Origin of the sequence: Rhodococcus sp. LB1 (genome assembly GCF_001583455.1) — a bacterium.
Classification (GTDB): Bacteria; Actinomycetota; Actinomycetes; order Mycobacteriales; family Mycobacteriaceae; genus Rhodococcus_F; species Rhodococcus_F opacus.
Genome location: NZ_LTCZ01000301.1, coordinates 57,672 through 114,002, shown reverse-complemented (window position 1 = coordinate 114,002; position 56,331 = coordinate 57,672). Strand labels below are relative to the sequence as shown.

53 protein-coding genes and 2 pseudogenes (1 of these 55 cut by a window edge) are annotated in these 56,331 nt (G+C 63.3%); 37 read left to right on the top strand and 18 right to left on the bottom strand.

What is annotated here, in order from left to right; translation table 11 throughout:
* Positions 1 to 38 precede the first annotated feature (38 nt).
* Positions 39 to 167 (top strand): annotated as a pseudogene (locus AZG88_RS55785) (helix-turn-helix domain-containing protein); the annotation flags it as partial.
* Positions 168 to 176: 9 nt separating this feature from the next.
* Entirely contained in the window at positions 177 to 776 is a 600-nt protein-coding gene (locus AZG88_RS31780) for an IclR family transcriptional regulator domain-containing protein (RefSeq protein ID WP_156681958.1), read from the top strand.
* Positions 777 to 1,207: 431 nt separating this feature from the next.
* Here the strand turns inward: AZG88_RS31780 and AZG88_RS31775 are convergent, their stop codons facing one another.
* Positions 1,208 to 2,098 (bottom strand): MaoC/PaaZ C-terminal domain-containing protein, encoded by an 891-nt coding sequence (locus AZG88_RS31775; RefSeq protein WP_061700121.1) that lies wholly within the window; start codon positions 2,096 to 2,098, stop codon positions 1,208 to 1,210.
* A 19-nt stretch (positions 2,099 to 2,117) separates the two neighbouring features.
* Positions 2,118 to 2,921 carry an SDR family NAD(P)-dependent oxidoreductase gene (locus tag AZG88_RS31770; RefSeq protein ID WP_061700120.1) on the bottom strand — a complete coding sequence of 268 codons (804 nt, stop codon included), beginning with the start codon at positions 2,919 to 2,921 and terminating at the stop codon, positions 2,118 to 2,120.
* Between the two features lie 245 nt (positions 2,922 to 3,166).
* Between AZG88_RS31770 and AZG88_RS31765 the strand changes: the two genes are divergently transcribed.
* Genes AZG88_RS31765 through AZG88_RS55780 form a run of 7 tightly spaced genes read left to right on the top strand, consistent with a single transcriptional unit; the run spans position 3,167 to position 9,322 of the window.
* Positions 3,167 to 4,702 (top strand): AMP-binding protein, encoded by a 1,536-nt coding sequence (locus AZG88_RS31765; RefSeq protein ID WP_061700119.1) that lies wholly within the window; start codon positions 3,167 to 3,169, stop codon positions 4,700 to 4,702.
* Positions 4,699 to 5,922, top strand: a complete 1,224-nt coding sequence (locus AZG88_RS31760; RefSeq protein WP_082833530.1) for an acyl-CoA dehydrogenase family protein — start codon at positions 4,699 to 4,701, stop codon at positions 5,920 to 5,922. The genes AZG88_RS31765 and AZG88_RS31760 overlap by 4 nt, the downstream gene beginning before the upstream one ends.
* Positions 5,922 to 6,782 (top strand): enoyl-CoA hydratase/isomerase family protein, encoded by an 861-nt coding sequence (locus tag AZG88_RS31755; protein ID WP_061700118.1) that lies wholly within the window; start codon positions 5,922 to 5,924, stop codon positions 6,780 to 6,782. Before AZG88_RS31760 ends, AZG88_RS31755 begins: the two co-directional genes overlap by 1 nt.
* 3 nt (positions 6,783 to 6,785) lie before the next feature.
* Positions 6,786 to 7,523 (top strand): 3-oxoacyl-ACP reductase FabG, encoded by a 738-nt coding sequence (gene fabG / locus AZG88_RS31750; protein ID WP_061700129.1) that lies wholly within the window; start codon positions 6,786 to 6,788, stop codon positions 7,521 to 7,523.
* Positions 7,520 to 8,707, top strand: a complete 1,188-nt coding sequence (locus AZG88_RS31745; RefSeq protein ID WP_061700117.1) for an acetyl-CoA acetyltransferase — start codon at positions 7,520 to 7,522, stop codon at positions 8,705 to 8,707. Before fabG ends, AZG88_RS31745 begins: the two co-directional genes overlap by 4 nt.
* A 52-nt stretch (positions 8,708 to 8,759) precedes the next feature.
* A complete protein-coding gene (locus AZG88_RS31740) occupies positions 8,760 to 9,158 on the top strand; it encodes a TetR/AcrR family transcriptional regulator (protein ID WP_197487972.1) in 399 nt (132 codons plus the stop codon).
* Positions 9,098 to 9,322: a TetR family transcriptional regulator C-terminal domain-containing protein gene (locus tag AZG88_RS55780; RefSeq protein ID WP_373560040.1), complete on the top strand. Its 225-nt coding sequence runs from the start codon at positions 9,098 to 9,100 to the stop codon at positions 9,320 to 9,322. The genes AZG88_RS31740 and AZG88_RS55780 overlap by 61 nt, the downstream gene beginning before the upstream one ends.
* Positions 9,323 to 9,377: 55 nt before the next feature.
* On the opposite strand, the gene AZG88_RS31735 is transcribed toward AZG88_RS55780, so the two are convergent.
* The gene (locus AZG88_RS31735) at positions 9,378 to 9,797 is read right to left on the bottom strand and encodes a nuclear transport factor 2 family protein (RefSeq protein ID WP_082833529.1); all 420 of its coding nucleotides are present in this window, start codon (positions 9,795 to 9,797) and stop codon (positions 9,378 to 9,380) included.
* 59 nt (positions 9,798 to 9,856) lie between these two features.
* Positions 9,857 to 11,314, bottom strand: coding sequence for an MFS transporter (locus tag AZG88_RS31730; protein WP_061700115.1), 1,458 nt, complete (start codon positions 11,312 to 11,314; stop codon positions 9,857 to 9,859).
* Positions 11,315 to 11,596: 282 nt separating this feature from the next.
* Between AZG88_RS31730 and AZG88_RS31725 the strand changes: the two genes are divergently transcribed.
* Positions 11,597 to 11,971, top strand: a complete 375-nt coding sequence (locus tag AZG88_RS31725; protein WP_061700114.1) for a DUF427 domain-containing protein — start codon at positions 11,597 to 11,599, stop codon at positions 11,969 to 11,971.
* A 15-nt stretch (positions 11,972 to 11,986) separates the two neighbouring features.
* Here the strand turns inward: AZG88_RS31725 and AZG88_RS31720 are convergent, their stop codons facing one another.
* Positions 11,987 to 12,751, bottom strand: coding sequence for an SDR family NAD(P)-dependent oxidoreductase (locus tag AZG88_RS31720; protein ID WP_061700113.1), 765 nt, complete (start codon positions 12,749 to 12,751; stop codon positions 11,987 to 11,989).
* 56 nt (positions 12,752 to 12,807) lie between these two features.
* On the bottom strand, positions 12,808 to 13,938 hold the full coding sequence (locus tag AZG88_RS31715) for an epoxide hydrolase family protein (RefSeq protein ID WP_061700112.1): 1,131 nt from the start codon (positions 13,936 to 13,938) through the stop codon (positions 12,808 to 12,810).
* Between the two features lie 607 nt (positions 13,939 to 14,545).
* Here AZG88_RS31715 and AZG88_RS31710 point away from each other — a divergent pair.
* The 4 genes from AZG88_RS31710 (at position 14,546) to AZG88_RS31695 (ending at position 19,755) form a co-directional block, all read left to right on the top strand.
* Positions 14,546 to 16,312 (top strand): FAD-dependent oxidoreductase, encoded by a 1,767-nt coding sequence (locus tag AZG88_RS31710; RefSeq protein ID WP_082833533.1) that lies wholly within the window; start codon positions 14,546 to 14,548, stop codon positions 16,310 to 16,312.
* Positions 16,313 to 16,692: 380 nt separating this feature from the next.
* Positions 16,693 to 17,091, top strand: a complete 399-nt coding sequence (locus AZG88_RS31705; protein WP_061700110.1) for a nuclear transport factor 2 family protein — start codon at positions 16,693 to 16,695, stop codon at positions 17,089 to 17,091.
* Positions 17,092 to 17,374: 283 nt separating this feature from the next.
* Positions 17,375 to 19,000 (top strand): flavin-containing monooxygenase, encoded by a 1,626-nt coding sequence (locus AZG88_RS31700; RefSeq protein ID WP_061042589.1) that lies wholly within the window; start codon positions 17,375 to 17,377, stop codon positions 18,998 to 19,000.
* A 269-nt stretch (positions 19,001 to 19,269) separates the two neighbouring features.
* Positions 19,270 to 19,755 (top strand): VOC family protein, encoded by a 486-nt coding sequence (locus tag AZG88_RS31695; protein ID WP_061700109.1) that lies wholly within the window; start codon positions 19,270 to 19,272, stop codon positions 19,753 to 19,755.
* A gap of 84 nt (positions 19,756 to 19,839) precedes the next feature.
* Here AZG88_RS31695 and AZG88_RS54415 read toward each other — a convergent pair whose 3' ends face one another.
* Positions 19,840 to 20,019 carry a hypothetical protein gene (locus AZG88_RS54415; RefSeq protein WP_061042587.1) on the bottom strand — a complete coding sequence of 60 codons (180 nt, stop codon included), beginning with the start codon at positions 20,017 to 20,019 and terminating at the stop codon, positions 19,840 to 19,842.
* A 1,119-nt stretch (positions 20,020 to 21,138) separates the two neighbouring features.
* Positions 21,139 to 21,912, bottom strand: a complete 774-nt coding sequence (locus tag AZG88_RS31685) for an enoyl-CoA hydratase-related protein (RefSeq protein ID WP_061042586.1) — start codon at positions 21,910 to 21,912, stop codon at positions 21,139 to 21,141.
* Positions 21,913 to 22,476: 564 nt separating this feature from the next.
* On the opposite strand from AZG88_RS31685, the gene AZG88_RS52115 reads away from it, so the two are divergent.
* The 16 genes and pseudogenes from AZG88_RS52115 (at position 22,477) to AZG88_RS54405 (ending at position 35,792) form a co-directional block, all read left to right on the top strand.
* Positions 22,477 to 22,650 carry a hypothetical protein gene (locus AZG88_RS52115; RefSeq protein ID WP_156517667.1) on the top strand — a complete coding sequence of 58 codons (174 nt, stop codon included), beginning with the start codon at positions 22,477 to 22,479 and terminating at the stop codon, positions 22,648 to 22,650.
* The gene (locus AZG88_RS31680; RefSeq protein WP_061042585.1) at positions 22,647 to 23,519 is read left to right on the top strand and encodes a sugar phosphate isomerase/epimerase family protein; all 873 of its coding nucleotides are present in this window, start codon (positions 22,647 to 22,649) and stop codon (positions 23,517 to 23,519) included. The genes AZG88_RS52115 and AZG88_RS31680 overlap by 4 nt, the downstream gene beginning before the upstream one ends.
* Positions 23,516 to 24,529, top strand: coding sequence for a fumarylacetoacetate hydrolase family protein (locus AZG88_RS31675; protein WP_061700108.1), 1,014 nt, complete (start codon positions 23,516 to 23,518; stop codon positions 24,527 to 24,529). Before AZG88_RS31680 ends, AZG88_RS31675 begins: the two co-directional genes overlap by 4 nt.
* On the top strand, positions 24,519 to 25,334 hold the full coding sequence (locus tag AZG88_RS31670; RefSeq protein WP_063886915.1) for an SDR family NAD(P)-dependent oxidoreductase: 816 nt from the start codon (positions 24,519 to 24,521) through the stop codon (positions 25,332 to 25,334). Before AZG88_RS31675 ends, AZG88_RS31670 begins: the two co-directional genes overlap by 11 nt.
* A gap of 266 nt (positions 25,335 to 25,600) precedes the next feature.
* A complete protein-coding gene (locus tag AZG88_RS31665; RefSeq protein ID WP_061042582.1) occupies positions 25,601 to 26,785 on the top strand; it encodes a hypothetical protein in 1,185 nt (394 codons plus the stop codon).
* Between the two features lie 109 nt (positions 26,786 to 26,894).
* The gene (locus tag AZG88_RS31660) at positions 26,895 to 27,473 is read left to right on the top strand and encodes a TRAP transporter small permease subunit (RefSeq protein WP_061042581.1); all 579 of its coding nucleotides are present in this window, start codon (positions 26,895 to 26,897) and stop codon (positions 27,471 to 27,473) included.
* A 2-nt stretch (positions 27,474 to 27,475) separates the two neighbouring features.
* Complete coding sequence (locus tag AZG88_RS31655; protein WP_061042580.1) at positions 27,476 to 28,990, top strand: TRAP transporter large permease; 1,515 nt, start codon at positions 27,476 to 27,478, stop codon at positions 28,988 to 28,990.
* A gap of 107 nt (positions 28,991 to 29,097) precedes the next feature.
* Positions 29,098 to 30,267, top strand: a complete 1,170-nt coding sequence (locus tag AZG88_RS31650; RefSeq protein ID WP_197487971.1) for a cytochrome P450 — start codon at positions 29,098 to 29,100, stop codon at positions 30,265 to 30,267.
* 39 nt (positions 30,268 to 30,306) lie between these two features.
* A complete protein-coding gene (locus AZG88_RS31645) occupies positions 30,307 to 30,513 on the top strand; it encodes a ferredoxin (RefSeq protein ID WP_061042617.1) in 207 nt (68 codons plus the stop codon).
* The gene (locus AZG88_RS31640; protein ID WP_061700106.1) at positions 30,510 to 31,703 is read left to right on the top strand and encodes an NAD(P)/FAD-dependent oxidoreductase; all 1,194 of its coding nucleotides are present in this window, start codon (positions 30,510 to 30,512) and stop codon (positions 31,701 to 31,703) included. Before AZG88_RS31645 ends, AZG88_RS31640 begins: the two co-directional genes overlap by 4 nt.
* Positions 31,700 to 32,206, top strand: coding sequence for an HtaA domain-containing protein (locus tag AZG88_RS31635; RefSeq protein ID WP_061042577.1), 507 nt, complete (start codon positions 31,700 to 31,702; stop codon positions 32,204 to 32,206). Before AZG88_RS31640 ends, AZG88_RS31635 begins: the two co-directional genes overlap by 4 nt.
* A gap of 219 nt (positions 32,207 to 32,425) precedes the next feature.
* On the top strand, positions 32,426 to 33,688 hold the full coding sequence (locus AZG88_RS31630; protein WP_061700105.1) for an FAD-dependent oxidoreductase: 1,263 nt from the start codon (positions 32,426 to 32,428) through the stop codon (positions 33,686 to 33,688).
* Between the two features lie 90 nt (positions 33,689 to 33,778).
* Positions 33,779 to 34,291, top strand: coding sequence for a carboxymuconolactone decarboxylase family protein (locus tag AZG88_RS31625; RefSeq protein ID WP_061700104.1), 513 nt, complete (start codon positions 33,779 to 33,781; stop codon positions 34,289 to 34,291).
* Positions 34,284 to 34,589: pseudogene (locus tag AZG88_RS55775) on the top strand (nuclear transport factor 2 family protein); the annotation flags it as partial. The gene AZG88_RS31625 and the pseudogene AZG88_RS55775, both read left to right, overlap by 8 nt.
* Before the next feature lie 4 nt (positions 34,590 to 34,593).
* Complete coding sequence (locus AZG88_RS54410; protein WP_061700103.1) at positions 34,594 to 34,842, top strand: hypothetical protein; 249 nt, start codon at positions 34,594 to 34,596, stop codon at positions 34,840 to 34,842.
* 68 nt (positions 34,843 to 34,910) lie between these two features.
* Positions 34,911 to 35,792 (top strand): TIGR03619 family F420-dependent LLM class oxidoreductase, encoded by an 882-nt coding sequence (locus tag AZG88_RS54405; protein WP_061042573.1) that lies wholly within the window; start codon positions 34,911 to 34,913, stop codon positions 35,790 to 35,792.
* Positions 35,793 to 35,851: 59 nt separating this feature from the next.
* Here the strand turns inward: AZG88_RS54405 and AZG88_RS31610 are convergent, their stop codons facing one another.
* From AZG88_RS31610 to AZG88_RS31600, 3 genes are all read right to left on the bottom strand, one after another.
* Positions 35,852 to 36,685, bottom strand: coding sequence for a mycofactocin-coupled SDR family oxidoreductase (locus tag AZG88_RS31610; protein WP_061042572.1), 834 nt, complete (start codon positions 36,683 to 36,685; stop codon positions 35,852 to 35,854).
* 194 nt (positions 36,686 to 36,879) lie between these two features.
* Positions 36,880 to 37,689 (bottom strand): mycofactocin-coupled SDR family oxidoreductase, encoded by an 810-nt coding sequence (locus AZG88_RS31605; RefSeq protein ID WP_061042571.1) that lies wholly within the window; start codon positions 37,687 to 37,689, stop codon positions 36,880 to 36,882.
* Between the two features lie 226 nt (positions 37,690 to 37,915).
* Positions 37,916 to 39,406: an aldehyde dehydrogenase family protein gene (locus AZG88_RS31600; protein ID WP_061042570.1), complete on the bottom strand. Its 1,491-nt coding sequence runs from the start codon at positions 39,404 to 39,406 to the stop codon at positions 37,916 to 37,918.
* A 385-nt stretch (positions 39,407 to 39,791) separates the two neighbouring features.
* Here AZG88_RS31600 and AZG88_RS31595 point away from each other — a divergent pair, with 385 nt between their 5' ends.
* Complete coding sequence (locus AZG88_RS31595; RefSeq protein WP_061700102.1) at positions 39,792 to 40,616, top strand: nitroreductase family protein; 825 nt, start codon at positions 39,792 to 39,794, stop codon at positions 40,614 to 40,616.
* A gap of 35 nt (positions 40,617 to 40,651) precedes the next feature.
* Here AZG88_RS31595 and AZG88_RS31590 read toward each other — a convergent pair whose 3' ends face one another.
* Genes AZG88_RS31590 through AZG88_RS31570 form a run of 5 tightly spaced genes read right to left on the bottom strand, consistent with a single transcriptional unit; the run spans position 40,652 to position 45,676 of the window.
* Entirely contained in the window at positions 40,652 to 41,758 is a 1,107-nt protein-coding gene (locus AZG88_RS31590; protein ID WP_061042568.1) for an acyl-CoA dehydrogenase family protein, read from the bottom strand.
* A 12-nt stretch (positions 41,759 to 41,770) separates the two neighbouring features.
* Positions 41,771 to 42,949, bottom strand: a complete 1,179-nt coding sequence (locus AZG88_RS31585) for an acyl-CoA dehydrogenase family protein (protein ID WP_061042567.1) — start codon at positions 42,947 to 42,949, stop codon at positions 41,771 to 41,773.
* Positions 42,946 to 43,368: a Zn-ribbon domain-containing OB-fold protein gene (locus tag AZG88_RS31580; protein ID WP_061042566.1), complete on the bottom strand. Its 423-nt coding sequence runs from the start codon at positions 43,366 to 43,368 to the stop codon at positions 42,946 to 42,948. Before AZG88_RS31580 ends, AZG88_RS31585 begins: the two co-directional genes overlap by 4 nt.
* The gene (locus AZG88_RS31575) at positions 43,368 to 44,558 is read right to left on the bottom strand and encodes a thiolase C-terminal domain-containing protein (RefSeq protein WP_061042565.1); all 1,191 of its coding nucleotides are present in this window, start codon (positions 44,556 to 44,558) and stop codon (positions 43,368 to 43,370) included. Before AZG88_RS31575 ends, AZG88_RS31580 begins: the two co-directional genes overlap by 1 nt.
* Positions 44,559 to 44,596: 38 nt before the next feature.
* Complete coding sequence (locus tag AZG88_RS31570) at positions 44,597 to 45,676, bottom strand: phosphotransferase family protein (RefSeq protein WP_061700101.1); 1,080 nt, start codon at positions 45,674 to 45,676, stop codon at positions 44,597 to 44,599.
* A 168-nt stretch (positions 45,677 to 45,844) separates the two neighbouring features.
* Here AZG88_RS31570 and AZG88_RS31565 point away from each other — a divergent pair, with 168 nt between their 5' ends.
* The 5 genes from AZG88_RS31565 to AZG88_RS31545 all read left to right on the top strand — a co-directional run bounded on the left by AZG88_RS31565 (position 45,845) and on the right by AZG88_RS31545 (position 50,937).
* A complete protein-coding gene (locus AZG88_RS31565; RefSeq protein WP_061700100.1) occupies positions 45,845 to 46,678 on the top strand; it encodes a mycofactocin-coupled SDR family oxidoreductase in 834 nt (277 codons plus the stop codon).
* A gap of 210 nt (positions 46,679 to 46,888) precedes the next feature.
* On the top strand, positions 46,889 to 48,532 hold the full coding sequence (locus AZG88_RS31560) for a flavin-containing monooxygenase (RefSeq protein ID WP_061042563.1): 1,644 nt from the start codon (positions 46,889 to 46,891) through the stop codon (positions 48,530 to 48,532).
* Entirely contained in the window at positions 48,529 to 49,452 is a 924-nt protein-coding gene (locus AZG88_RS31555; RefSeq protein ID WP_061700099.1) for an alpha/beta hydrolase, read from the top strand. The genes AZG88_RS31560 and AZG88_RS31555 overlap by 4 nt, the downstream gene beginning before the upstream one ends.
* 206 nt (positions 49,453 to 49,658) lie before the next feature.
* On the top strand, positions 49,659 to 49,883 hold the full coding sequence (locus tag AZG88_RS31550) for a hypothetical protein (RefSeq protein WP_061700098.1): 225 nt from the start codon (positions 49,659 to 49,661) through the stop codon (positions 49,881 to 49,883).
* Between the two features lie 232 nt (positions 49,884 to 50,115).
* Positions 50,116 to 50,937: an SDR family NAD(P)-dependent oxidoreductase gene (locus AZG88_RS31545; RefSeq protein WP_061042560.1), complete on the top strand. Its 822-nt coding sequence runs from the start codon at positions 50,116 to 50,118 to the stop codon at positions 50,935 to 50,937.
* A 1,392-nt stretch (positions 50,938 to 52,329) separates the two neighbouring features.
* Here AZG88_RS31545 and AZG88_RS31530 read toward each other — a convergent pair.
* Both AZG88_RS31530 and AZG88_RS31525 read right to left on the bottom strand, forming a co-directional pair.
* Complete coding sequence (locus AZG88_RS31530; protein ID WP_061042557.1) at positions 52,330 to 53,079, bottom strand: ABC transporter ATP-binding protein; 750 nt, start codon at positions 53,077 to 53,079, stop codon at positions 52,330 to 52,332.
* Positions 53,076 to 55,796, bottom strand: coding sequence for a branched-chain amino acid ABC transporter permease/ATP-binding protein (locus tag AZG88_RS31525; protein WP_061042556.1), 2,721 nt, complete (start codon positions 55,794 to 55,796; stop codon positions 53,076 to 53,078). Before AZG88_RS31525 ends, AZG88_RS31530 begins: the two co-directional genes overlap by 4 nt.
* Before the next feature lie 355 nt (positions 55,797 to 56,151).
* Here AZG88_RS31525 and AZG88_RS31520 point away from each other — a divergent pair, with 355 nt between their 5' ends.
* Positions 56,152 to 56,331: the 5' end (the start) of an ABC transporter substrate-binding protein gene (locus tag AZG88_RS31520; protein WP_179443176.1), read on the top strand. The gene runs 1,086 nt beyond the window's last position; only the first 180 of its 1,266 coding nucleotides appear in the window; its start codon is at positions 56,152 to 56,154; its stop codon lies off the right edge, out of view.

Below are 56,331 nucleotides of genomic sequence, written 5' to 3'. Positions count from 1 at the left end.
CGTCGAAGCCCGTAGCGGCGGCGAAGTCCTCATCTGCGATCGAGAAGGCATTCGGCGTCTTGTCGTTGCTCCGTGACTCGCCGGTACCGTTGACGCTGTCGGCCATCGCCGAGGCAACAGGAGTCGCCGCGAGTTCAGCACATGCCACTCTCAACCATCTTCTCAGCCTCGACGCGGTGGTCCTGACCGAGCACAAGCGGTACGCGTTGGGGCCCGTCTTGCACTATCTCGGGGCTGCCTACGCGCGCGGCACTCCGATGTACCGCGCTGCCTGGATCGAGGCGGTCAACGTCGCGAACGAGCTCGGCGTGACCGCGGTCTCGGCGACCGCCTGGGACGGACGCCACCTCATTCTCAACGCGCATCGCGGCCCTGGCTCTGATGTCGCGGTTCCGTTTGGCGGCGGCGTTCCATTAGCAGCTGCGTCATGGGGGAAGACGTACTATGCAACGACGGGGGAACCGCTGCCTGAGAAGCTGGAGGCGTATACGGCACACAGCATCGTTGACCTCGGAGAGTTCCGCGATGCGGTCGAGACGACCAGAACTCGGGGGTATGCGGTCGACGACGAGGAGTACTACCCCGGGGTAAAGGGCGTCAGCGCGTCGGTCACCAGTTCGCACGGCTACGAGGGCCTCATCGCGTTCTTGGGGGCAAAGGTTGTGTTCGAGGAGCTCGGTTTCTCGAGGATCGGCGAACGACTCGCGCGCATCGCCGACCGAGCATCGCACACGCTCGGCGACACAGAGCGCTTGCGATTGTTCGGCCAGGTTTGAGTGCTCGCCTCGTCGTCGGGGCCAGCACCTTCGCCGGCGTGCGCTTGATCTCGTCGGCGAGCACGAAGACTGGCCGAACGACTTCTACGTAAGGCGGATCCGCGTCCGTCGGCTCGCCGACGTCGAACCGCCCGGTCCTTGCGACAGCGCGGTCGGGCAGCGTCATCGGCTCGGACAGGATTCGAACCTCGTTGTCCACCAATCGGTGTCGCCGGCCCGCGTCCTTCCTGCCGCGGCGGCGTCACCGTCACCGACGTTTCGATGCCCTCGCTGCCGGTCAGGTCCTCGCCGCTGCCAAGGGCATCTTCCGGTAGGCGCGAGATGATGTCGCGGAGTCCGAAAACACTCACGGGCCGACGAAGGATGCACTTCGCCCACGTTTGCGGCAGCCACACCTTCCTCGATTCGGCGACACCGACATGCAGTGGTGGTCAGGTCAGCGGGCCGAACGTTGCTGCACCTCGGGACAGGACGGCAACGCCACCGGGACCGAGGGTGTCGAAGGCCACGCTGCGGGAGCCGGCGGTGCCGGGCGGAGCCGCCTCCGGCGCGGCCGTGGACCCGTTTGGGGACCACGTTCGCGTGGTCAGGGCATCGCCGGGATAGCACGAGTTGGCAAACCGTGCCGAAAACCGCTGCAGTTGCATACCGGGAATGTGATTAATGCGGGCGACCGAGAGGACCGCGATCCCGAGGGTGCAGAGGCCATGCAGGATCGGGCGGTCGAAGTTGGCCCTGCGTGCGAAAGCTGGATCGGAGTGCAGTGGATTCCGGTCCGCATTCAAGCGGTAGAGCAGCGCCTGCGTGGGGGCGGTCACGACGGTGGCCTCCCGATCCGCTGGGCCCTCCGGGGGCGGTGGGGTCACAGTTGAGCCACGACCTCCGCCCCATCCCCCCGCCCCGCGGATGAACACGGTCGAGTCGCCCGTCGCGAGCGACGTCCCGTCAGTATCGCGGAGTTCGGTACGGGCGGTGACCACAGCAGCCGTGCCTTTGTCGCTCATCTCTGTGATCGTGGTCGTGATCGATCCTGCCCCGACGGGGGGCATCGGCGCGTGTAGTTCGAGTGACTGAGCCGCGTGAACGAGGCACGACCAGTCGAACTCGCCGAGCCGGTCCCATACATCGGATGACGGCTGGCAGTACACCACGGGCATGGACGGCGTCGCGGTCAGCCGAACGCCGGCGGTGTTCTCGGTCGTGTACTCGAGATCGTCGGTGCCCGCCCCGATGCTCAATGCGTAGAGCATCGTGTCGCGCTCGTCCCAGGAGACGGGGATCGTGGGTGAGATATAGCCGAGGGCTGTCGGATCCAGCGGCACGTTTTCTCCTCTTTAGTGGCTAGAAGCGGGTGTAGGCGCCGTCCACGACGAGCCGGTCGCCCGTGTGGAACCGCAGCGTCGGGTCGGCCAGGAAGACCGCGATCCGGGCGAAGTCGGCAGGCTGACCCCAACGACGCACCGGCGTGCGGCCGATGGTTTGCTTACGAATCAGGGCGTGGTGCTCATCGGCGATGAAGCCGGCACCAGGCTCGAGCAGTGCGGTGTCCGTCCAGCCCGGCAGTAGCGCGTTTGCTCGTATCTGATTCGGGGCGAGTTCCACGGCGAGGGAACGCATGAGCGCCTCGATCCCCGCCTTGCTGACCGCGTACGGCTGTTTTTGAGCGCCGCCATAGAAGGACATGATCGATGACACGCCGACGAGCGATCCGCCCTCGCCGCGTTCGACCATGTGGCGGGCCGCCGCCCGTAGGGAAAGGAATGCGCCTTCCAGGTTGATCGCAAGCGTGCGTCGCCAGTCGTCTAATGAGAGGTCGACGAACGGGGTCATGTCACCGGGTACGCCCGCATTCGCAAAGAGCGAGTCGACACGCCCGAACGCCGCAAGCGTTTCAGCCATGGCGCGGTCGACGTCTGCCTCGTCGCTGACATCGCAGGAGATCGCGTGCGCCTTGCCGGCGGCGTCGTGCAGTTGCTCCAACGCCGAGCCGTTCTTCTCCTCGCTCCGGCCCCAGATGCAGACGTTTGCGCCGGCGTGCGCGAGTCCGCTCGCCAGTCCGAGCCCGATTCCGCCGTTTCCGCCGGTGACAACAGCTGTGAGACCAGTCAGGTCGGTGGTGGGATCTGTAGGAAAGGGTGGTTCCACGGTGAGCTCCTTCGGTGAATTTCAAGTCAGGGTACGCGATGTTTGGAGTTCTTTCCATATTTTGACTTGCGAAATGCAAGATATCGAATACGCTTTCAGTCATGGAAGTCGACTTAGTGAGGACGAGGGTGGGTTCAGAGAAGCAAACGGGGCGAGCACTCCTGACGGATGTGGTTACGGCCGCGGACCGGAGAAACTCCTATCTGTCGAGCGGAGCGTGGGATGAACAGACGCTCGTTGGGGCGTTGAGCCGCTGGGCGTTCGAGCGGGGCGACAGAGTCGCCGTCGTCGACGATGTGGAGTCGGAGGGTCACACCTATGCGCAGCTTGCGGCGCACTCGAATTCCGTCGCCGCGCGGCTGCAGTCGATGGGCATCGGTCGTGGTGACGTGGTGACTGTGCAGATGCCGAATTGGTACGAGACGGTGGTCCTGGACTTGGCCGTGCATCTGCTCGGCGCCGTGCTCAACCCCGTGCTGCCCATCTATCGTGCGCACGAGCTGTCAAACATCGTTCGCACAGCGGGGAGCCGCTTGATCGTCTCTCCCGCGGAGTACCGAAACTTCGACCACCGCGCGATGGTTGCGGAAGTCTGCGCGGCCAATCCCGGCACCGCGCAGTTCGTCGTCGAGCGCGGCGACGCGGACACCGTGTTCGTGCACTGGCCGGCGCTCGACAACCTGCCAGACCCCGATGCCTCCGCCGTGTGCGAGCTGATCTTCTCCTCCGGCACCGAGTCCGCGCCGAAAGCGATCATGCATACGGAGCAGACCCTCTGCGCGGGCACCCGCATGCTGACGTCCGGTATCGGTCTGAGCGAGACCGACGGGGTGTGGATGCCGTCGCCGATCGGGCATTCCACGGGCCTGAACTACGGGGTGCGCGTCGCGCTCCTCAACGGACTCACTCTCACGCTGCAGGATCGATGGGATCCGGCCGACGCGGTCCGGCTGATCGAGCGTGCAAAGCCCTCCTACACAGTGGCGGCGACCACCTTTCTTACGGACCTGTTGGACGCAGGGGAGTCGATGGGTGCAGATCTGACCTCATTGCGAATGTTCTCGTGCGGTGGTGCGCCCGTGCCGAGCGTCGTAGTGGGGCGAGCCGCCGATGCGGGGATCACGGTGCTCCGGATCTACGGATCGACGGAGGTGCTGAGCGCGACGTGGAACCGCCCGGACAGCCCGCTGGAGAAGAGGCTCGAGACCGAGGGACCGCCGCTCGACGGAGTGGAGCTCGAGGTGCGGGACGACGACGGCGCGATTCTCGTCGGAGAGCCGGGTGAGCTCTTCGTGCGTAGCCCGTCGTGCTGTGTCGGCTTCTTCTCTGACGAGGAGAGGACCCGGGCGACGTTCTCGGTCGACGGCTGGGTGAGGTCGGGAGACCTCGGGGTGGTCGATTCGGATGGCTACTTCACGATGGTCGGACGCAAGAAGGAAATCATCATCCGGGGCGGGTTGAACATCACACCGAGGGAGGTCGAGGACCTCATCGTTGGTATGGCGCACGTTCGCGAGGCCGTCGTTGTGGGCATTCCCGATGAGCGGTTGGGCGAGATCGGGTGCGCGTGCGTCGTCGCCGAAGAGGGCCATGAGGTCACGCTCGCCGACGTTGTGTCGTACCTGCGTGAGCTGGGGCTCGCGCCCTTCAAGCTGCCTGAGCGAGTGCTCCTGGTGGACGCCTTGCCGCGGACGGCGACGGGCAAGGTTCAGAAATTTCAGTTGGTCGAACGAGTGCTCGCGAAGGGTCGCGGGCACATGCAGACAGGAGGGCGAGCGTGAGCGCATTCAATCTCGCGATCAGTCCAGAGGCGGACCAGCTTCGCAAGAAGTTGACCCAGTTCATGGACGACCGGATATTGCCTGCCGAGGCGGTGTATCGGCAGCAAATGGCCGACCTGGGCGAGCCGCACGGGCATCCCCAGATCCTGCTGGACCTGAAGCGCGAGGCGCGTGAGCTGGGCCTGTGGAACCTGTTTCTTCCCCACAAGACCAGGTGGACGGAGGGAATGACCAACCTGGACTACGCGTACATCGCCGAGATTCTCGGCCGTTCGCCTATCGCATCCGAGGTCTGTAACTGTTCCGCGCCCGATACCGGAAACATGGAGATCCTCACCATGTTCGGCACGCCGGAACAGCAAGAGCAGTGGTTGGCACCGCTGCTGGAGGGGGAGATCCGGTCCGCGTTCGCGATGACCGAACCGGCGGTGGCGTCGTCTGATGCATCCAACGTCGAGTGCAGCATCGTCGAGGACGGCGACGACTACGTCATCAACGGGCGTAAGTGGTGGATCTCAGGTTCAGCTGACCCGCGCTGCAAGATCCTCATCGTCATGGGTAAGACCGACCCCCGCGCGGCGCGACACCAGCAGCAATCCATGGTGCTGGTGCCGGTTGATACGCCCGGCGTGACCATCGTCCGGAACCTCCGCGTCTACGGCTACGTGGACCGGGAAGGGCACTGCGAGATCACCTTCGAGGACGTGAGAGTGCCCAAAGCCAACATCCTGGGCGGCCCGGGGCAGGGCTTCGCGATCGCCCAGGCACGCCTGGGACCGGGCAGGATCCACCACTGCATGCGCACGATCGGCGTCGCCGAGCGCGCACTGGAGATGATGTGCCGGCGCGCCGAGGAGCGCGTGACTTTTGGTGAGTCCCTCGCGTCACGCAGCTCCGTCCAAGACTGGATCGCCGACGCCAGGATCCGCATCGACCAAGCCCGGCTCTACACCCTCTTCACCGCCTCTTTGATGGATAAGGAGGGCAACCGCGCAGCGGCTGTGCAGATCGCCGGGATCAAGGTGGGCATCCCGGAAATGGCGCTCGAGATCCTGGACAACGCCGTGCAGCTGCACGGCGGTGGCGGCGTCGGAGACGACTTCGGCCTCGCCGAAATGTGGGCGCACACACGCATACTCAGCATCGCCGACGGCCCCGACGCGGTCCACCGGCGCACGATCGCCCGGCACGAGCTCAAACGCCACCGGAAGGAGCACTGATGACCATTCACACTTCCACACTGGGTGCGGTCGCCGGGAGGCCGACGGCGTACCCCGACGAGCACAGCAGCCTGCTCACGCTGGAATGGCTCGATGAGGACGGCGCAGACGTGGTGATCATCACGTTCAACCGTCCTGAGCAGCGTAACCCGATCGACAAGCACACGATCCGCGCGCTGCGAGAGCTACTCGGAGACTTCGCAGCGAACGGCTCCCCACGCGCGATCGTCCTTACCGGCGCCGGGCAAGCATTCTCGGCGGGAGGAGACCTGAGAGGCTACCAGCAGCTGTACCGGGACCCCGTGGAATTCCGGCAGTTCATGGACGACTTCGACGCCGTGTGCGACGCGCTCGAGGCCTCGTCGTCGGTAGTCATCGCAATGATAAACGGAGTCTGCGTGGCAGGTGGACTGGAGATCGCACTCGCCTGTGACATCATCACCATCGCGGATGAGGCGCGGATCGGTGACGGCCACCTAGGGTTCGCCCAGCTACCGGGCGCGGGCGGGAGCCAACGCCTGATCCGCGCCATCGGCGTGCAGCATGCGCGGCGCTGGCTCCTCACCGGTGACCTCTTCGAGGCGTCGGTTGCTGTGAAGGTCGGTCTCGCCGCCTTCCAGGCGCCTCTGGTGAGCTTGCGCGAGGAGACGGTTGCGCTGGCACGCAGGATGGCCACCCGGACGCCGCTGGGGCAGCGGAAGATGAAGGAACTCATCCGAATCGGCCAGCGGACGCACCTGGACGAGGGGCTCCGGCAGGAGACCGACCTCGTGCACGAATATGCGACGCAGTCATATGACGCAACGGAGGGACTGCTCGCTTTCGCGGATCGACGCCCACCGGCCTACGAAGGCAGGTAAATGATGGGAAATCTGAGTTTCGACTACACCGGCAGGGTCGTCGCAGTAACGGGCGCGGCCGCCGGAATCGGACGTGAACTGGCGCAGGCGTTCCATGCCGCCGGGGCGAGGGTGGCGGTAATCGACCGTGACCAGACCGCACTCGAGGCCGCATGGACCGGGCAGGAGCGCACCCGCACCTTCGCAGGTGATGTGGCGGATGAGGCGCTCTCCGAATCGGTGTTGGCCGGTGTTGCGGAGTGGGGCGGCCTCGATATCCTCGTGAACAACGCGGGAATCACGCGTGACAGCGTGATCTGGAAGATGTCGACAGAGAACTGGCGTCAAGTTCTCGACGTGCACCTCACGGGAGCATTTCTGCTCACCCGGGCGGCGATCCCGGGTATGCGCGAGCGGGGCTTCGGCCGGATCGTCAACGTGACGTCGTACAGCGGTCTACACGGAAACGTGGGGCAGGCGAATTACGCCGCAGCCAAGGCAGGGATAGTCGGGTTTACGAAGACGGTCGCCAAAGAGGTTGCCCGCTTCGGCATCACAGTCAACGCGATCTCGCCGAACGCAGCGACTGCGATGGTGGCGGCGATACCCGAGGACAAGTTGCGCGCCCTGACCGATATGGTCCCGCAGGGGCGCTTCGCGGAACCGTCCGAGATGGCCGCCGCTGTGTGCTTCCTCGCCTCCGACGAGGCGGCCTACATCACGGGGACCGTGCTCGCGGTTGACGGCGGTGTTTCGATGTGACCGTGCTCTCCCAGTTTGGTCAGGACGTGCGCATCACGGGGTGGGGCCACACGGTCTTCGGCAAGCTCACCGACCGCGACTTGGAATCACTCATAGTCGAGGCGGCCACGGAGGCCATCCTCAGCGCGGGAATCGAGCCTGGTGACGTAGACGAGATCTATCTCGGCCAGTTCAACTCGAGCCTGTTGCCCTTGGCGTTCTCTTCTTCGTTGGTCCTACAGGTTGACGAGGCGCTGCGGAACGTGCCGGCCACACGCGTCGAAAATGCGTGCGCATCGGGATCCGGCGCGGTCCACGCCGGCATCCGCTCCCTGCTCGCCGGTACTGCGCGGAACGTGCTTGTGATTGGTGCGGAAAAGATGACGCACGCGACGCCCGAGCATGTGGGCTCGGCGTTGCTCGGAGCCGACTATGAGTCAGCAGGGAACCCCTCGTCCGTTGGATTCACCGGGTTGTTCGCGACGGTGGCGCAGCGGTATGCCGAGAGATACGGCGACATCGGAGATCTGCTCGGCGCGATCGCAGCGAAGAACCACCGCAACGGCGTCGCCAACCCGTACGCACACTTGCGGAAGGATCTCGGCGAGGAGTTCTGCCGTACGGTCTCGGATCGCAATCCGATCGTCGCCGCACCGCTGCGCCGCACCGACTGCTCGCCGGTTTCGGACGGAGCCGCGGCTCTGGTGCTGTCCATATCGCCGAGCGCGGCCGCGAAGAATCAGCCGGTTCGGGTGACCGGATTCGGCCAGGCGAACGACTTCCACCCGGCCGCCCGCCGCGACCCCACCGCCTTCGAGGCCACGCGCGCATCGGTGGAACGCGCATATGCGATGGCCGGCATCGGTGTCAACGAGTTGTCGCTCGCCGAGGTGCATGATTGCTTCACGATCGCGGAGCTGATCATGTACGAGGTCATCGGCCTGGCCGAGCCGGGCAAGGGCGGTGAAGCCCTGACCTCCGGTGCGGTCCATCGAGACGGGCGCCTCCCGGTGAATCTGTCCGGCGGCTTGAAGGCCAAGGGGCATCCGGTGGGGGCCACCGGAGTGTCCCAACATGTGGTTTCGGCTATGCAGCTCTCTGGTGCTGCAGGGGCGATGCAGTTCGACGGCGCCGATCGCGTGCTGGTGCAAAATATGGGTGGGGTTGGTGTGGCGAATTACGCTACGATCCTCGAAGCCGTCTAACGCCGAGCGGCGGTTCGGGAACTCAGACATCGAGAACTGTAGGGGTGTGTCGATGGGAAGGTCCAAGCAGTTCGATCCAGTTGTCGCCGTCGAGCAGGCCATGCAGGTGTTCTGGCAGCAGGGATTCCGCGCCACCAGCCCGCAGAATCTGGTCGATGCGCTCGGCATCGGCAGGGGCAGTCTTTACAACACCTTCGGGAGCAAACACGGTCTCTTCGAGCTGGCGCTGAGTCGCTATGTCGACGCCCGGCTTCGTTTGCTGACGGCGCTGACGGAGCACCCCGACTCGGTCAAAGAGCGCCTCTGCGGGACGTTGAAGTTCATGGCCGACGAGGGCACCCGCGGTTGCATGATTGCCAACGCGGAGGCAGATCTCGCGGGAACCGACGGGTGGCGGTTTTCGAGGCCCGTCGATACTTCGAGTTCGCCGCGGGCGTCTTCCGGGCGCTGATCGAGGAAGGGCAGCGGTCGGGAGAGATAGCTCCCGACCGCGATCCGGCCGCGATGGGGAGCCTGCTCCTGAACACAATGATGGGGATGCAGCTCCTGGCACGGGTGGAAGAAGGCCCGGACCGCCTTCACCGCGTGATCGACGCAGCGATTGATTCTCTCTGACCAATCCTTGACAGTGGCAAGATCCGCACGCCGTCACCGGGGTTGGTCAGGTACTTCAGAGCACCAATTTTTCAGGGTCACGACCAACACCTAAATCGCCTGTGTCATAAAGATAAACGCGGAAGTTAATGACCTTGCCATTCTCGAAAATGCTGCGTTCGGCGAACGAAACTAGGTCGTCGCCTCCCAATATCGGAACCCGACCGAACGCGCAGACGTAATCCCCGTCCACTACAAGACGGTCCACCGTCATGCCGGCGAGGTCGAATTTGGACGCGAGTGTTGCGAACAACTCCTGAAATCCAGCGAAGCCCTGATACTTGCCCCCATAGCTCAAGAACTCCGGTTCCTCCACCACTACCTCGGGTGAAACGAAGGCGAGAAACCGTTCTGTATCGCCTCCTAAGACTGCCTGGTACATGCCTTGTGCGAGGGCGCGATTGGTTTCAGTCTCCGTGGGGCCATTACTTGTCATTTCGAACTTCTTTCCGCTCGTCTTTGTGGGCTGTCTTTGTGCCTTGGCCTCAGTGGGATCTACCGCCCGCCCGCAGTTCTTCCGGCAGCCGGTGCGAGCGGCAGGTCTTCCGACTTCTCGCGATCGATCGTTCTATCTCGTCTGATTGCAGGTATGAACAATGCCGCGACGGCGCCGAGGCCGACTGCGACCGCCAGCATGACGAAGCCATGGGTGTAGCCGGCTTCCGTGGGCAACCCCGACGCGGACTCGCTGGCTGTGACAGTGCTTGCCATGAAGGCGGCGCCGAGCGACCCGCCGATCGTGCGAATGTTTGTGTTCATACCGTTGGCAGCACCGGTCTGCTCCGCGGCAACTGCGGCCACAACAACGTTCGACACGGCAGAGAACGCCATGCCGAAACCGATTCCCACCACGGCCATCGCCAGGTAGATGACGGCCTCGGCCGAGTGGAGGAAGGCCACCATGAAGTAACCGATCGCGGTCAAGACAGATCCGACCACAAGCAGATTCTTCGACTCGAAACGAAGTGAGAGTCGGCCCGCAGCAAGTCCCGCGAGGAACATCCCGATCGTGTTCGGCAACATCATCAAACCCGATTGGGTGACCGAGGCGCCGAAACCGTAGCCGGCCTCGGGCGGTGTCTGCAGGAACTGCGGTATGAATCCGAGTGCGGCGTACATACCGATTCCCATAAGCAGCGCCACCAAATTTGCCGCCCAAATCGTGCGGACCCGCATCATCTTCATGTCAATGAGCGGGTTCGACGAACGTGACTCGGCAAGGATCCACGCTGCTGCAACAACCGCCGCCAGGACGAGCATGCTGATTACCTTGAACGAACCCCAGCCCCACGTCGGACTTTGGCTGACGGCGAGCAGGAGCGCCACGAGCCAGCCGGACAGCAGAAACGCCGTGAACCAGTTGATTTTTCCTGCGGTGCGTACTGGTGATTCGGGAATCAGGAGATGTGCGGCCAGACCTGCGACGCTAATCATCATCAGCGGAATCCAGAACAACCAGTGGTAACTAAATGCGTCGACGATGGGGCCCGCGAGAACGATACCGAGGCCGGCGCCCACAGAGGCGAGTGCCGCGACCATGCCTACCGCCCCGGGCACCTTCTCCTTCGGGAACTCGTCCCGGATGATTCCGAATGTGAGGGGCAATACTCCGCCACCCACGCCCTGGATCACCCTAGCGATCACCATAACCACCAATGAACTGGCGAGGGCGGCGAGCAGCGAGCCGATCGCGAGCGCGGCCAGTGCAACGACGAACAAGCGCTTCTTGCCGTAGATGTCACCGAGGCGACCGACGACCGGAGTAAATACCGATGCCGATAACAGGTAGGCCGTCAGCACCCAGGTGACATTGGTCTGAGACGTGCCGAGAGCCTTCTCGATTGTCGGCAGAACGGGAGTGACCAAAGACTGCAGCAAGGCATAGGCTGCTACGCCGACGGTAAGGACAGCGAACGTGAGTCGGTAGTCCCCTCTCTGGGCCGTGAGGTTCAATGAGTGCCGTCCTGCGCTGCGATCGGATGGAACTGGGAATTATTGGAATTGAGATTCCGAATTATGCCATCATGTTTCTAGGAACTTACCACCGGAATTGGGACTTGTGATCCAGATGGAGGCTGGGATCACACTGAACCTGCCGAGCAGACCCTTCACGTGCGGGCTCCGGCCCGGATCTGTTGCTCAATCGGTATTGAGTGCGTATGCGTATGCGTATGCGGATCGGCGCGGCTTCGCTCGGGTTGGAATGTGCAGTCGCACAAAGAAGTTGAGAGAACCATGACGGACAAACCGGTTCTCGTTCCGGGACTCGACCACCCGATTGCGATCGCGAAGGCCAGGGGCCGCGTCGTGGCCACCGTGGGTGGCCGCACGATTGCTGACTCCGCTCACGCGCTCACAATGGAGGAGAAGGACTATCCGGTTGTTCACTACATCCCACGCGCAGACGTGAACCTGTCCGCCCTCGAGGGCACCGACCACGAGACGTACTGTCCTTACGAGGGGGTGGCCCGGTACTTCAGCATCCGCACCGACGGCATTGTTCTCGACAACGTTGTGTGGACCTACGAGGATCCCCACCCGGCCGTCGCCCAAATCAAGGACCACGTCGCCTTCTACACCACTGTATCGGCTGTATCGGCCGCTGACTGATCACTTGGGGGCTGATCACTTGGGGGCCATCCTGATGGCACCGTCCAGGCGGATCGTTTCGCCATTGATGTAGTCATTGTCGATGATGTGGCCGACGAGCGACGCGTACTCGTCGGCCCTGCCCAGACGGGCGGGATATGGCACCTGCTCGGCGAGCGATTTCTGCGCTGCCAGTGGCAGACCGGCCACCATCGGTGTCTCCATCAGTCCAGGCGCGATCGTCAGCATTCGGATCGAGTGCCTGGCCAACTCTCGCGCGATGGGAATGGTCATCGCGTGCACTCCGCCCTTGGAAGCCGAGTAAGCGGGCTGGCCGATCTGCCCCTCGAACGCTGCCACGGACGCGGTGTTCACGATCACCCCGCGTGCTCCCGAGGAGGGATCCGGGTCGTTTCGAGCCATTCTCGCTGCAGCTTGGCTCAGTACGTTGTACGTGCCGACCAGATTTACGCGCACCACCTGCTCGAACTGCGCCAGTGGTACGGGGTTTGCCGATCTGTCGAGCACCTTGTTCGGCGTGGCGATCCCAGCGCAGTTCACCACCACACGGAGTGGCGCCATGCGCTCGGCGAGAGTGATCGCCGCCCGAACTTCCTCGACGTTGATTACGTCCGCTGGAGCGAAGGTCCAGTCGGCCTCATCGGCGATTGCGCGTCCGGCCGAACCCGCCAAGTCGGCGATGACGACGCGCGCCCCCTTGCGGGCAAGCATTTTCGCGGTCGCCAATCCCAGGCCGCTTGCGCCCCCAGTGATCAGCGCACTCGCACCCGTCACGTCCATTACCACTCCTAACGATTGATCGAATGTGCAGGCCCGGCAGCTACGAGTCCACGCAGTCAGCGAAGTGATCGGAAGAACGTCCGCACGTCGTCGAGCAGCAGCTGGGGCTCTTCGAGTGCTGCGAAATGCCCGCCGCTGGGCATCGTGGTCCAGCGGGCGATGTCGTATTGAGTGTCGACCCAGGTCCGCGGCGGGACGAAGTTCTCGTGAGGGAATTCTGCGTAGGCGACCGGAAGCTCGACACGAGCCTTGAGGTACCAGTCCTCGGCTCGGCTGGTCTCGTAGTAAAGCCGAGCCGCGCTCGCGGCACTGTTCGAGGCCCAGTAGAACATCAGGTTGGTGAGCAGCAGGTCCTTGTCGAACGAGCTCTCGATGTCTCCGCCACAGTCGCTCCAACTGCGGAACTTCTCGATGATCCATGAGGCGAGTCCCGCTGGCGAGTCACTCTGCGCGATCATCAAGGAGTCAGGAGTGGTGTTCTGCACCTGCAAGTAACCCAGGGCCCTTTCGCTGAACCGGCTGTAGCGCTCGAGATGTTCGAGATCCTCCGGTCCAGGCTCCGCGGGGGGCGTCCCCATGATCAAGTTCAGGTGGATGCCGAGCACCGACTCGGAGTGGTAGGCGCCCATCCGCGAGGCGATCAGACCTCCGAAGTCGCCGCCCTGGACCGCATAGCGGTCGTATCCCAGCTGGTCGACCATCAGCGAATTGAACACGGAAGCGATGTGCGACAAGCTCCATCCCGCGGTGCGCGGAGCGCCGCTGAAGCCGAAGCCCGGCAGTTCGGGCACGACGACATCGAACGAGTCAGCGGGATCCCCACCGTGTGCCGCGGGATCAGTCAACGGGCCGATCAGCTCCAGGAACTCGACGATCGAGCCGGGCCAGCCGTGCAAGAGCAGTAGCGGCGTCGGGTTCGGTCCGGTACCGCGCACATGCCAGAAGTGCAGGTCGACGCCGTCGACCTCGCAAACGTAGCCCGGGATGCTGTTCAGGCGTCGTTCCCAGTCCCGCCAGTCGTAGCGGTGCGCCCAGTGGTCGCATAGCTCGCGAAGGTACGCAACGTCGGTGCCGTAATCCCAGCCAGCGCCTTCGATCTTTTCCGGCCAGCGCGTGCGTGCGAGCCGCTCTTTGAGATCGACGAGGACCTCTTCGGGGACGGCGATTGTGTATGGGCGTACAGCCACAGTGAACTCCTTAAGGGCCTGAGCTATCACGAGTCTTGCGAGGGCTCATCGCCGTGCCGGGCTTCGGGAAAGCTGTAGAAAAGTGGGGGTGATGTTCTGCGGAAAGAGTAGTCGACATGGTCAAATTTCGAAACAGCTTCCCGATTTTTATGGTTCTGCCCATCAAAACTAGAGACTTCGGCTGTGTATAGCGGCGCGCATCGACTGGCTGACCGAGGTTTCGAGCTCCAGTGGCGAGGTTGGGGTCGAGCTATTTGCGCACCAGTGTGACCCTGCCGCTCCTTGCGTCCGCACGAGTCGGAGCTCCTTGTCGAGGGTCGACGTACCCATGCTGACTCTCACACGCCTTGTCACGTTCGCTCTGCTTGGGCGCTACGTGATCACCGCAGCTTTTCCAGGCTCTCGCCGCCTCGCGCGTAGTCGGTGGCCGGGCGGGGGTTCAGTCGTCGCACGGGAGTGGCCGAGAGTGTGTGGTGCGCGATGGCAATTCAGCAACTTTCGAATGGTTGTTCGAATGGATTGGGTCTAGATAATCGGGATCTACTTCGATATGTTCGATTTTAATTTCGAATACTGTCAGCAGCGTCGCGACTTGATCGGAGTCAGTATGTCTAAAACGGTAGATGCATCCCGTAATAGTGGAACGCCAATCTCGGATGGTGGTGGGACCACGGGCTTCGCAGCGGGCGACTTCTACACGCCACCGCCCGACGACTTCGCGAGGAGGGAAAGCGCTCGGCCGGTACAGGCTGCAGATTTGGGCTCGTTTGCGGCTGAGGTGGATGTGATCGTGGTCGGCGGGGGTGGTAGTGGCTTTGCGACCGCGCTGTTCTCGGCCTGGCGAGGAAACGAGGTGCTCCTGCTGGAGAAGGCTGCGGATGTCGGCGGTACGACGCGCAAGTCCGCGTTTGGATTCTGGGTGGCCAACAACAAGGCGTTGCAGCGCGCGGGGCTCGAGGATCGACGCGACGAATGCTTGCAGTTCATGGCAAAGATGTCGCGTCCCCAGCGGTTCGACCCCAACAGTCCCACCTATGGGCTGAGCGAGTGGGACTTCGATCTAATTCAGGCGATCTATGACAGCGGTGCCGAAGCAGTCGAATTGCTTCATGAAAAGGGAGCGTTGCGACATCGCCCTGCGGAGGGCATGGTCGAGTACTTCACAGAGGTCCCGGAGAACAAACTGCCCGCGGGCCGGGTTCTGTTTCCCGACGTCGATGATTTCGCGCAGGGTGGGGAGGCGGGATTTTCGATGCTGGTGCCCGCGGCCGACGAGGCGGGCGTACAAATCGTTCGCGGCTGTCGCGTGCAGCGGCTCGTGCTCGATGGCGAAGAGGTAGTCGGAGTGCAGGGCACGGGGTCGGATGGATCGGCGCCGACCTACTTCGCGCGTCGTGGTGTCGTGTTTGCCAGCGGCGGCTTCGTGCACGACGACGAGCTGCGCGAGAACAGCCTGCACGTTCCGGCGTTCGCAGGTTGCGGAGTTCACTCGAACGAGGGTGATCTCGTCCGCATCGCTGGTGCCCTCGGAGTGCCGATGCGCAACATGAGCAACGCGTGGATGGCACCGATACCGTTTGAGCCCGTTGCCACGCGCGATCCGCGGGTGATGGCGATGGCCGGGATCCAGGGCGATTCGATGGTGCTCGTCAATCGCGAGGGTCAGCGAGTGGTCAACGAAAAGTTGCCGTACAACGAGCTCTCGCGGGCATTCTTCTACCGAGATCCAATCACGGCAGAGTACCCGAACCTGGTGATGTTCCAGATCTGGGACTCGCGCGCGCAGGAGCACAGCGCGGGCAACTATCTCACCACGATCGTGTCGAACGATGACGGTGTCATCAGGGGTCAGACGCTCGCGGAATTGGGCGGCGCGATCGACGCGCGGCTGGCCCAATACGAGAGCGTTACCGGTTGCCTGCGGTTGGCCGATGGTTTCACCGCAGGGCTGCGCGAAACAATCGAGCGATTCAACCGCGGTGCTTCCGAAGGGGTGGATCCCGATTTCCATCGCGGCGAGACGCCGATCCAGCTGGTGTTCAACGGCAATGTAAAGGACGAGGGCGAGCGGCGTAACCCGACGGTATGGCCGATCTCGGAGACCGGCCCCTATTACGCGGTGATGATCTGCGCCTGCGCGATGGACACCAAGGGTGGTCCGAAGGTCAACGCCGACTCGCAGATGGTCGACGATCTCGATCAGCCGATTCCAGGCTTATACGGCGTCGGCAACTGCGTAGCCTCGGTCTCCGGGAACACGTACTGGGGGCCGGGAGCGACGATTGGGCCGATGATGGCCTTTGCTTATCGCGCGGCCGCAGCGATCGATCGAGAGCCGCGCCGCAGCGGCGCACGGGCCGCGGTCGCCACCTGACATGAAGTGGCGCTTGTGTCTGGACTTCTCGCGGGTGTGTCGGTGTCGTCGTCGCGGACGGGACCGGCCGCCGAGCGAAGCGCAGCTCGCCTCGACCATGCTGCCGCCGGCGACAGACTCACTCCCGCGTCGGAGCCCCTCGGCGACGAGCGGCAGCGTCGCTCGCAGTTTGGCGAACGGGAAGGCCAGGGGTCGGCGCGATCACCTCGACATCCAGCTCCTCGAAAACGAGTTGTTCGAGGCGCTTGCAGATACGACTCGAGTCGACGAATTGCGTTCAGAGAAGGCCGCTATCGCGAACAACCGTCGCCTGGTCCGGATAGTCGTGCGAATCGACGACCTCGTCAAACCCAGGAAAATGAATCGAAGGAGAGCCTTGAATGTCCGTAACCGAGACCAACCGCAGAATCGTCACTGAGATGTACGAGGCCGGACAGCGTGGTGAACTCGAGACGTTCTTCGGCCACGTTGCCGATGACGTGGTGCTCACCGAGCCTGCCTATCTGCCTTACGGCGGGACATACCGGGGCGCCGGGGCCGTGAGAGAGGTCTTCGGGGTCATAGCCGGTTACCTCGACATGAACTCCCTGACGATCGATCGCCTCGTCGCCGACGAGGACCACGTCTTTGCAATTCTGAGCTCGAATCAGATCGCGACCGGGGAGCGGATCATGCTGACCGAGCTCTCGATTCTTCGTGAGGGCAAAGTCGCCGAGTTCCGGGTCTTCTTCCACGAGGCCGGCTCGTTGCTCGAACTCGCGTCAACAGATTCGCGATAGGACCCGGCCCAGCCGGCGAATTTCGATCGTTTACGCAGTGTGACCCTGTGGCGCTGTGCCGGAGCGAGTCGGGGCTCCTTGTCGAGCGTGCCATCTGGGATGAGCAGACCATAAATCAGCATTGACATTCGGAATATCAAGCCTATGCTTCGAAGAAGCCGTGATGCGGTTCACTTAATCTGGACCTGTGTGGTCCCAGCCACAGGGCACGAGCACGTCTACCTGAAGTAGCGATCGTCCGATCAGAGAACCGGGCGATACCGAACACGAGGAGCAATAAGAGATGGCCGATGATTTTGATGCGATTGTCGTTGGGGCTGGTATCGCTGGCTTGTACTCGTTACACACACTGCGTGAGCGCGGGTTCTCGGCACAGGTGTTCGAAGCGGGTGAAGGAGTCGGGGGCACCTGGTACTGGAACACGTATCCGGGTTGTCGCGTCGACGTCGAGAGCCTTGAGTACTCGTATGGCTTCTCCGACGAGCTGCAACAGGAGTGGGAATGGACCGAGCGGTGGCCGGGCCAGCCGGAGGTCGAGCGGTACCTCAACCACGTCGCCGACCGGTTTGACATGCGCCGGGATATCAAGTTCTCGACCCGCGTTGTGGCAGCGCACTTCGATGAAGAGCGGGCACGCTGGAACGTAACGACGGACGACGGGCAGGTACACACCGCCCAGCATCTTGTGATGGCGTCGGGCACGATTTCGGCGACGAAGGATCCGCGCCAGGACTTCAAGGGCTTGGACGAGTTCAAAGGCGAGTGGTACATGACCTCCGGTTTCCCGACCGAAGGCGTCGATTTCTCCGGCAAGCGGGTTGCGGTAGTCGGCACCGGCTCGACGGGTGTGCAGCTGATCCCAATCGCGGCCGAGCAGGCCGGGCATCTGACGGTCCTTCAGCGGACGCCGGCGTTTACGCTCCCGGCCAAGAACCGACCGATGGACCCCGAATTCCAGACAGCAATGAAGGCGCGTTATCCGGAGCATCGCGCGTTAGCGAAGACTATGCCGTTCGGCGTACCCATCGAGTTGCCGACCATAAGCCTGCTTGCTGACGAGCCGGAGAACGTCCAGCGTCGGCTGGAAGCGTGCTGGCAGGAAGGCGGGGTCGCACCTCTCATGAACCTGTACACCGACGTCCTCGTCGATGAGAAGGCGAACGAGGTCGTGGCGGAATTCGTGCGCGAGAAGATCCGCTCTATCGTGGACGACCCGCAAGTGGCGGACCTGCTGTGCCCCACCACTTATCCGTTCGGTGCCAAGCGTCCGTGCCTCGGCACGGACTACTACGAGACGTTCAACCGGGACAACGTCTCGCTGGTATCGGTCCGCGAGAATCCGATCGATACTTTCACCGAGAAGGGTGTCCGGCTCCGTGACGGGCAGGAACTCGAGTTCGACATGATCGTCTTCGCCATCGGTTTCGATGCGATCACTGGTGCGCTGAACAACATCGACTTGCGCGGGCGCGCAGGCGTGACGATCAAGGAAGCATGGGCCAATGGCCCGAATGCGTACCTGGGCTTACTCGCGGCCGACTTCCCGAATATGTACATCCTCACTGGTCCCGGCTCCGTTTCGGTGCTTGCGAACATGTACACCTCGATCGAGCAGCACGTCGACTGGGTCGCAGACCTGCTCGTCGACATGCGTGAGCGTGGTCGCGCGACGGTGGAGGCCAGCCACGAAGCGCAGGAGAAGTGGATGGCGCATGTGGCCGAGGTCGGTGACGCGACACTCTTTCCGCGTGCCGACTCATGGTACGTCGGCGCGAATGTCGAAGGTAAACCACGCGGCCTGATGCTGTACGTCGCCGGGCTCGGTGTGTACCGAGGCATCTGCGACGAGGTCGCTGCCAAGGGCTACGAGGGCATCGAGTTCCAAAGCGACCCTGTGGGCGCGGTCTAGGACGGATTCAAGAAATACTTGTTCACTAGAACCGATGCCGATGAATCTCGTTCTCGGCTGGTCGTTAACGAAATGCGGCAGGGTGTGCGCCGACGGCCACGACTTCTCCGGTGTCTGGGACATTAGGTTCATCGAATGAAGTGTCCGACACCCGCTGCCACGCGGCCCCGATCGCCGATCGCCGACGCGCGCGTCGGAGGTCTGGGGCCGCACCCCGGACAAACCGCGGGGGACCAACGACCGCGAACCAACCTCCAGAAGGGGACACCATGGGAAAGCGCACGAACGTTATCGATCACGTCACGTTCATCTACCGGAAAGAGAATCTCGACGCCGCACAGGCGGAGCTCAGCGCGGCGTTGGGGATCACTGATTGGGACGGTCCGACGGAATTCGAGCGCTTCGGCATCATCCAGGTACAGTCTGTCTCGGCTGGTGTCGAATTGCTGGCTCCTACGGGCGACCATGGATTTATCGCTGACTATCTGAAGGAGCACGGTGAAGGATTCTTCGCGCTGATCTACGGCGTCGAGAATCTTGACAAGGCGGTCCGGGAGACGCGAGCCAGAGGGATCGAGCCGGTGCTGGACGGTGACGGGAGCCCCCTCGTCATCGACTCCATGGTCGGCGGTGCGGATGGCGGTCTCGCACACCCGACGTGGGCAGGAAAGGTAACGGTCTACAAAGAGGTCCCGTTGCAACCGGTCGCGGGTCTCAACCTCTACCTGGGCGAGATCGAGGCGGTCGGGAACTGACAGTAAGGCCGGTGCGTCGCTCCGTACGACGGTGCCGTTGATCGCGGCGCCGTCGGTAGATACTCGACCCGCTCCGGGAGCTCACTACTTTCGGCCACCACTTTGATGCCGGCAAGCAGGCGCCGAGCGAAGGTCGCGGCTCGGGACCTTGCCGACGGAACGACGACGGTACTCCGTGATCAAAATGACCGTCGAGCTCTCGAGCTGCTCCACGATCTCTTCCACCGCGGCGACCTCCTCGGGTTTTGCCTGATTCGCCTCCATATCTGGATGGTCGGCGCATAAGCGAACTACCGATAGGGGTAGGCAAAAGCTAACGCCCAGGACACCCGTCGCCGTGCCGCCCGCGGTCACCTGACGTCAGCGCACTTCAGCGCGGTCCTGCCCGCGATCAGCAAGGACGTTGTGCCGAAGATCGGTGCGGCGGTGCGGTCCTGGCGACGGCACACCCGTACCGGTCGCGCCTTCGCACGCGCTACCGTGAACAGCCTCACCGTCGCCTCGGTCCCCGAGGCGGCCTGAACGAAGTCTCCACCTCGTCCAGGATGCTTCTCCATCCGTCAAGTCATGCCGGGGTCCGGGCGTGCAGCGGTCAGTGGTCGGAACATCTGCCGGGTGATACCTCGTCAGGCAACGCACTCCTTGGTCTTCGACCCTCGCAGCGGCGGGCAACATACCCGCGGGTGTCGCGGTGGGGGCGGATCCGGGCGAGGACGAGAGTGGTCAGCGCCGGTTCAACCTTAGACAGTTCCGGTTCGATCGCGTTTACGGCAGAATCGAGTGCCTTCTGTTGTCGATCAACTCGGTATCGAGGGCGCGGACTCGTCTTTGTCCAGTCGTACCGCCACCCGTCGACACATCAATCTGTCTGCGCGTCAGCGCTTTGCGCGCATCGATTCCAAGGTCGGTGATCCGGAGCAGGGCGGCGAGCGCATTACTGCTCGGGTCCGCTCGCCGGCCATTTGTTCTCTGGCCACGACGAGGACGCGAAGCGCGGCGCGGGGTTCCTCGGCGCGCTTCGCCTACCTCAGAACTGGCTGTGGAAAGGTGTGGCACAACCAGTTCGACAGAACCTTCGGCCGCACTCAGCCGATCATCGCGTAACGCCCGCGCCACCTGCCCGGCTCGACGGGGAAAAGCTAGTGGAACCAACCGTCTCGAGAGGTCGGACGATCACCCACGCCCGTCACCTAATCGCTACCGCACAACGAAACTCAGCACACGCACATCAGTTGATCGGTGAAGGACGGCGCCCTGGTGGACGTGGGGCCGGTGCCGCCGGACCGAGCCGCAGCGGGGCCATTCTTTCGGCGAGGGCGATCGCCAGGCCGAACGTCCCGCCATCACTACCATCACCTCGGCCGGACGGCGCCGGTTGTCGGGTCAGGTGAGGTGGGCATACCTTGGTTCCCGCCTCTCGACGACTGCGTTGATCGCTTCTCTCGAATCGGCATGCGCGCAGAACTCCACGGTCAGCCCCTGCTCGTACACGTAGCCCTCCTCGAGAGTCATCGGCTCAATCATGTTGAGCGCCTGCTTGGCGTACCGCAGACTCGAGGCGCTATGGCGTGCCACATGGGTGGCGAGTTTCAACACTTCCTCGAGCAGTCGACTCCGATCGACAACTGTGATGAGGGCCCCGTATGACACCAGACGAGTGACCGGTACCGGGTCGCTCGTGAAGTACATCCACCGCAGCACCGGCTCGGGCACGAGGCGGGACAGATGGCGGGCGCCTCCTAGTACACCTACGTTCAATTCTGGCACGCCGAAGCGCGCATCGTCGGAGGCAATCACAAAGTCGCAGGAGGCTGCAAGCGCGAGTCCGGAGCCGAGCGCGGCACCCTGCACAGCGCCGATGACGGGTAGCGGACAACGCGAGATCGCAAAGAAGGCCTCGCGCACCTCGAGCATCCGCTCAGCGGCGTTGTCCGGTGCAAGCTCTGTGAACTCTTGCAGGTCGTTTCCGGCGCAGAAGTGATCGCCCTGGCTTGACAAGACGACGACGCGGGCACCGGGGGCGACATCATCGATGTGCTGGAACACATGCGCGAGTTCGCGGTACGCGGCTTGGCCAAGTGCGTTGACCGGGGAGCGGCGCAGTTCGACACGAGCGACCGCGCCCGTGACCTCGCAGCTGATGTTGGTGTACTCCATCGTCGATATCTCCTTGCACTCGGCGGACTTGTTCAATCAGGCAGCCGGAATCATCCGGGAAGCATGGGAACATGCTTCGAATGGGTTTCAGTTTTTACGTACGCAGATTCAATGTAGGGCATGGGATCCAGATCCGGCTACGCTGAGTCTCCTAAGGTGACGCGGCCCAGCGGCCCAGTCGTAGACTGCCTCCGGCACGTCCGCCCGGGAAGGTGAGGACTGTCATCGGCCTCGAGGGCTGTCATATCCGTATTTGAGCGCCGACCTGGGCTTGCCCAGCATCGCGATGACATTACCGGCGAAGTCTCAAGTTTGGGCTCGGACGCGACGCGCCGAGATCTACCTGCAGTGCGCGCACAGGCCGATCTGCACCTCGATGCCGGCCTATGAAACGGATGTCATAGGGCAGGCGAGGGAAGTGCGGTATCCAGAGCAATGCGAGTGTCGTCAGGCGCTGCGTGGCGGTCCTTGTCCTTGCTGTAGAAATGCGAAAACCTATTCGTATTTACAGAATCTATATTTCGTAATAGCCTGGCTTCATACGACATGGCGAAGGAGTTTGCGTTGTCCACAACCTTTGTGTTCGTCCGGATCGCCGACCCCGATCTGGAGCATTCACTTGCCTCCTCGACCGAGGCCGTGGTGTCCGAATCGACGAGCGTGTCATTCCCCGACGAGCTGACCGTCGCCGCGAAGCTGCCGAATGCAGATCTGCAGACCGGGGTGCGCCGCCGATGAGCTGCGGTTCCGGAACGTCCGTCCTGTCCTATCTGACGGTTGCTGGCGCATCCCCTTCGGAGTCGATTGCGGCGGCGGCGGAGGCGGGCTTTGAGGCCGTGACGCTGCGAGCGGTGCCGGTGGGGACCCGCCCCGACGCCGTCGGTCGGATCCCGTTGGACATGGGCGGTGCTATCAACTCAGCACGCGTAGGGGTGGCGGACATCGAGTTCGTGGATATCCATCCAGATCTCGAGGTGGCCCGCTTGGAGCCCGTCCTGGAGTTCGGCGCGCGGGTCGGCGCGAGATTCGTCAATACAATGTGCAGCGACCGGGACGAAGAGCGCGCCACCGATCATCTGGCCGCACTCTGTCGGCTGGCTGCACCCCACGGTCTCACCGTCGCCCTGGAGTTCACTTCGTACACTGCCGTGAACTCGCTGCACAAAGCTCACCGAATGGTGGAGCGGCTCCAGGACCCGGCGGCAGTCGTTGTGGTCGACGCGTTGCATCTCGCGCGCACGGGCGGCACGCCGAACGACGTCGCAGAGTTAGTGCGACTGCGCCCCGATCTCTATCCGATCGTGCATCTCTGTGATGCGCCGCGGACTCTCGCCGAACCGACGGCGGAGGCACTGGCATACGAGGCCCGGAGCGCTCGGCTCCTCCCGGGGGAGGGCGGGCTGCCGTTGGTCGATCTGGTGCGAGCCATGCCTGCTGCGACGCAGTACGTCGAAGTGCCCTCACCAGCGTTCGCCGGGATGTCGTACGTCGATCGTGCTCGGGCGGCCGCCGACGCGCTTGCCCGGATCAGGGATCAAGCGGGGCGATCATCGTCTCATGTTGTCGGCCAGAAACAGTCAGCACGATCAGGAGAGGTGAAGGGTTGAGGTTCGCACGATTGCAATCCGGCAAAACCGCCGTAGCGCAGGAGGATCGGTTCATCGACCTCCATGGTGCGGTGACCGCGTTCAGTGCGCACGATCCAAGCGCGTCGAGCATCCTCACAGGGCTGTTGCCTACGGCGGACGCTGACTGGACGTCACTCATCGACGGATGGGACAAGGCGAGGGCGGCAGTCGAGTCTCTGCTCGTGTGGGCGGCGAAGGAAGGTGGCTATGACGTCGTTCTGGACGGTGCGCCCCCGCTCGCCGCGCCATCGATTGCGGTGCTCGCCATCGGCGCGAACTTCGCCACGCATGCGGCGCGATCCGAATTCGCAATCGAGGGAGGCGGCGCGGCGACCGCGGATCGTGTTGCGAAGCTCCTCGAGGCCAGGCGCTCGGGCGTTCCTCCGTGGGGGTTCCAGATTCTGCCGCGCACGGTCGTCGGCGACGGCGGACGGCTCGGTCGGCCATCCGGTTTCTCGTACCTCGACTACGAGGGAGAGGTCGGGGTCGTGCTTCGCGGCGGCGAGACGCCGCGCGTCTGGGGTGTCGTCGCTGTCGACGACGTCAGTGTGCGTGACCCGTACTTCTCATCGGGCGCACCGAGGATCGACGAGGGTCCCCTCACCTGGGTGTTGCAGAAGAACTTCCGAGGCGGAACCGCGTGCGGACCGTGGGTCGTGGTGGACGAGGACCTCGACGAGAACGACCTCGACATCCAGACGCGCGTCAACGGAAAGCTCCGCCAGAGTGGCAGCACGAGCGAAATGGTCTACTCCTTCGCTGATGTCGTCGACCACCTGCACGGGTTCATCCCGTTGCGCGCCGGCGACATCATCGCGTCCGGCACACCAGCGGGCACGGCGTTCGAGGAAGGCGCGGACGGACCATTCCTCGTCGACGGGGACGAAGTCGTCGTCGAGGTCGAGGGTGTCGGAAGCCTACGCAATGTAGTCGGCAAGACGCCGACCGGATCGGGAACAGCAGAGAAGGGAACTGCAGATGATAAATGAGGAATTGACCGAGGGTCGTCGCTTTTCGGGCAAGACCGTCATTGTGACCGGCGGTGCTTCCGGCATCGGTCTCGCCATGACCGAGAGGTTCGCTCGCGAGGGTGCCGCAGTGTTCGTTGCAGACGTCGGCAAGTCCGATGAGTGGTCGGACATGCTCGAGCGTGGCGGTGACATCACGTTCGTCGACACCGATGTGACCAAGCCTGCCGACTGGGCGTCGCTCGTCGGGGCAGCGTCTGAGCGAAACGGCGGAGTCGATGTGTTGCTCAACAACGCCGGCCTCACCCGAGCTGGGCTGCTCCACGAGATGAGCCGGGAAAACTGGGACCTCGTGCTCAACGTCGACCTGAACGCGGTGTTTCACGGGGCGCAGGCGGTGCTTCCCGGGATGGTCGAGCGTGGGAGCGGTACGGTCGTCAACACGGCATCGACGCTGGGCTTCATGGCCAATCACCACCTCGGTGCTTACACCGCTGCGAAGCATGGTGTGGTGGGCCTCACGAAGCAGATAGCCCTCGACTACGGGCCGCTGGGGGTTCGGTGCAACGCAATCGCACCTGGTCCCACCGAGACGCCGAATGTTGTCCGTAGCTACGGCAGCGCCGACGCGATGGCTCCTCGCGGCAAGTACCTGCTCGACAGTGTCCCGATAGGCCGGCTCGGACGACCATCCGAGATCGCCTCAGTAGCGGCATTCCTGGCGTCGGAAGAGGCATCGTTCGTCAATGGTGCGATCCTGCCGGTGGACGGAGGACACTCGGTGCACACGGGGCCGATCTGGAGCGACCGTGAGTATCAGAACTGAGCCGTCTTTACCACTGCGGCGCAGGCAGGACCAGGCGACGTAAAAAACAGAAATGGAATACGAAATACCACCCACCAGAAGCGGCTTAATGCTAAGCTGATTCAGCATTCGCGAATCCATCTCGATGAAAGCCGATTCGGCGACGCTAAGCGAAATCGCGTCCAGTGCTGGCCGGCACCGACTGTTGGGCTGTGGCGCAGTGAGCAGTCGCCCGCCAACGCCCCGCCACGAGGCATACCCTTTCCGCTTCTACGAAGAAGTGAGTTATGAATCGAATTCACACCGGACTTACGGCCTTCACGGCGACGGTCGTCGCGTCGCTCCTCCTCACGGGATGCAGTTCCGGCACTGACACTGGAGGTGCCGATGCCGGGGGGACACTCGAAAGTTTTGACCCGACTGTCATCAGGGCTGCGTTGATCACCCCGCAGGCGGGCACGAACGGGGTGGTCGCGGATTCGCTGTTCGAATACGTGACGGAAGCGACAGCAGGGAAGATCACCTTCGAGCCCTACTGGTCGAACTCCCTTGTCCCCGCTAACGAGGTACTGCCCTCGGTGCAAGCCGACACCGTGGGATTCGGGGGCTTCTCGACCAGCCTCAACCCTGACGAGCTTCCCGTGTCGCAGTGGCTGCGGGACCTCGGTTCCGAGACGTCGTACGACATCGCGACTCCCGAGGGGCACCTGCAGCAGCTCCTGGCGACCTGGGACCTGTTCCAAAGCAGTGACATACTCGACGCCGAGTTCGCAGCTCAGAATGCGAAGGTGCTCACCGGCTTCGCGAGCGCGCCGTACAACCTCGCTTGCGTGGACCCGGTCGAGACCCTGGACGAGGCAGACGGCAAACGGGTGCATGTCGGCGGAGGATCATGGATCCCGGAAGCGGAATCGCTTGGGATGTCGACGCAGTTCATCAACGGACCTGAAATGTATGAGGCGCTTCAACGCGGCGTGATCGACTGCGTGGTGTGGCCGGCAACGATCCAGAACGACTTCTCGATCCAAGACGTCGCGCCGAACTTCACTCCGGCGCAGTTCAGTACCTTCCTCGGGTACGTGCAGGTCCTGAACCTGGACACGTGGGAGTCGTTTCCTCAGGAGGTGAAGCAGATCTTCGAAGAAGCGGCGATTCGATCGACCATCCGGTCGGCAGAGGTCAACCTCGAAGACACGGCCGAATACCTCGCCGACGACCGGGTCACCACGCACGACGCGTCCGAGCTGGACGAAGCGCTCGCAGCGACTCAGAAGGAGGCACTGTCGACGCTCGCGGACCGAGCCCCGTCAGCGGTGACCGACCCGGAAGCGTTCATCGAGGGCTACATGCAGAATCTCGAGTTCTGGAAGGGCGTGATCGACGAGATCAAGGCTCAATCGCCCGATCTCGACGGCTGGCAGGAACGTGTGAGCGAGGTCATGCACGAACGCAGCCGAGCACTCAACCCCTGACCGCCGCTGCCTCGCAGACGCTGGTCGGGCGACTCCGAGGACGCAGGTTCCAGATGTCACGTACCAGATCCGTGCGTTACGGGTCAGACATACCGGATTGGACCTCACCATGACCGAAGCCGAAACCTCAACGGTCCTCGTTTCACCGTCACGTCGCGCCCCGAAGCTCGTGGCAGGGATCGAGTGGGCGGGTAAAACAGCAGCGTGTGTCGGCGGCATCGCGCTCCTCATGCTCATTCTGCAGCTCGCCGTGGACGTACTGGCGCGCAACTTCTTCAACCAGTCGGTGCCGGGCACGACGGATTTTGTGACGTATTGGTGGATGCCCCTCGTGGCGATCCTCCCGTTGGCTTTCGCCGAGATACGGCGTGGACATATCGACGTGACACTGATTACAGATGCACTCTCACCCAAGATGAAGTGGGTGGCCGACCTCGTCGCCATTGTCCTTGCGCTCATCACCTTCTCGGGCCTCGCCTGGTACACGTTCGTGAGCGCGGTGATGAAGATGGAACTGAACGAGGCCGCCCTGAGCGCCCGGTGGCTGGTGATCTGGCCGATTCGCTTCGTCATCGCGGCGGGCCTGATCTTGGCAGTGCTTCAGCTCGGCGTCGAGCTGTACAGGCAACTCTCGGGGCGTCAGGCCCCCGGGTCCGCGGAACCGGTCCTACTCACAGAAGGCGTCTGAGGATGTCGTCACCCACGCGTACTGTCAATGCACCCCGGCACGAGGAGGCACCTCAGAGCCGGCTGCCGCACCGCCGTCTCGTGTTGCGACCCGGCAACATCTCGTATGTCGTCACCGCTGGGCTACTCGGCGTCGGCCTCGTCTCGCTCCTGATGTTCGACCTTCCGCGGGAAGCGGTGGGCTACCTCGTTATCGGTCTCGTGCTCTGCGCATTACTGCTCGGCGTCCATATCGGCGTCTCGATGATACTGATCCCCACATTCGGGCTGTTCGTGCTGGGCAAGCTACCGACGGTGGTCGGCACCTTCGAGGGTGTTGTGTTCAACACGGTCGCGAGCTGGCAACTCAGCGTCATCCCGATGTTTGTGTTGATGGGCATCGCCATGTGGAAGGGGGGCCTCACCAGTAGGGCCTTCGACGTGGCTCTCCTCTGGCTGGGTCGGTCCCCTGGCGGAGTTGCCGTCGGCACCAACCTTGCCGGCGCAGGTTTGTCGGCCGCGAGCGGCAGCTCAATAGCTATCACCGTCGCCCTGGGCCGCATCGCCATCCCGGAGATGCTCAAGTTGAAGTACAGTCCGGCACTCGCGACGGGTACGGTCGCGATGGCGGGCACGTTGGGCCAGGTGATCCCGCCCAGCGTGATGCTCGTCATCTACTCCGGCCTCGTGCAGACGGCGACAGGTCCACAGCTCATCGCGGGCGTTGTTCCGGGAATCATCCTTGCTGTCGCGTTCGGCGGGGTCATCGTCGTCTGGACTCTCATCAAGCCGTCGTCCGCACCGCGCGTCGTCACGCGGGCACCGCTCGGGCAGAAGCTGCGCTCCCTCGTCGGGATCGTCCCGATCGCGGTCGTCGTGCTCGTAGTGATCGGCGGAATGCTTGCGGGCCTTTACACCCCGACCGAGGCCGGCGCCTTCGGCGCGCTCGCTTCCATCGTCGTCAGCGTCCTGTCGTTTCCACGAAAAGAGCGCACGTTCAGGCGGATCCGCTCATTCGTCGGCGAGAGCCTGATGGAGACCGTAGTATCGTCGGCCGCCCTGTTCCTGCTCGTCATCGGGGTCACGGTCATGACCCGGCTGATGGCCCTGAGCGGCGTCGCCCAGTCTGCCACCAACTTCCTGGTCGGGCTGGGTATGCCGACAGTGGTGTTCCTGCTCGTCCTGATCGTGCTGTTCGTCCTGCTGGGGATGTTCCTCGATGAGTTGTCGATGATCCTCCTCACCCTGCCTGTGCTCATCGGGCCGCTCACTGCGCTCGGCGTAGACATGATTTGGTTCGGGATCTTCCTCATGATGCTCGTCCAGATCGGCATGGTCGCGCCGCCGATCGGCATTCTGTCGTTCATCGTGCACGGTCTGACGAAGGATCCTGCGGTGAATCAGGGGTACAGCATCAAGCTCACCGACGTGTTCAAGGGTGTGGCCCCGTTCGTCGTCGTCACGCTCGTGATCCTGGTCGTCTTCGTGTTCTTCCCGAATATCGTGACCTGGCTGCCGTCGATCATGGCGCCGGAATGAGCCGACATGATGCCCTGCCGGACAACACTATTGCGGACGCGCACCGCAGCGCGGAACCGAAGAAACGGAGAACCCTTATGTCCACTGAATTGAGTCCCCTTCTGACCGTGCGGCGGGAGATCGGCCACGGCTTCGCGCCCGATAGCGAACTCGTCAGGGTGCGTGATGCGGGAGAGCTACCGCAGCTAGGCCTCGACCTCCCTCAATACGGACACTTCGACGTGACGGCAATCACACGCTACGACGACGTCCGCGAGCTCCTGGGCAGCGGCGACGTCGTGATGGGACCAAGTTCGGAGGCGCAGACCTCTGGAACGTTGGCGAACATTCCGGGGTACTTCATCTACTACGACGGTCCTGAACACGCGCGGATCCGCCGCATGGTGAGTCGGTGGTTCACCGTGAAGAACATCCAGCGCCTGCGGCCCCGCATCGAAGAGATCGTCAATGAGAGCCTGGACAGCTTCGAGGCGCTCGGGGGGGCGGGAGACTTCTTCTCGCAGTTCGCCTTGCACGTGCCCACTCGGGTCATCTGCGAAATCCTTGGTATCCCCTTCGAAGACAGCGGCGATTTCCAGCAGTGGACTCTCGACATCCTGAGCCTCTCGTCCGCCACCGAGACCGCGATCTCAGCTGTCGCGGCGCTGCGTGCATACCTGCGCGAACGGGTTGTCGTGGCGAAGGCAACAGCCGCTGCCCGCGACGACCTCATCAGTGCCCTGATCACCGAGAACGAGGGCGAGATCACCGACGAGGAGATTGTCGGCATAGCGATGTTTGTGCTCATCGCGGGTCACGAGACGACGGCGAATGCGATCACGGTAGGGACGCTCGCTCTGCTGGAGCACCCAGATCAGGCCGCGGCTGTCAGGGATGACGACTCTGTGGTCCGCACTGCGATCGAGGAGCTGCTCCGCTATCTGTCCTTGGCAGTAGGAGTACATCGCCTCGTTGCTCGCGATACGACGATCGCGGGGCGCGATTTCTCGGTAGGCGAGCGGATCACATTCTCGTTGCTGGCTGCGAACAACGACCCAGCGTTGGTCGGGGACTTGCCGGAGCTGGATATCTCCAGAAAGCCTGTGCCGCACGTCGGCTTCGGCTTCGGCATCCATCAATGCCTCGGACAGCATCTGGCTCGCCTCGAGCTGACGGTCGCGATTCCTGCCGTGCTCCGGCGGTTTCCGAACCTGCGCGTCACGGTCCCGGCAGCCGAGATCGAATTCCGTCGCGACGCGCCCATCTACGGTGTTGCGTCGCTTCCGGTGGCGTGGTGACCCCGTCGCGCCAATAGGAGAGAAGAAATGATGAAAGAAATGCATATCGTCGTCGACGAAGACAAATGTGTCGCAGGTGGCCAGTGCGTCTTCGCGGCACCGGAAGTATTCGACCAGCGTGATGAGGACGGCATCGTGGTGTTGCTCGACGAGCATGTCCCCGTCTCCAGTGAAGAGGACGTGCTCACGGCGATCAGCCTGTGCCCGGCTGCCGCGATTCGGCTTGCGGAGCAAGAGGCACGATGAGAAGCGATGTCCTCATCGTAGGAGCTGCGGCAGCGGGCCTCACGGTTGCTGAGACCCTCCGCCGCAAGGGCTTCGCAGGCAGTATCCGCATGGTCGGTGACGAGCCGCATCCTCCCTACGATCGCCCGCCGCTGTCCAAGCAGGTACTCGCGGGTGAATGGGAGCCGGCTCGCGCAGCCCTTCGCTCGAGCGAGGTCATCGACGCCCTCGACATGCGATTGGATCTCGGAGTCGAGGCGACCGCGCTGAACGTACTCGACCACACCGTGGCCTTCGACGACGGGACCGTGGGTGAATACGGCTCGTTGGTGATCGCGACGGGGCTGCGTCCCCGGCAGTTGCCCGGTTGGCAGGACATTCACGGAGTGCAGAGCCTGCACAGCCTCTCTGACAGCCTCCGGCTGCGAGAGCAGCTCACGGGTGCGCGCGATGTCGTCATCGCCGGTGCCGGCGTATTGGGTTGCGAGATGGCCGCGACCGCACGTAAATTCGGCGCGAAGGTGACGATCGTTGATCCGGTGCCGTCGCCGATGTTACGCGTCGTCGGCGAGGCGCTCGGTGCCCGTATCCGGTCACTGCATGAGGCTCATGGGGTCGAGTTCCGACTCGAGACGATGGTTCGGGACATCGTCGCCGACGGTGGACGAGTCGTCGGCGTGGACGTCGGCGACGAGGTAATCCCCGCCGACATCGTGGTGGTCTCTATCGGCTCGTCGCCGGCGACAGGGTGGCTCGATTCGAGCGGTCTCGAACTTGCTGACGGCGTCGTCTGCGATGCGTATTGCCGCGCAGCTGAGGACGTCTACGCGGCGGGCGATGTCGCGCGCTGGTATGACAAGCGCCGTGACGCCCATGTGCGATTCGAGAACCGGACGAACGCATCCGAGCAGGGCATGCTGGTCGCACGGAACATTCTGGGTGAAGAACTCGAGTACACCCCGATCGCCTATTTTTGGACCGACCAGTATGACGTCAAGATCCAGGTGTACGGCACCGTCCCCGACGGAGCCACCGTCGAGACGATAGAGGATGAGCCGGAACGCAATCGGTTCCTCGTCAGGGCGATCTCCGACGGACGAGTCACCGGCGTGGTGGGCTGGAACAACCCACGGGGCGTGCGAATGGCGCGCCAGCGGATCGTGGATGCCGAGCTCGCCATACAGAAAAGCCTCGAGACCCGCGTTCGATGACGGGCGAGCCGACGCAGCTGCTAGGGCTGCTGTGGGGGGTGAGGAGCAGCTTCCGGGGGTACGTCGCGCGGTCGCCTGGATCTCGAATCGCGGTCGGGAACGGTGCGGGAGTCTCCGCCTCCGACGAGTTCTTCTTCGCGCCCGCTGTCGAGCAGGAGAACGCAGTGCCCTTCGCTCACGGCACGGGCACACTGCGATTCACCGGTTCGGTGCATTTCGTCGCGCACCACGGTTTTCTCTCGGTGCCGATCGTGGATCCTTGGGTGCAGTTCGACGGTGCGGACATCGTGTTGAGCATCGCGGGTACGGGCTCGAGCGACGCGCGGGTGCGGATCGCGCGGGTGGGGCCAGGCGCATCGGTGTCGGACGCGGGGACCTCGTACTGGCCCGAGCTCCCAGCACGGCTTCATGAGGACGGTGTCGAGGTATTTGGCGGGACCTATCCGGCCGACACGCCACTCGATCCCGTGCGAATCCGCGTCAACATGGCCCGTTTGACATAGGGGATTGCCGAAAAACAGTATCGATAGCTATATTTATGGTTAGAATTTCGATAGAATAGAAGTTAGTTTCGCAAATTTGCTCGAACGACAGCGCTCCGCCGATCCTGGCGGCCCCATGATTTCGATGAACAGCGACTTGCACCCGTAATCGGTTGGCACTCGCGCATCGTCGCCACCGGACGTGACTGTCATTGAGCGTGACGCCGAGGAGAGTGCGCAGTGTCCGAACGGGAATTGTTGGAAGTGGACGTGTTGGTGCTTGGTGCCGGGATGGCCGGGCTCACCGCAGCATCGGTCGCAGCCAAGGGAGGGGCCAGCGTCCTTGTCGTCGAGCGTGCTGCAACCAGTGGCGGCACCTCGATGCTTTCGTCAGGTTTCGTTTGGCGATTCGGCTCGATGGAGGAGTATGCGGCCGAGGACCCCAAGGGAAACCGGGAGCTTCAGTCCATCATCTATGACGAGTTCGAGAACCTCATCTCGCATCTCGAGGACGTGAGCGGAGTTACGACGCCTCTCATCCCTGTGCTCGACGGTTGGGGGCACGAGGCCGATCTGGGCACCTACTTCGCGCGCGCTATCCGCGAGGTCGAGAAGGCCGGGGGACAGATCGTCTACGGCGCCGTCACCGACCGGCTGATCGTGGAGTCGGGTCGAGTGGTGGGCGCGGTCATTCTCGACGACTCCCTCGAGGTCGAGGTGCGAGCCTCCGCGACGGTGCTCTCTACCGGTGGATTCGCGCAGTCGCAGAAACACCTCGAGGAGTTCTTCGGCCCGGCCGGTGCGACGCTGCGTGCGCGCGCTGCAGAGACGGTCCGTGGCGACGGACTGGACCTCGCCAGGGCGGCCGGCGCGCGCATTGTGCGGGAGGGTGGCTTCTACGGACACCTCGTGGGCAAGAACGTCGAACTCGCCGAGCACAGCGACGCATGGCACACCTACAGCAACCTACGTAGCTGGGCCTGCTGGCTCTACAACCGCGACGGAGAACGATTCACCGACGAGAAACGCGGCGACCACATCAACTCGCTGGCGCTGCTGAGCCAGCCGGATTCCACCGGCCTGCTCGTCTGGGACGAAGACATCAACACCCGTGTGCCGGCCTCGAAGCCTGTCCAGCCGATCGACTCATTCGAAAAGTCGCTCATGCTCGGAGCGCTCGGGAAGCTGTGCGAGACACCCGAGGCGGTCGCCGAGTTTGCCAAGGAGAACGGTTTCGCGCCTCCGGTCCTGCCTGCCGACCACGGCAGTGCGCCCTTCCGTGCGCTCTTCGTCGAGCCATCCATCACGGTCCCGTACCCAGGCATCGCCATAGATACGAACGCGCAGGTGCTTTCGGAGGTCGGTGAGCCCATCGAAGGGCTCTACGCCACGGGCGCAGACTGCGGTGGCGTCAACTTCGAGGGCTACGGTGGATCACTCTCGCTGGCAGGCACGACGGCCCTGCGCGCCGTCCGGAAAATCCTGGCGGGCGTGAAGGTGTGAGACGTGACGTCAACGCAGAGCTCGCGTTGACGTATGTGGGCGCGCGCCACCGTCGCTGAGGATCACGGTCGCAGTTGAGAAGGAGTAAGTATGTTGAGACTCGATCTGCCGGACACCGACAACCTCGCGGCGGCGGCGGGAGCTCTATCCCCACGGATATGGGATGACCTCGTCGCATTTAACGGGGCTGCACGCACACACGCGCGGCTCTCCGGTCGTGAGTTCGAAGCCGCTCGTTACCGCATCGCGCTGATCAACGACTGCAACTTGTGTCAGTCTCGGCGAGGTGCCCCTGGTGAAGAGGAGGGCGGCGCAGGAATTCCGGAGTCCTTCTACGAGGCAGTCACAACCTGGCGTGAGGATCAGTCTCCGTTCAGCGAACGGGAGTCGCTCGCAATCGAATTCGCTGAACGATTCGCTCTCGACCACATCGCGCTCCATGACGATGAGGTGTTCTGGGACCGGCTGCATGCGAGCTTCTCCGATCCCGAACTCGTCGACCTGGGTCTGGTGATTGCCGGATTCATCGGGGGCGGGCGTTTCCACCGTGTATTCGGGACCGACTCCGTTTGTATGGTCGATCTCTCCGCGCGAAATGCCTGAGGCCGCGGTAGGGGAGCTCGAACATCTTCGCGCCGAGCTCAGCCAACTGCTCGCGCGACAGCAGATCCTCGATTGCATTCACCGCGCAGCGCGGGGCCTCGACCGCCATGATGTGGAACTGCTGGCTAGCGCCTTCCATCCGGACGCCGTCGTTCGATACGGCAAGATTATCGATGGTGTTCCCGGAATTGCGCGCAAGTTGAACGAGGGCCACGCCTCGTCGTCGCGGGCGCACACGCACAACATCACGACACACAATTGCCGCATCGACGGGGACAGTGCCGAGGCGGAGTCCTACGTTCTTGCCGGACTGGCCTCCGGCGACCGGACCACGGTACGGCTACTCGGTGCTCGGTGCTCGGTACCTCGACGTGCTCGACAAGCGCAACGACCGCTGGCTGATCAGCGCACGCGAGGTCGTCATCGAATGGTCGATGAGCGGGGACGCGAGCGCATTCTACTCGGAGACGTTCAATGCACGCGGCTATCCGACCGGAAGCTGGGATGGGTCGGATCCCTCGTATCGCATCGGCGGATTCCCGCGTACCTGACGAGTGGCGCAGGTCGTGTGGTTTCCATGCCGCCGAGGCTCAAATCCAGCAGCAACGAAGGGCATTACATGACTACAACGGCCAAACCACTCAAAGTCGGGCTCAGCCTGCGGCACACGCTGCAGGCGAACCCTCTCGCTCTCGCGGAGCTCGCGCGAGTCTGCGATGCCGTCGGACTCGACTCGCTCTGGTTGCCTCATCACACGATCATTCCCACTGATTACGCCAGCCGATACCCCTATCAGAAGGACAGCAAGCTGCCCTTTCCTGCCGACACGCTGTATTCGGACTCGCTGACCCTCCTGTCCTACGTGGCCGCCGTCACCACTCACGTTCGTCTTGGTACAAATGTCATCCCGCTCATCACGCAGCATCCACTCGCCCTCGCCAAGCAGGCTGCAACGGTGGATCACCTCTCCGGCGGCCGTCTGGAATTGGGTCTGGGCTCTGGCTGGTTGACTGAGGAAGGAACCGTGCTCGGTCAGCCGACGAACAAGCGAGCTCGCCGGCTGAGCGAGACGATCGACATCCTCCGCAAAGCTTGGACCGGTCAGCCCTTCACCCACGAGGGCGAGTTCTGGCAGTTCCCCGAGCTTGTCTGCAGCCCCGCCGCGGCCCAAGGATCGGATATCCCGATTTGGCTCGGAGGATCCTCACCCGCGGTCGTCGAAATTATTCGGACCCGCGGATCGGGTGCAATTCTGCCCCCGGGCGATGCGGGCGAGGAGATCCTCGCGCAGCTTCGGCCGTTGCTCCCGGCCGATCGGGACATCATCTCGCCGATGGTCGTCTCACCCGATTCGAGCGATGACGACATCCTCCGGTCTCTGGAATCCTGGCATCGGCGCGGAGTGGCCGGTGTCATCCTGCTCTCCCCGCCTGACACGGACATCGCGATCCCCTTGATGCGTCGGATCGGCGAGCATGTGTTGCCTCGGCTTGCCCGCTAAGAAACGACAATGCAGGTCCAGTCGACACAGCCGACTGGACCTGCCGTACTGCTGGTGGATCACCCGATTGCGTTGCCACCGTCGATGGGCAATGCGACTCCCGTGATGTAGCGCGCTTCTTCCGATGCCAAGAACAAAAGCGCATTGCTTAGGTCGACAGGCTCGATGAGGTCCACCGGGTATGGGTTCAACACGTGGGTTGCCGCGATGAAATCAGCCTTTGTCGGGTTCTCCATGTGGGGGAGGAAGACCCGGTAGGTTGCATCGTTGAAAGTCATGTCGGTTCCGACAGTCGTCGGGTGAATGGTGTTGACGCGAATGCGGTCTTCAGCGAGTTCGAGGGCAAGGGTTTTCATAAGCCCAATGAGACCAGATTTAGCCGCTGTGTAGTGCGCGGCATTTCGTACCGCGCGCAATCCAGTGACCGAACTCGTGATGACAATGGATCCGCCGCCGCTGGCACGAAGGTGGGGGGTTGCAGCCTTGACCGTGTGCCATACGCCAGTGAGGTTGATATCGATCATGTCTTGCCATGTTGTCTCGTCGAGAGTCTCGGCTGGCACGAAGCCGCTGACAACTCCGGCGTTTGCGGAGACGATGTCGAGTCGTCCGAACTGGTTGACACCGTCGTCGACCGCCTTCTTCAGAGCGTCATAGTCGCGGACGTCAGCGCGGGTGGCGACGATTTTCCGGCCGAGTGACTCGACCTGCCTGACCGTCTCTTGGAGGTCGTCCGCGGTACCCAATGCGTATGGAACTGAGGCGACGTCAGCCAGGATGTCGACGGTAATGATGTCGGCGCCTTCTTCGGCTAGCCGCACCGCATGGCTTCGGCCTTGGCCCTTTGCCCCGCCGGTAATGAACGCAACCTTGCCTTCTAATCGACCTGCCATTGTGCGTTACCTGCCCTTCTGCGCTTCCTGTCTCGATTTGCTCGGGTTCGTGCGCAAAGGCCGGCCGGCGCTTGCCCGGATTGGATCGATGCGGGCAAGCGAACCGGCTGCACTACTCAAATAGCTCGGTGCGGAAAGCCTTTGAACGCCACATCGCCATTCGCTACCAACGCGAGAGTTGACTGTTCGCGCACTCAGTAGTTGGCGAGGCCACCGTCCACCGACAGGGCGGTGCCGGTAACCCACGTTGACTCGTCGGACGCCAGATAGAGGACGGCGTTCGAAATTTCTGCCGGAGGCATGCGACCGGGAATCCACTGGGAGAACATGCCCACAAGGTCGGGGTTTACCTCGTTGAACCGCTCGAACATTTCCGCGGCCTGCGAAACCATCATGGTCTGTACTGCGCCGGGGTGGACGCTGTTCACGCGCACTTTCTGCTTCGCGAGCTCCATGGCGAAGGATCGCATCAATCCGGTGACGCCGAACTTGGAGGCGTTGTACGGGAGATTGAAGGGACCTGCTTTCAAACCGTTGGACGAGCTTGTCAGAATCACCGAACCGCCACCGCCGCTGATGAGATGCTCTACCCCCGCCATCACGCTGTTCCATGCGCCGATCAGGTTCACGTCGATGACAGTGCGCAGAATCTCGGGTGTCACCTCGTTCCAGGGCTTCATGATGGCCACGCCGGCGTTGGCGACAATGATGTCGAGGTGTCCCAACTCGCTGACCCCTCGATCGACAATCGTCTTCAGGCTGTCGAGGTCCCGCACGTCTGCGACGTCGCTGACAATTCGCCGACCAAGGGCCTCGACCTGACGCACGGTCTCTTTCAAGTCCTCGTTGGTCGAGGCTGGGTACATCACACCCTCGACGGGTGCAGCGATATCGATCGCAATGATGTCAGCGCCTTCTTCGGCGAGTCGGAGAGCGTGCGTCCGTCCCTGGCCTCTCGCCGCGCCGGTTATGAAAGCGACCTTTCCTTGCACGCGTCCGGTCATCTGTTGTGTCCTTCCGTAGTTCGCTCGCGAAGATCGTTGTCTAGCAATGCATGAGCCTTCGATTGGTCTTAAAAGCTGCGGTGGCGTCAGGTGGCTACGCACACGGTCCCGGTTCGTCGAGTCGCCCTTCGCCTCACTCCCGAACCGCGACGCAACACGAAATGTCCTCAGGTAGTTGAGAACTAGCGCTCGCCCGCCCGGCCGAGACGGCTCTGCCGGCGCTTACTCAGCGTTCGAGGACCGTCTTGATGTTCGTGAACTCCTCGACGCCGAGTCGGCCGCCCTCGCGTCCGAAGCCGCTGCGTCCGACTCCGCCGTACGGTGCGGTGGGGCTGTACGCCACGCCTGTATTGACACCGACGGTGCCGGATTTGAGCTGCGGAATGATTCGGCGGATTCGTCGAGCGTCCGGCGTCTGCAGGTAATTCGACAGTCCGTACGGCGTCGAATTCGCGATCTGCACAGCGTCGGCTTCAGTATCGAACGGTGTAACCGCCATGACCGGACCGAATATTTCCTTCATAGCAAGGTCACTCGTTGGATCAACATCGACAAACACGGTGTTCGATACGAAGTAACCGTCGGCTAGTTCGCCACCCAGACGTTCGCCACCGACTAGGAGTCGACCGGCTCCGCTCGCCTTTGCAGACACGATTGTGCCGAGAATGCGGGCCAGTGCCGCCTCATTGATTACTGGACCACCGATGTGTCCAGGTTCGAGAGGGTCACCGATGCTCAGTCCACCGACAAACGCTTCGATCCTGGAAACCACTTCGTCGTAAACTCCGCGTTGGACCAGTAGCCGTGTCGGCAAGGAGCAGCCCTGGCCCGTATTGACCAACGAGAAATTGCACTGGAAGCCGACGGCTTCGTCCAGGTTGGCATCATCAAAGATGATATTGGCTCCCTTGCCGCCCAACTCGAGCACCAGCGGCGTGAGGGAATGTGAGGCGCCACGCATGATGGCGCTGGCCGTGGGAGGTCCACCCGTGAACGAGATTTTGTTGACGTCAGGGTGGGCGACCAGCGCCTCACCGGCCTCGATCCCGCCAGGTACTAGGTTGAGGACGCCGTCGGGGAGGCCCGCCTGACGGCCGAGCTCTATCCACGGCACCGCACTGAAGGACGTCTGAACATCCGGCTTCAACACCACTGTATTGCCGGACGCGAGCGCGGCAGGGATCTTCATCGCCAGTGAGATCAACGGGGCATTCCATGTGATGATCGCAGCGACGACGCCAACCGGCTCGTGTATGGTGTAAACAAATCCCTGCTCAGCGTCGTGCGTGGTCACCTGACCGTCGAGCCGATCGGCCCACCCGGCCGCATATGAGCCCCAGTCGTAGGCGGCCGCAGCTCCGGAATCGGCGACCCCTAGCGGCATGCCGCTCTCCAGTCCCTGAAGCGGCGACCAGTGCGGATAGTCTCGAACCAGCTCGGCGAACCGCTGCAGCACTTCGCGCCGTCGTGCGGGGTTCCAAGCACGCCACGCGGGGAAAGCCGCTCGGGCGGCGCGGACGGCTTCGTCCACTTCTTTGGCGCTCGCAAGTGGGATCTCGGCCTGAACCTGGCCCGTAGAGGGGTTGACGTGTTGATGAACGCCGCCGCTGCCGGTGGTGCGCCTTTCGTCACCGATGATGATTTCCACTTTTGGAAGAGACGAACGAGCCGCCTCATGCCTCTCGGCGAGGGTGCTCTTGGTAACGACGTTGTTCACGGCTTCCCCATCTATGCATGCGGCGACTTTCGATACCTGCTTTCCACGAGGCTAGACGAAATGTCACAAGGCGTCCAGGATTTGATCAGTCAACAACTGATTTTCAGAAGTCATATCAATAAAAGCCGAATGCCAGTGGTGAGGGTCATCTAGGCGGTATGGGGTTGTCGCGGCGTTGACATCGGTCTCCCGGCGCCCTCGGGAGCGCAACTGGCAGTGGGCTGTTCGCAACGACCCCGTAGAATCGACTGTGCGGTGCCGCCACTGGGTCGGTGGTGGAACACGGCCCCATCCTGTACGGCGACTGTGACGCATGTATTCGAGGAATTGATTCGGAAGGGTAGAAATCTGGAACTAGGTGTTGCTTGTAGTAAAATCGTTTCATATGGCAACTGGCACAGTTCAACCTCAGTCTGCCCTCCAACAACGCTACGGCGACGCGACGATTCCCGAGCCTGCGCGGTGGAATAACGTGCTCGACACGGTGCACAACCACCGGTCCTACCGGCGGTATCTCCCAGACCCAGTGACTGACGAAGAGATAAGTCTGCTGGTATCGGCGGCACAATCTGCAGCGACGTCGTCAAACCTGCAGACCTGGACGGTCGTCGCGGTTCGCGATAAAGCGCGCAAGGCTCGCCTCGCCGCATTGGCTGGTCGCCAGACGCACTTCGTCGAAGCGCCGCTGCTGTTGGTGTGGACGGCGGACTTCGCGCGCCTTCGCCAGCTCGCCCAAGATCGCGGGGTAGCGCTGGACGGTGCGGACTATCTCGAGAGCAGCTACGTCGGATTCATCGATGCGGCGCTGGCGGCCCAGAACGCAGTGACCGCAGCTGAATCATTGGGCTTGGGAACGGTATTCGTCGGCGCCATCCGCAACAATCCGGAAGAGGTGGCTGCAGAACTAGGGCTGCCGAAGCACGTGTTCGCCGTGTTCGGACTCGTCGGACATCCCGTCCAGTCCGAACAAGCCCGAATCAAGCCGCGCCTCCCGCAGGCCGCGGTGCTGCATCACGAGACTGACGCGCTCGAATCTCAGCGCGGACAGGTCGATGTATACGAGGAGCGGATCGGTGCCTTCTACGCGGAGCAGGAGATGAGTCACTCGTGGACTGAACGGGTACTTGCTCGGCTGGCGTCGGCAGACAGTCTCAGTGGCCGGCACCGGCTGCGTGAGTCCCTCCGAATCCTTGGCTTCCCGCTCCGCTGACCCCGCGCAACCCGAATGCATTTCAAGCCGCTGAGTCAGCCCGCGGGTGTGAGGACGTCGCGTGCGATCTGACGCAACAGCGCGCTCGAGCCCTGGTGGCTCGCCCGTAGGAAGAGTGCGCGCTTGTAGTACCGATGCAAGGGCGCGTCCCACGTCATCCCGATACCACCGTGCAGTTGGATTGCCGTCTCGGCGGCTGCAACGGCTGCAGGCAAGGCGTGCGCTGCCGCCGCGGCGATCTCGAGCGACGCGGGTGCTTTGAGGCGGTCCGTCTCGAACGCAGCCCAGAGCACCAGCGAGCGCGCCAGTTCGCCGTCCACGTAGAGATCCGCGAGCTGATGGCTGACTCCTTGGAACGTCGCGACCGGACGGTCGAACTGCTCGCGCAGGGAGGTGTACTCCGCGGTGATGGTCAGCAGCCTGGAGATGATGCCGACTGCCTCCGCGGAGGCGAAGAGTCCGGACAGGTCCTCGACCCGCCGAGCCGTGTCCGTAGCCTCCTGACCGCTCAGCAGGATTCGTGCCGGTGCGGAGTCGAAGACGACCTCGCTGACCGACTGGCTGGCGTCCAGGCTCTCCGTGGGCCTGACCGAGGCATGCGCTGCGTCGACGAGGAGGATCGCCGGCGCGTCGCCCCATACGGGAACGAGGAACGCGTCTGCGGCATCGGCACCGATGACCCAGGTTCGAGTTCCGGACAGGAGCGGCTGCGTCGAGGTCCCTCCCACGGTCAGCGGCACGAACGCATCGAACAGTGTGCGTCCGCCCGCTGAGGCTCCCGCGAACGCGACGCGTCGCTCGCCGCCGACGACTGCGGGGATAAGCTCCTCCGAGTCAGGGGAGGCGATCAGCCACGGCAGCACGTGTGCGACGGTGGCGAGCAGCGGGACAGGCAGAAGTCCGGCGCCGACCTCCTCGAAGAGCACCGCGGTGTCGCTGTGGGTGGCCCCTGCGCCACCGAGGTCTTCGGGCACGGTGAGTCCGAGCCACCCCAGCTCTGCGAGTTTTCGCCAGACGCGCGACGTGAGGCCGGTCGCATCGTCGACGTTCCTGTTCAGCTGCTCCAGCGGATTGATCGTGCCGATGAAGTCACGGCCGACCTTGCGAAGAGCATCCTGTTCCGGCGTGGGTCGAAGGTCCATTGATCTGATCTCCTATCGTGCACGCGGCAGTCGCAGGACGCGCTCCGCGATGATGTTGCGTAGGACCTCACTTGTGCCCGCTTCGATCGAGTTGCCTCTGGTGCGGAGCACCGTATATGCCCAGTGGCCGCCGTCGAGGCCGTCTGCGCCGGGCACCAGGCCGTCCAATCCCACGGCGTCCTGGGCGAGAGCCGCGAGTGCTTGGTTGAGCAGACTCCACTCCAGCTTCGAGATCGTGCCGGCGGAACTCGGCTTGCCGGTCTGGTCGAGCTCTGACAATGAGCGGAGATTGGTGACGCGCAGCCCCTGGGCACGCACCCAGATACGGGCGTACCGTTCCGCCAGGATCGGATCATCGGCTGGGACGTTGCCGTCCGCTCCCGGCCGTGTCATAAGCCCGCCGACCCTGTCGAGTTCGGCGATGAGCTGCGATGACAGGGCCACCCCGTGCGTAGACCGCTCGTAGTCGAGTGTGGTCAGGGCCACCTTCCATCCGTCACCAGGCTCGCCGAGCATGGAGCTTCGCGGTATCCGCACGTTGTCGAAGTAGATCTCGTTGAACTCGGGGTCTCCCGTGAGCTGGGGGAGTGGCCGCACGTCGACGCCTGGCAGCGACATGTCCACCAAGAAGAAGGAGAGGCCCTTATGCTTCGGCGCGGTCGGGTCGGTGCGCGCGAGGAGGATGCACCATCTCGCGTACTGCGCGAATGATGACCACACCTTCTGCCCGGTGATCACCCATTCGTCGCCGTCGAGTACTGCACAAGTGCGAGCCGCGGCGAGGTCGGATCCGCTGCCGGGTTCAGAGAACCCCTGACACCAGATTTCGTCCGCGGTCAACAGCGGTGGAAGAAGTCTCCGTTGCTGCTCATCGTTACCCCACGCGATGATTGTAGGACCCGCCATGTCCACACCAATCACGCCGAAGTGCTCGGGCACGCCGGCTCGCGCAGCCTCGGAGAGCCAGATCTCCAGGTAGGAATATGGCAGGCTCCGTCCACCTGCCTCGATCGGCCACGTGATGCCCGCATAGCCGCCTTCGGCCATCGTGCGACTCCAGGCCCGCCACTGGTCGACTTCCGCCTCGGTCGGGATACCGGAGATCACGGGGGCCAGGTGCGCGTGGTCCCCGAGCCACGCTCTGGCCTCGGCACGGAACGCGGCCTGACTCGCGTCGTCGTCGGGTGTCACGGTGTGACCCGCTCGAATCCGAGGAGTGTCGTTTCGTCGACTATGTAGGCGACCGGACGGACCACCATGTTGTCCTCGAGCGGTCCGTTCGCAATGCGGCCGAAGATCCGTCCGCCTCCGTCGAAAAGGACTGCTGCGATCGTGTACGGAGTCTCCGACGCAAAGGTCTCGTCCGCAGTCCGATGGACGACGATCCACGACTCCACCTTGCCCTGCTCAGGGAGAGGACGATCATCGACCGATTCGCTGCCACACTGCGAGCAGGTCGGCGTGGGTGGGAAGAAGGTGCGGTCACATGACTGGCAATGCGGAATAAGCAGTTCGCCGCGACCGAGTGCGTCCCACCACCAGCGGGTGTCCGGATCGATGTCGGGAGCGACGGTTGCGCGCTGGTCGATGACCTCGAATGAGTTGGACATCAGTTCCCCTTCCTGAACACGATCGCCGATCCGTCCACCAGAACACCAGAGGTGGCGACGCTGACCTCGGCATCCTTTACCTGTCGGCGCTCCCCGCGTCCTTGGACCTGGAGGACCGCCTCGGTCACGGTGTTCATTCCGTGCACGTAGCCCTCGTTAAGCAGCCCGCCGTGCGTGTTGGTCGGGATCCTGCCGGTCAGTCCCGTCTCGCCGGAGCGGATCAAGTCGCCGGCTTCGCCTCGTTCGGCGAAGCCGAGCGCCTCGAGTCCGTAAAGCACCGCAGGACTGAAGCAGTCGTAGATTTCAGCGACGTCCACGTCGGTCGGTCCAAGACCGGCGGACTTCCAGAGTCGCGGCGCGAGCAGGTGCTGGCAGTTGCGGCTGAAGTCGGGCCATGAGTGCAGGTCCGCGATGTCGAGACCCGAACCGCGCCCGGTCACCCAGGCACCTCCTTCGATGATCGCCGGAGTGACCGGGGCATCGGCGGCGCGGTCGACGGAGGTGACGACCAGTGCGACCGCGCCGTCCACCTCGACGGTGCAGTCCACCGTTCTGAAAGGCTCCACGACGTAGGAGCGGGAGAAGTACTCGTCGAGGCTGAGCGGGTCGCGGCGGACAGCGCGGTCGTTCAGCGCCGAGTACTCCCTCTGCTTCATCACGACCGCGGCGAGATCTTCACTGGTCGCGCCTGTTTCGATCATGAAGCGACGCGACCACATGGCGATGTACTGAGGGTACGAGTTCAAGCCGATCGGATATCGGAACTGACCCGACGGGGAGTCGAAGTGCGTCGAGCCCACCTTCTTACCGCTGCGCCCGTTCAGCGCGCGGTACACGATGACGGTGGACGCGACGCCCGACGCGACAGCCATCGCGGCGTTCAATACGGCGAACGCAGGCTGCGATCCTCCGTTGTTCAGGTCCAGGACGAAGCTCAGGTCGTTGCAAGCCAGACCGGTTCCGACAGCCTGGCTTGTCACCGAGTCGTTGAACAAACCATAGCTGCACACCCCGTCTACATCGGCTGCGGTCAGGCCCGCATCGGCGAGCGCCGCGCGAGCGGCCTCGAGGGCGAGGTCGAGGACGCTTCGCGGCTCCCCTGAGACCGCAAGCTTGGTGTAACCCACGCCGGTGACGGCGGCCTTTCCGGCGTACGCGGGCCGCGCGGACCCGGGCGCTCTCTGTGACATGTGGATGAACCTCTTTCGTTTCTGAATTGACGGGGTGTCTATGCCTGCGGTGCGTGGGCGTCGGGCCAGAACGCGGTCAGGCCGTGGTCGAGTACGGCTCGGCCATCCTCGAGTAAGCCGGCCATCGTGCCCTGCAGCTCCTCGTATATGGGGTCTCGGAGCCGACCGCGCCGGCTGAGCTGCAGGTTGTATGCCAGGATCGCGGCGTACTTGAAGCATGAGGCCGCGACGTGCCAAGACAGTACGTCGGGGTCGGCTCCATACAGCTCGGCGAGTCGCGCGCCGGTAACCTCCACTGATCCGGTCGGATTCGGCTCGGGCTCGTACCGCCGCCGTAGCGCGGCAACCGTCAGGCACGCGAGGTCGGTGAGCGGATGCCCAAGCCCGGCAATCTCCCAATCGAACACAGCATTCACTGTCCGGGGGCCGAACAGCAGATTGCCGAAGTGGTAGTCGCCGTGAACGAGCACGGGCTCCGCTGACGGATCACTGCGGTTGAGTTCGCGGAGGAGCTGCACGCGCAGTTCGTCAGCCGCATCTTGGACATGATCCGGTCCTCGCTCGACCAGCGGCACCCAACGTGCGATCTCGCCCTCCGGTGGCATACGAGGGTCGCCTGCGATACCCGACTCTTCGACGGAGAGCGTTTGGATCGCTTTCAGTGCCGACACTGCTGCGTTCGCCGTCTCGTCGTGGGAGTGGCGCTCGGCGAACTCGTGCCACTCGGCGCCGGAAACCAGTGACATCACCGCGATGGACCGCCCATCGACCGCTCCGGTGCTATCGCTCGCGAGTACCGCAGGAGCCGGAAGGTCATTTTGGTGCAGGGTGCCCATGATCCGGCCCTGCCGCCCGACGTCCGCGGGACCTGCAATTCGCACTCCCGTGGGTGAGAGCCGCACCACGATGTCGTCATCAGGCCTGGTAGACCGATGGAGCACTGCTCGGTAGGTGTCGCCGGAGTGTCCGGTGCCGAACCGCTGGAACTGCGTAAGGGCGACCGAAGGATCGTCGAGGGCGCGCTTGAGGAAGATCTCGACGCTGAGCGACGGATCGATGTGACCGGTGCCTTCGAGGTCCTGTCGGGTCCGCTTATCGGATCGTGCTCGTTCAGTCATACCGAAACTACTTTCGTTTATTTACATTGCGCTACCCACTATATATAGGATCTGTCATGATTTGTCTAAGCGAATTCCACGCAGGTGAGGCCAGGTGGGTCTCAATGTGACGTCGGTGTCCCGCACGGCGGGCGGGACGCCGAGGTCGTCGAACGAATGGAGGATTAGATGGGGCGGGTAGCGGGAAAGGTGGCGTTCATCACGGGAGCGGCGCGGGGGCAGGGGCGCAGCCATGCGATTCGGTTGGCCGAGGAGGGGGCCGACATCATCGCCATGGATATCGCACGCGACATCGGTTCGGTGCCGTACGGGCTCGGGACTGCGGCTGACCTCGCGGAGACCGCACGCCAAGTCGAGGCTCTCGGTCGACGCGTCGTCATCTATGAGGCCGACGTGCGCGACTACGACCGGCTCGAGTCGGGGCTCGATGACGCGGTCGCTCAACTCGGCAGACTCGACATCGTGTCCGCGAACGCCGGAATCCTGAGCTTCGCCCCGATGGATCAGCTCACAGAAGAGCAGTTCGACGATCTGCTCGATGTGAATCTGAAGGGGGCATGGCACACGGCGAAGGCGGCCATTCCGCATCTTCGGGGCAACAAGGGCGGATCGATCATTCTCACCAGCTCCGCCTCCGGGATCAGCGGGGCGGGCAACATCGGGCACTACTCGGCGTCGAAGCACGGCATGGTCGGGCTGACCAAAAGTCTTGCGCTCGAGCTGGGCGTTGACAGGATCCGAGTCAACAGCGTGCACCCGACGAGTGTGGACACGAAGATGATTCAAAACGACGCGATCTACGAGCTGTTCATGCCGGATGTCGCCCCTGCGGAGCGGACAAGGGAATCGGTGACACCACGATTTCTGAATCTCAACGTCATCCCGATCCCCTGGGTGGAGGCGATCGATGTCTCCAACGCCGTCCTCTGGCTTGCTTCCGACGAGTCGCGCTACGTGACCGGGCACCAACTCACCGTCGACGCGGGTCAGCTCGCCCGATAGCGCGCGAGACGCGCAGGCGGTGCCGGCTGCAGGTTCGAGCTGAACCCGATCGAAATCAGTCGGGGTTTTCTGGACAGTATCGAACCGCATGTGTAATCTCGAATCGAGATTCTGAATTACTCGGTGCATTTTCAGAATGCATCGCGTCCTGGGCGGCACGGGGCGTGCCTCTGTCCGCGATCCACTGTTCGACTCAAGGGAGGCTGTGCTATGACCGATGTGACGGATGTCGAGTTCGACGCCATCGTGGTGGGGGCTGGTGCCTCCGGGCTCTATGCGCTCTATCGACTCCGCCAGGCGGGGCTGCGCGTTCGTATTCTCGAGGCCGCAAGCAGCGTTGGCGGTGTGTGGTTCTGGAATCGATATCCAGGCGCTCGATGCGATGTCGAGAGTGCTGACTACTCGTACTCCTTCTCCGCCGAGCTCGATCAGGAGTGGACCTGGAAGGACCGCTTCGCGACGCAGCCGGAGATCGAGGAGTATCTGAACTTCGTCGCCGACAAGTTCGACCTTCGTCAGGACATCCAGTTCAATACGCGTGTCGAAGCCGCTGTTTTCGATGACCAGACGGGCATGTGGACGGTCTCGACGTCAGAGGGCGAGACGTTCGTCGTGCGGTACTGCGTGATGGCGACCGGCCAGCTCTCCTCATTCAACCGTCCGGTATTCAAGGGTGCTGAGCGATACCGGGGCCGAACGATAGACGCCGGCACCTGGCCAGACGAGCAGATCTCGTTCGAAGGACTTCGGGTGGGTGTTATCGGCACGGGATCGACGGGGATCCAGCTCATCCCCGAACTCGCCAAGGAAGCGAAGGAGGTCGTCGTGTTCCAGCGCACGCCGAACTTCAGCGTGCCTGCGGGGCACAAGAGGTACTCCGACAATGATGTTGCTGAGCTGAAGGCGACCTATCCCGAGCGTCGGATCGAGGTCCTCGATTCCCCGACGGGCAATGTGTACGACCCCAACCCGATGTCGGCCCTGGACGACACGCCAGAGAATCGGAAGCGCAACTTCGCTCGGCGGCAGAGCAACGGCGCGTTCGCCATCATGTTCTCGTACAGCGATCTGTTGACCAGCATGGAGGCAAACGCCTTCTTCACCGAGTTCCTGCAGAACGAGATCCGCAACAAGGTGAACGACCCGGCCGTCGCGGAGGACCTGGTGCCCACCGGCTATCCCGCGGGCAGCAAGCGACTCTGTGTCGATGGCGGCTATTACGAGACCTTCAACCGCAGCAACGTGCGCCTGGTGAACGTGAAGAAGACGCCCATCGAGGAGTTCACCGAGACCGGCATCCTGGTAGGCGACGAGAACATCGAACTCGACGTCGTGATCTACGCCACTGGATTCGACGCGATGACTGGTGCCATGACCAAGATCGACATCCGCGGACGCAACGGTCTCACGCTGCGCGAGAAGTGGGAGGATGGCCCTCGGGCCTACATCGGCCTGATGATCACCGACTTCCCGAACCTATTCATGATCGCCGGACCAGGCAGCCCCTCGGTTCTCGGCAATGTGATTCACTCGGCGGAACAGCACGTCAACTGGTTCGCAACGGCGATCGAGCGGATGCACGCGGACGGGCTCGACACCATGGAGCCGACCGAGCAGGCGGAGAACGATTGGCTCGAGCACGTTGCTCAGGTCGCGGATTCCACGGTCTACACGAAGACGACCTCTTGGTACCTGGGCTCGAACATCCCAGGCAAGCCGCGGGTATTCATGGCATACCTGGCCGGCACCAACACCTTCCGGAACATTTGCAACGAGATCGCGGCGGACAGCTACCGCGGGTTCGAGTTCAAGGCGCTCGAGAGCGCCGACCGCCTCGTAGGGACCGGCCAATGACACTGCACCGACAAGCCCAGGAACTGCTGGAGTCGTTCGCATCAGCCACCGGCGACGGCCCACCACCGGAGCGTTCGGTCGAAGAAATGCGGGCGCTATCCGGAGGCTTCCGCCAGATGCAGGGAGACGCGGCCGTCATCGGCAGCACCCGAGTCGAGAAGATCCCCGTGTCAGGTGGATTCGTAGAGGCCACCGTGTACGAGCCGGTGCACGATGCGAAGGGACTCGTCGTGTACTTCCATGGAGGCGGCTTCGTCCTCGGCGCGCCTCGCGATTTCGAAGTGCTGTACCACGCGCTGGTGGCACAGTCGCAGGTGCGGCTCGTCGCCATCGACTATCGGCTGGCACCGGAGCACCCGTTCCCGACAGGGGTCGACGACTCGTATGCTGGGCTGCTCTGGTCTGCAGAGCATTTGGCGAACGGGTTACCGATCATCGTGGCCGGGGACAGCTCGGGTGGGACCTTCGCGGCGGTGGCTGCACGACGCGCGCGCGATCATGACGGTCCCGCCCTTGCAGCTCAGGTGTTGGTCTATCCGGTCACGGATCACGATTTCTCGCGGACCTCGTACGACGAGCATGGTGACAGCGGGCTGCTGGTCGGCAAGTCCGACATGGAGTGGTATTGGGCGCAGTATGCGAGTGATCCGGCTGTGCGAGACGGTGAGGACGCGTCGCCGCTGCGGGCAGCGTCGTTCGAGGGGCTGCCTCCGGCCTTCGTGTTGGTCGACGAGTACGACCCGGTACGCGATGAGGCGAAGGCCTTCGCAGACAGGCTTATCGATGCCAAGGTTCCCACGGTCGTCGACTACGTCGCCGACCAGATGCACGGATACTTCACGATGGCGAACATGATGGCGAGCGCCGACGAGTCGATCGCACGAGTGGCCGCGTACATCAGGTCAGTCGTTCATCACTGATGTAATCAAAGCAGTGATGTTGTCTGGCAGTGGCAACCGCCGCCGAGGGTGGATGAATGCGGATCGTGGGGCTGGTGAAGGAGGCACCGGACGCCTGCGGTGTGCGGAAGATGGAATCGACAACCTCTGCGTGACCGGCACTCTCGTGTCGCGGCGTCACCACACCGAGCTTGGTCACGGAGGTGGCAGCCTCCGGCTAAAGGAAGGTGCTGGTCGCCGCGGTGGACGATTCCGCGGCCACGGTGCGGCCGGATGCGGCGCTGAACTCGATCGAGGGCGGCGCCGCTGGCCGTACCGTGGCCGCGCTCGTGGTGGGCGCGGGCGACGCCCTGGAAACCGTCACCAGTCCGGGTGGAACCGTGTCGCAACGCCACGAATTATCTACCGCAACAGAGGTTCTATGGTCCCTGCGTTTGCCGGCTCGAAGGTGAGCGTCGATCGTGGGGCGGCCGTCGGAGGATCCGAGCGGTGGAGGGTGCCGGAAACATCGCATACGTGCAGCGGGTGTGGCGGACAGGAATCAGGCGGCGAAGAAGATCGTCGCAATCAATGAGGACGCCGACGCCCCGATCTTCGGCATCGCCGATTTCGACGTGGGGGATCCTTTCATGTCGCGCCAAAGGCGGCGTCGGCGATCAAGGCGCAGCAGGGCAGGGAGAAGGAATGAAGGTGTGGTTCATTACAGGGACGTCTCGGGGGTTCGGCCGAGAATGGGCTGAGGCGGCGTTGAACCGTGGCGACGCAGTCGTGGCGACGGCGCGGGATGCGAGCTCGCTCGAGCCGCTCGTTGCCGACTACGGCGACAGGGTGCTGACTTTGCCGCTGGACGTCACCGACCGCAGCGCAGCTTTCGAGGCGGTACGCCGAGGGCACGAGCGTTTTGGTCGGTTGGATGTGATCGTCAACAACGCCGGCTACCCCCAGCAGGGCATGGTGGAAGAGCTGTCGGAAGCCGACGTGCGCGACCAGATCGAGACCAATCTTTTCGGTGCAATCTGGGTCACGCAGGCGTCGCTCCCGTACCTGCGTGCGCAGCGGTCCGGGCACATCCTGCAGGTGAGCTCCGTCGGCGGCGTCACCGCCTGGCCGAACATCGGCATGTACAACGCATCCAAGTGGGCGCTCGAGGGCATTAGTCAGGCGCTTGCGGACGAGGTGGCCGCGTTTGGTATTCGCGTCACGCTCCTCGAGCCCGGCGGCTTCGCTACCGACCCGGACCGGGTGTCCATCCGTTTGCCCACCCCGATCCCGGACTACGACGTCGTCCGCGAATCGCCAGCGTTCGGTCAGCGCCGCCTCCCCAGGACGGGATCTCCGACCGCGGCAGCCACTGCGGTGCTGGAGCTCGTCGATCTCGAGGAGCCCCCGCTGCGGATCTTGCTCGGCGAGGATCCACTCAGGCTCGTCGAGGACGACTACAAGCTCCGACTCGCCCTGTGGAGGCAGTGGGATTGGCTATCCCGCGAAGCGGGCGGCACGCGGTGATGATCCGGACAGTTGTCGGCTCGCGGCGGTCTTTCGCTCGTCGACCGGCGGGTGGAAGAACTGAACGATATATTCCCCTATCCTCAGCCTGCCCATAGAGCGCCGCGAGGCATCACTCGCGGTCGAGGCCGTGAATACTGCGGCCGTGGCACTGTCAATCGCACCTGGCTCTGGCCCACTTTCCGTGATGATTCCTGAGTGTGTCAGTGGTTGAGGACTATTCGCTTGCGGAGGAGGAAGATCCGGCTCGTCCGCACATCTGTCTTTTGAGCATTTGATCCGATTTACGTTTCCCTCGACAGCGCCGGAGTTGTAGGGCAAGGTCAGCCCGTTGAGGACGGAGGTGTGGTCGCGCTCAAGTCCTCGGACGAATCGATGCAGTTGCGACAGATCGTCGGACGGGGGCGGCCGCAATGCACGAATTGAGACGGTCGCCGTGACGGCCGGTCAGCATGCCGGCGAACGAGGGGCGTGGGCGGGGTGGCCTCGAGGTGCCGGAATCTGGCGAGAACCTGTTTGAGTCCGAGCTGCATGTCGTCGGTGAGGTCGTCGGGATGGCACAGCATCCACAAGTAATTCGCCGAACCTTCGCGATTGTCGGTGTGGACGGCGGTGCGGCACCGACGTCGCGGAACGGGCAGAGGTAGTCACGAACGGCGGCGTAGCTGCCGCGATAGCCCCCGAATCTCGTCGAAGAGGGTGAGGGCGGTGTCGAAGAGCGTGAGGGCGGTCGTGAATCCGTCGTTCCATCTTCCGTGCCGCCCCGTAGCGGCGCTGTGTGCGGGCGACGAGGACGGATTGTTCGCGGTGCGCTGTGTGCGCCTGCTCGGTGGCCCACCGGAGATCCTCCGCGGCGGTGTGTTCGATGCTGGGCTGGAGGTCGACTGCGGCGTTGACGCGGAGGCAATCATGTTGGGCGGGAACGGTGCTCTCCACGGCATCGGCCATAGGTGCCACAGGTGCGAGCGGTCGGCAACCTCAATCACGCTGGGGGCTCCGGTGCGCGCCCCTTCGGCGTACGCGCGAGTGTTCGGTCAGCCAGCACCTGCAGGATGAGGCGACTCGGTCGGTTCCCGATCGCGATGTCGGTCACCGTGCGTTCGTATCGGCTGTGCACTTGCTCGCAGGTATCACTGGCGGCGGGACGCCGACACCGGCTGTGGGGAAGCGCGAGTGCTTACCCCGCCCCAGAGACGTCACTCGAATCGATCGCGACACCCACCAGGTGGGGAAGCAAAACGCAAAGGGCGCAACGGCTTCCGAAACGGCAGCAAGATCATCCCTCACAATCTGCGCCCCATCGGGGGCGACACGCGGAGAACACGGCCATCACGGAAACCGGGCCAGAACCATCTAACCCTGACAGAACCAGCGGCAAACCATACCGGTCCCTCAGGCCGTGCCCAGGTACTGCTCGAACAGATCACTTTCGAGCAGAGCGTTGGGTGCCCCGTCGAAGACGATGCTGCCACGGCGTAGGACGTAGGCGTGGTCGGCCATCCCCAAAGCCTTCGTCACGTATTGGTCGACGATCAGCAGCGCTGCGCCGCGGCTGGCTAGCTCGAGGAGGAAGTCGAAGATCCTGTCGACGATGATCGGTGCCAGCCCCAGCGATACCTCGTCGACAAGGATCAGCGAAGGGTTACGCACGTATGCTGCGGTGAGCGCCAGCATTTGCTGCTCTCCACCGCTGAGGGTGCCCGCCTTCTGGTGCAACCGTTTTCCGAGTACTGGAAAGGACGAGGAGGCCGCCTCGATCGCTAGGTCCACGCCCCCGCGCGGCGCCTGCATTAGCAGATTTTCGCGCACCGTCAGCGACTTGTACACTGCCCGACCCTCCGGGATCAGACTGAGTCCGCTGCGCGCCCGCCGATGAGGCGCCTCCCTCGTCACGTCTCGCCCCGCCATCTGAACCGAACCGGACATCGGCGGAAGCAGACCGGAGGCGACCCGCATGAGGGTGGTTTTGCCCGCGGCATTGGGTCCTACGAGGGCCGCGACCGTCCCTCGAGGGACTCGGAGTGAGACGCCCCTCAGTACGGTTGTTCGTCCGTAACCCGCGGTCAGATTGATGATATTCAGGGCGGCCGGTCCGCCTTCCACGCCGGAGTCGCCCACCCTTTGCTCGACGATGTTCGTCATGACACTGCCCCTCCGATCTTCATTTCCGGTTCGAGCTCCTCGGAGCCGAGGTATGCGGCGCGGACCTTCGGGCTCGCGGCGATCTCGACGGGCTTGCCGTCTTCGAGGAGACGTCCGAAGTCAAGCACGTAGATGTGGTCGCAGATCCCCATCACCAGCGACATATCATGCTCGACCAGCACGATGCCGCATCCGCGCTCCTGAACCACACGCTGCAGGATCCGGCCGAACTCCGCCGTCTCCTCGTGATCGAGACCCGATGACGGCTCGTCCAGCAGGAGTATGTCGAAAGGTCCGCTCAACGCACGGGCTAACTCGACGAGGCGGCGCTGACCTGTGGACAGACTGCCGGCCTGTAGGTCGGCGAGGTCGGTAATGCCGCAGAGTTCCATCGACTCGAAAGCCGCTTGACGGGTTGTGGCGCGCTCGGCACGCGTCGCGACGATCTGGGAGAACGGGTTGCTGCCGGCCTGACCAGCTTCCCTGCCCAGCGCTACATTCGTTGCCACGGAAAGCGTTTCGCATAGCTGCGGAATCTGGAACGTCCGACCCAGCCCTAGTCGTCCGCGTGCGGCCGGTCCATAGCGGCTGGCATCGACACCGTGCAGGCTGATCTGCCCGCTGATGTTTCGGTTCAACCCACTGACTGCATTGAACGTCGTGGTCTTGCCTGCACCATTCGGCCCGATGAGGCCCGTGATCCGGCCACGCGGCGCTTCGAATGCAACGTCGTCGACCGCGAGCATGCCGCCGAACCGCACCCTGAGGCCAGCGACGCGTAGCCCCGACCCGTCGCCGACGGAGACCTGCCCTGCTAGCTTCGCCGGCGTGAACGAGGGCCCAGCTTGCGGTGGGGCCGTGGCACGACCGCCGAAGACCCGCTCGAACCATCTCCGTGCGGCCTCCGGCATCGTGGGCGTCCCACCCACTGCCGCGGTGAGCACTGCGAATACGCCGAAGACGACGTTGAGCCAGTAGGTGGTGTACACGTTCTGGGCGTACGCCTGGACGATCAGGGGGATTACGCCGAACAGGGCGTACCACGGCGAGGCGAAGGGGGCGATAGCCAGGATCGCAAGGAATACCAGCGAATTGAATGAGCTGAAGAAGGAGTCGCCACTGACCGCGAAGTTCACCGAGACCCCGTAGACGATTCCCGCGATCGCAGCGAAGAACGCCGAGATGCAGAAGACAATGACTCGAGTCATGTACGTGTTCAGGCCCATCACGGATACCGCAGTGGGCGAGTCCGACATGGCCTGCAGTACCCGGCCCAGGCGGGTCGAGTGGATCAACAGCATTACTAGAGCGCTGACCACCAGGAACGCTAATGCTACGTAGTAGAAGTTCAAGTCCGACTCGAATCCCGGCGGTCGCGGCATGATCCGGCCCTGGGCGAGCGTGGTGAACCCGATCTCGGTGGGGTAGAACAGCTGCTCGACGAGCAGCCCGAAGCCGAAGGTGGCCAACGCGAGGAACAGGGTGGACAGCCGGATCGCGGGGAGCGCGATCAGAGCTCCGACCGGCATCACGATGATGCCGGAGAGGACTACCGCGACCAGCCATGGCAGCCCGAAGTCGGTCATCAACTGCGAGAACACGACCGCCCCGATGCCCGCAAACGCCCCAGACGCGAGAGAGATCTGCCCGGACGTGCGCACCAGAAGGCCAAGTGAGAGCAGCATGATCCCTTGTGCGAGGCCGACGGTGAAGAAGGATATCCGCAAGGAGTCGAAGATCGGAAGTAGCACCAGCGCACCGACGACGATTACACCGCTGAGGAGCTTGAGTCGCCAGGGACCACGCCATTGCAGCGGCGGTCGTCGGCTAGCGGCCGTGGGCATCGCGAGCTTCCGCTTCGGAGTCACAAGCAGAACGATGAACAGGACGATGAACGGAAGGCTCGCCGGTAGCCCGGACAACCACGGGACCTGCAGGACGTACGTCTTCGAGACGTCAGCGATGATGCCCAAGCCGATCCCCGCGACGAACGTGATCGGGATGCTGGAGAACGCACCTACCGCCGCGGCTCCGAACGCCTGGACGGCGAGGTAGGTCAGCACCACGGCATCGATCCCGACCAGCGGTGCCAAGAGAACCCCGGACAGTGCCGCGAACGTCACGCCGATGACCCACGCGAACCGCCGGACCCCGCGGGCGTTGACGCCGTGCAGGCCGACCAGGTCGGAGTCGTCCACCACCGCGCGCATGGCTACACCCATCCGGGTAAACCTGAACAAGGCGTAGAGCAGTGCCGAGGCAGCCACAGCGACCGCGGTGACGGTCAGCTGTCCAACCGTGACGACCACCCCGAACATCCGAAACGTGTGGGATCCGTTCGGCAGGAACTGCGGGATCCGCAACGGATCAGGGCCGAAGAGCACCCGCGCCAACCCCTGCACGATCAGGATGACCCCGATCGTGCCGACCACCTTCATGGCGACCGATTGGGGTGCCAGGAAGCGGGCCAGAACCTCGAAAAGCAACCCGAGCGCGGGGCCCAGGATCAGGACGCTGATCACGAACGCCGCAAGCCACGGCAGCTGCAGCTCGTGAGTGAGGAAGTAGAAGAGGTATGCGGCCGCAGCAGCGACCGCGCCATGGGCGAAGTTGAAGATTCCTGACGTCTTATAGGTGAGCACGAGTCCGCTGGCGGCCATGCCATAAATGGCACCAGCGGCGATCCCGCTCACAATGAACGGAAGAACGGCGTTCATCGCAGAGCTCCTTCGTGTGTGCGCCGTCGGTGCTGAGCCGGCAGAAAGCTGCGCGACTCCGCAACGAGATCGATGTCACGACAGCGTTCGAACGGCCTCGCCACAATGACTCCTCGGCTTCGTCTGCTCACATTGCACTCCCTCGTGCATCCACACTTCGCCAACCCACTTCCGGACGGCACGCCCGGGTGCACCTAAGGATGCACGCCGAGTATTCCGACGAAGGATGGCCAAGTCAAGCAATCGTTGCGATAATTCCTTCATCAATTTCCATTTTCTGATAGTCAGTTTCGGTGTAACGTGAGCGACGCGCGACACAATGAAGGTTGCGCCCATGCACAGAGAGGTGCATTTCATGAAAATGTCACGACTTCGGGCCGCGGCCACGCTGGCGGCTGGCGCGTTGCTGTTGACCGCATGTGGTTCCGGTGGATCGTCTGGAGCCGCATCGTCTCGAGAGGCACCGACTGGCGGACCCGAGGGCGATACGATCAAAATCGGATACGCGGTCGCCCAGACCGGATTTGCCTCCGGG

What these genes read in the sequence shown, in the direction of transcription:
- AZG88_RS31590 (WP_061042568.1), bottom strand. Translation starts at nt 41,758, where the DNA reads ATGGACCTTCGACCCACGCCGGAACAGGATGCTCTTCGCAAGGTCGGC.
- AZG88_RS54415 (WP_061042587.1), bottom strand. Translation starts at nt 20,019, where the DNA reads ATGGAGGCGAATCAGGCAAAACCCGAGGAGGTCGCCGCGGTGGAAGAG.
- AZG88_RS31530 (WP_061042557.1), bottom strand. Translation starts at nt 53,079, where the DNA reads ATGACGAACATCGTCGAGCAAAGGGTGGGCGACTCCGGCGTGGAAGGC.
- fabG (WP_061700129.1), top strand. Translation starts at nt 6,786, where the DNA reads ATGGGAAATCTGAGTTTCGACTACACCGGCAGGGTCGTCGCAGTAACG.
- AZG88_RS31575 (WP_061042565.1), bottom strand. Translation starts at nt 44,558, where the DNA reads ATGTCACAGAGAGCGCCCGGGTCCGCGCGGCCCGCGTACGCCGGAAAG.
- AZG88_RS31685 (WP_061042586.1), bottom strand. Translation starts at nt 21,912, where the DNA reads ATGGAGTACACCAACATCAGCTGCGAGGTCACGGGCGCGGTCGCTCGT.
- AZG88_RS31580 (WP_061042566.1), bottom strand. Translation starts at nt 43,368, where the DNA reads ATGTCCAACTCATTCGAGGTCATCGACCAGCGCGCAACCGTCGCTCCC.
- AZG88_RS31565 (WP_061700100.1), top strand. Translation starts at nt 45,845, where the DNA reads ATGGGGCGGGTAGCGGGAAAGGTGGCGTTCATCACGGGAGCGGCGCGG.
- AZG88_RS31725 (WP_061700114.1), top strand. Translation starts at nt 11,597, where the DNA reads ATGACGGACAAACCGGTTCTCGTTCCGGGACTCGACCACCCGATTGCG.
- AZG88_RS31625 (WP_061700104.1), top strand. Translation starts at nt 33,779, where the DNA reads ATGTTGAGACTCGATCTGCCGGACACCGACAACCTCGCGGCGGCGGCG.
- AZG88_RS31525 (WP_061042556.1), bottom strand. Translation starts at nt 55,796, where the DNA reads ATGAACGCCGTTCTTCCGTTCATTGTGAGCGGGATCGCCGCTGGTGCC.
- AZG88_RS31670 (WP_063886915.1), top strand. Translation starts at nt 24,519, where the DNA reads ATGATAAATGAGGAATTGACCGAGGGTCGTCGCTTTTCGGGCAAGACC.
- AZG88_RS31560 (WP_061042563.1), top strand. Translation starts at nt 46,889, where the DNA reads ATGACCGATGTGACGGATGTCGAGTTCGACGCCATCGTGGTGGGGGCT.
- AZG88_RS54405 (WP_061042573.1), top strand. Translation starts at nt 34,911, where the DNA reads ATGACTACAACGGCCAAACCACTCAAAGTCGGGCTCAGCCTGCGGCAC.
- AZG88_RS31555 (WP_061700099.1), top strand. Translation starts at nt 48,529, where the DNA reads ATGACACTGCACCGACAAGCCCAGGAACTGCTGGAGTCGTTCGCATCA.
- AZG88_RS31735 (WP_082833529.1), bottom strand. Translation starts at nt 9,797, where the DNA reads ATGACAAGTAATGGCCCCACGGAGACTGAAACCAATCGCGCCCTCGCA.
- AZG88_RS31635 (WP_061042577.1), top strand. Translation starts at nt 31,700, where the DNA reads ATGACGGGCGAGCCGACGCAGCTGCTAGGGCTGCTGTGGGGGGTGAGG.
- AZG88_RS31605 (WP_061042571.1), bottom strand. Translation starts at nt 37,689, where the DNA reads ATGACCGGACGCGTGCAAGGAAAGGTCGCTTTCATAACCGGCGCGGCG.
- AZG88_RS31645 (WP_061042617.1), top strand. Translation starts at nt 30,307, where the DNA reads ATGCATATCGTCGTCGACGAAGACAAATGTGTCGCAGGTGGCCAGTGC.
- AZG88_RS31660 (WP_061042581.1), top strand. Translation starts at nt 26,895, where the DNA reads ATGACCGAAGCCGAAACCTCAACGGTCCTCGTTTCACCGTCACGTCGC.
- AZG88_RS31740 (WP_197487972.1), top strand. Translation starts at nt 8,760, where the DNA reads ATGGGAAGGTCCAAGCAGTTCGATCCAGTTGTCGCCGTCGAGCAGGCC.
- AZG88_RS31705 (WP_061700110.1), top strand. Translation starts at nt 16,693, where the DNA reads ATGTCCGTAACCGAGACCAACCGCAGAATCGTCACTGAGATGTACGAG.
- AZG88_RS31595 (WP_061700102.1), top strand. Translation starts at nt 39,792, where the DNA reads ATGGCAACTGGCACAGTTCAACCTCAGTCTGCCCTCCAACAACGCTAC.
- AZG88_RS31570 (WP_061700101.1), bottom strand. Translation starts at nt 45,676, where the DNA reads ATGACTGAACGAGCACGATCCGATAAGCGGACCCGACAGGACCTCGAA.
- AZG88_RS31545 (WP_061042560.1), top strand. Translation starts at nt 50,116, where the DNA reads ATGAAGGTGTGGTTCATTACAGGGACGTCTCGGGGGTTCGGCCGAGAA.
- AZG88_RS31695 (WP_061700109.1), top strand. Translation starts at nt 19,270, where the DNA reads ATGGGAAAGCGCACGAACGTTATCGATCACGTCACGTTCATCTACCGG.
- AZG88_RS31720 (WP_061700113.1), bottom strand. Translation starts at nt 12,751, where the DNA reads ATGGACGTGACGGGTGCGAGTGCGCTGATCACTGGGGGCGCAAGCGGC.
- AZG88_RS31655 (WP_061042580.1), top strand. Translation starts at nt 27,476, where the DNA reads ATGTCGTCACCCACGCGTACTGTCAATGCACCCCGGCACGAGGAGGCA.
- AZG88_RS31640 (WP_061700106.1), top strand. Translation starts at nt 30,510, where the DNA reads ATGAGAAGCGATGTCCTCATCGTAGGAGCTGCGGCAGCGGGCCTCACG.
- AZG88_RS31610 (WP_061042572.1), bottom strand. Translation starts at nt 36,685, where the DNA reads ATGGCAGGTCGATTAGAAGGCAAGGTTGCGTTCATTACCGGCGGGGCA.
- AZG88_RS31710 (WP_082833533.1), top strand. Translation starts at nt 14,546, where the DNA reads ATGTCTAAAACGGTAGATGCATCCCGTAATAGTGGAACGCCAATCTCG.
- AZG88_RS31755 (WP_061700118.1), top strand. Translation starts at nt 5,922, where the DNA reads ATGACCATTCACACTTCCACACTGGGTGCGGTCGCCGGGAGGCCGACG.
- AZG88_RS31665 (WP_061042582.1), top strand. Translation starts at nt 25,601, where the DNA reads ATGAATCGAATTCACACCGGACTTACGGCCTTCACGGCGACGGTCGTC.
- AZG88_RS31680 (WP_061042585.1), top strand. Translation starts at nt 22,647, where the DNA reads ATGAGCTGCGGTTCCGGAACGTCCGTCCTGTCCTATCTGACGGTTGCT.
- AZG88_RS31700 (WP_061042589.1), top strand. Translation starts at nt 17,375, where the DNA reads ATGGCCGATGATTTTGATGCGATTGTCGTTGGGGCTGGTATCGCTGGC.